Origin of the sequence: Aequorivita sediminis (genome assembly GCF_032080575.2) — a bacterium.
Lineage (GTDB): Bacteria > Bacteroidota > Bacteroidia > Flavobacteriales > Flavobacteriaceae > Aequorivita > Aequorivita sediminis.
In genome coordinates, this window is sequence record NZ_JAVLSO020000001.1 from 1 (window position 1) to 57,671 (window position 57,671).

General features: G+C 34.8%; 55 protein-coding genes (1 of these 55 running past the window's edge). 25 read left to right on the plus strand and 30 right to left on the minus strand.

The window, feature by feature from the left end; translation table 11 throughout:
• Positions 1 to 2,472: 2,472 nt before the first annotated feature.
• Positions 2,473 to 2,895 carry a DUF6943 family protein gene (locus tag RT250_RS13640; protein WP_435373062.1) on the plus strand — a complete coding sequence of 141 codons (423 nt, stop codon included), beginning with the start codon at positions 2,473 to 2,475 and terminating at the stop codon, positions 2,893 to 2,895.
• A gap of 59 nt (positions 2,896 to 2,954) precedes the next feature.
• Positions 2,955 to 3,227 (plus strand): hypothetical protein, encoded by a 273-nt coding sequence (locus tag RT250_RS00005; protein WP_313110947.1) that lies wholly within the window; start codon positions 2,955 to 2,957, stop codon positions 3,225 to 3,227.
• On the opposite strand, the gene RT250_RS00010 is transcribed toward RT250_RS00005, so the two are convergent.
• From RT250_RS00010 to RT250_RS00020, 3 genes are read right to left on the minus strand one after another with little or no spacing between them, the layout of a single operon-like run.
• The gene (locus RT250_RS00010; RefSeq protein WP_139855267.1) at positions 3,201 to 3,437 is read right to left on the minus strand and encodes a hypothetical protein; all 237 of its coding nucleotides are present in this window, start codon (positions 3,435 to 3,437) and stop codon (positions 3,201 to 3,203) included. The two genes, RT250_RS00005 and RT250_RS00010, sit on opposite strands and share 27 nt — an antisense overlap.
• On the minus strand, positions 3,415 to 3,837 hold the full coding sequence (locus tag RT250_RS00015) for a DUF5675 family protein (RefSeq protein ID WP_313110950.1): 423 nt from the start codon (positions 3,835 to 3,837) through the stop codon (positions 3,415 to 3,417). Before RT250_RS00015 ends, RT250_RS00010 begins: the two co-directional genes overlap by 23 nt.
• Before the next feature lie 3 nt (positions 3,838 to 3,840).
• Positions 3,841 to 4,596 (minus strand): hypothetical protein, encoded by a 756-nt coding sequence (locus tag RT250_RS00020; protein ID WP_313110951.1) that lies wholly within the window; start codon positions 4,594 to 4,596, stop codon positions 3,841 to 3,843.
• A 195-nt stretch (positions 4,597 to 4,791) separates the two neighbouring features.
• On the opposite strand from RT250_RS00020, the gene RT250_RS00025 reads away from it, so the two are divergent.
• Complete coding sequence (locus tag RT250_RS00025; RefSeq protein ID WP_313110952.1) at positions 4,792 to 4,992, plus strand: hypothetical protein; 201 nt, start codon at positions 4,792 to 4,794, stop codon at positions 4,990 to 4,992.
• A gap of 271 nt (positions 4,993 to 5,263) precedes the next feature.
• Here RT250_RS00025 and RT250_RS00030 read toward each other — a convergent pair whose 3' ends face one another.
• A complete protein-coding gene (locus RT250_RS00030) occupies positions 5,264 to 5,551 on the minus strand; it encodes a hypothetical protein (RefSeq protein ID WP_313110954.1) in 288 nt (95 codons plus the stop codon).
• An 816-nt stretch (positions 5,552 to 6,367) separates the two neighbouring features.
• Here RT250_RS00030 and RT250_RS00035 point away from each other — a divergent pair.
• Positions 6,368 to 6,508, plus strand: coding sequence for a hypothetical protein (locus RT250_RS00035; protein WP_271424165.1), 141 nt, complete (start codon positions 6,368 to 6,370; stop codon positions 6,506 to 6,508).
• Positions 6,509 to 6,516: 8 nt separating this feature from the next.
• On the opposite strand, the gene RT250_RS00040 is transcribed toward RT250_RS00035, so the two are convergent.
• Together RT250_RS00040 and dinB are read right to left on the minus strand one after the other, a co-directional pair.
• Positions 6,517 to 9,504: a DNA polymerase III subunit alpha gene (locus RT250_RS00040; RefSeq protein WP_313110959.1), complete on the minus strand. Its 2,988-nt coding sequence runs from the start codon at positions 9,502 to 9,504 to the stop codon at positions 6,517 to 6,519.
• On the minus strand, positions 9,505 to 10,719 hold the full coding sequence (gene dinB / locus RT250_RS00045; protein WP_313110960.1) for a DNA polymerase IV: 1,215 nt from the start codon (positions 10,717 to 10,719) through the stop codon (positions 9,505 to 9,507). It abuts the gene before it with no gap.
• Between the two features lie 227 nt (positions 10,720 to 10,946).
• Between dinB and RT250_RS00050 the strand changes: the two genes are divergently transcribed.
• The 8 genes from RT250_RS00050 to RT250_RS00085 all read left to right on the plus strand — a co-directional run bounded on the left by RT250_RS00050 (position 10,947) and on the right by RT250_RS00085 (position 17,279).
• Complete coding sequence (locus tag RT250_RS00050) at positions 10,947 to 11,522, plus strand: sugar O-acetyltransferase (protein WP_313110961.1); 576 nt, start codon at positions 10,947 to 10,949, stop codon at positions 11,520 to 11,522.
• A gap of 206 nt (positions 11,523 to 11,728) precedes the next feature.
• Positions 11,729 to 12,412 carry a DUF6624 domain-containing protein gene (locus RT250_RS00055; protein WP_313110963.1) on the plus strand — a complete coding sequence of 228 codons (684 nt, stop codon included), beginning with the start codon at positions 11,729 to 11,731 and terminating at the stop codon, positions 12,410 to 12,412.
• A gap of 130 nt (positions 12,413 to 12,542) precedes the next feature.
• Positions 12,543 to 13,016 carry a hypothetical protein gene (locus tag RT250_RS00060; protein WP_313110964.1) on the plus strand — a complete coding sequence of 158 codons (474 nt, stop codon included), beginning with the start codon at positions 12,543 to 12,545 and terminating at the stop codon, positions 13,014 to 13,016.
• Positions 13,017 to 13,236: 220 nt separating this feature from the next.
• Positions 13,237 to 13,779, plus strand: coding sequence for a DUF4287 domain-containing protein (locus RT250_RS00065; protein WP_139855226.1), 543 nt, complete (start codon positions 13,237 to 13,239; stop codon positions 13,777 to 13,779).
• A gap of 242 nt (positions 13,780 to 14,021) precedes the next feature.
• Positions 14,022 to 14,510 carry a MepB family protein gene (locus RT250_RS00070; RefSeq protein ID WP_313110967.1) on the plus strand — a complete coding sequence of 163 codons (489 nt, stop codon included), beginning with the start codon at positions 14,022 to 14,024 and terminating at the stop codon, positions 14,508 to 14,510.
• A gap of 182 nt (positions 14,511 to 14,692) precedes the next feature.
• Complete coding sequence (locus RT250_RS00075) at positions 14,693 to 15,229, plus strand: hypothetical protein (protein ID WP_313110969.1); 537 nt, start codon at positions 14,693 to 14,695, stop codon at positions 15,227 to 15,229.
• Between the two features lie 250 nt (positions 15,230 to 15,479).
• Positions 15,480 to 16,868: an MATE family efflux transporter gene (locus RT250_RS00080; protein ID WP_313110971.1), complete on the plus strand. Its 1,389-nt coding sequence runs from the start codon at positions 15,480 to 15,482 to the stop codon at positions 16,866 to 16,868.
• 204 nt (positions 16,869 to 17,072) lie between these two features.
• Positions 17,073 to 17,279 (plus strand): hypothetical protein, encoded by a 207-nt coding sequence (locus tag RT250_RS00085; protein ID WP_313110973.1) that lies wholly within the window; start codon positions 17,073 to 17,075, stop codon positions 17,277 to 17,279.
• 101 nt (positions 17,280 to 17,380) lie between these two features.
• Here RT250_RS00085 and RT250_RS00090 read toward each other — a convergent pair whose 3' ends face one another.
• The 3 genes from RT250_RS00090 to RT250_RS00100 all read right to left on the minus strand — a co-directional run bounded on the left by RT250_RS00090 (position 17,381) and on the right by RT250_RS00100 (position 20,452).
• Entirely contained in the window at positions 17,381 to 17,869 is a 489-nt protein-coding gene (locus RT250_RS00090) for an MgtC/SapB family protein (RefSeq protein ID WP_271424170.1), read from the minus strand.
• Between the two features lie 234 nt (positions 17,870 to 18,103).
• Positions 18,104 to 18,865, minus strand: coding sequence for a CDP-alcohol phosphatidyltransferase family protein (locus RT250_RS00095; protein ID WP_313110976.1), 762 nt, complete (start codon positions 18,863 to 18,865; stop codon positions 18,104 to 18,106).
• A 96-nt stretch (positions 18,866 to 18,961) separates the two neighbouring features.
• Positions 18,962 to 20,452 (minus strand): aminotransferase-like domain-containing protein, encoded by a 1,491-nt coding sequence (locus tag RT250_RS00100; protein ID WP_313110978.1) that lies wholly within the window; start codon positions 20,450 to 20,452, stop codon positions 18,962 to 18,964.
• Positions 20,453 to 20,539: 87 nt separating this feature from the next.
• On the opposite strand from RT250_RS00100, the gene RT250_RS00105 reads away from it, so the two are divergent.
• Positions 20,540 to 22,429: a TonB-dependent receptor plug domain-containing protein gene (locus RT250_RS00105; RefSeq protein WP_313110981.1), complete on the plus strand. Its 1,890-nt coding sequence runs from the start codon at positions 20,540 to 20,542 to the stop codon at positions 22,427 to 22,429.
• Between the two features lie 152 nt (positions 22,430 to 22,581).
• On the opposite strand, the gene RT250_RS00110 is transcribed toward RT250_RS00105, so the two are convergent.
• Together RT250_RS00110 and RT250_RS00115 are read right to left on the minus strand one after the other, a co-directional pair.
• Positions 22,582 to 23,820, minus strand: coding sequence for a T9SS type A sorting domain-containing protein (locus tag RT250_RS00110; protein ID WP_313110983.1), 1,239 nt, complete (start codon positions 23,818 to 23,820; stop codon positions 22,582 to 22,584).
• Between the two features lie 303 nt (positions 23,821 to 24,123).
• Positions 24,124 to 25,404, minus strand: coding sequence for a PQQ-dependent sugar dehydrogenase (locus RT250_RS00115; RefSeq protein WP_313110986.1), 1,281 nt, complete (start codon positions 25,402 to 25,404; stop codon positions 24,124 to 24,126).
• A gap of 197 nt (positions 25,405 to 25,601) precedes the next feature.
• On the opposite strand from RT250_RS00115, the gene RT250_RS00120 reads away from it, so the two are divergent.
• Positions 25,602 to 27,953 (plus strand): TonB-dependent receptor family protein, encoded by a 2,352-nt coding sequence (locus tag RT250_RS00120; RefSeq protein ID WP_313110989.1) that lies wholly within the window; start codon positions 25,602 to 25,604, stop codon positions 27,951 to 27,953.
• Here the strand turns inward: RT250_RS00120 and RT250_RS00125 are convergent.
• The 5 genes from RT250_RS00125 to RT250_RS00145 all read right to left on the minus strand — a co-directional run bounded on the left by RT250_RS00125 (position 27,948) and on the right by RT250_RS00145 (position 31,873).
• Positions 27,948 to 28,400, minus strand: coding sequence for a methyltransferase family protein (locus RT250_RS00125; protein WP_313110992.1), 453 nt, complete (start codon positions 28,398 to 28,400; stop codon positions 27,948 to 27,950). The genes RT250_RS00120 and RT250_RS00125 overlap by 6 nt on opposite strands.
• 89 nt (positions 28,401 to 28,489) lie before the next feature.
• Positions 28,490 to 29,710 (minus strand): metallophosphoesterase, encoded by a 1,221-nt coding sequence (locus RT250_RS00130; RefSeq protein WP_313110994.1) that lies wholly within the window; start codon positions 29,708 to 29,710, stop codon positions 28,490 to 28,492.
• An 81-nt stretch (positions 29,711 to 29,791) separates the two neighbouring features.
• Positions 29,792 to 30,082, minus strand: a complete 291-nt coding sequence (locus RT250_RS00135) for a hypothetical protein (RefSeq protein ID WP_313110996.1) — start codon at positions 30,080 to 30,082, stop codon at positions 29,792 to 29,794.
• Positions 30,083 to 30,234: 152 nt separating this feature from the next.
• Positions 30,235 to 31,086, minus strand: coding sequence for a universal stress protein (locus RT250_RS00140; RefSeq protein ID WP_185098949.1), 852 nt, complete (start codon positions 31,084 to 31,086; stop codon positions 30,235 to 30,237).
• 154 nt (positions 31,087 to 31,240) lie between these two features.
• On the minus strand, positions 31,241 to 31,873 hold the full coding sequence (locus RT250_RS00145; protein WP_139855195.1) for a YceI family protein: 633 nt from the start codon (positions 31,871 to 31,873) through the stop codon (positions 31,241 to 31,243).
• Between the two features lie 128 nt (positions 31,874 to 32,001).
• Between RT250_RS00145 and RT250_RS00150 the strand changes: the two genes are divergently transcribed.
• Positions 32,002 to 32,772 (plus strand): patatin-like phospholipase family protein, encoded by a 771-nt coding sequence (locus tag RT250_RS00150; RefSeq protein ID WP_313111002.1) that lies wholly within the window; start codon positions 32,002 to 32,004, stop codon positions 32,770 to 32,772.
• Here RT250_RS00150 and RT250_RS00155 read toward each other — a convergent pair whose 3' ends face one another.
• The 5 genes from RT250_RS00155 to RT250_RS00175 all read right to left on the minus strand — a co-directional run bounded on the left by RT250_RS00155 (position 32,773) and on the right by RT250_RS00175 (position 37,967).
• A complete protein-coding gene (locus RT250_RS00155) occupies positions 32,773 to 33,537 on the minus strand; it encodes an exodeoxyribonuclease III (RefSeq protein WP_313111004.1) in 765 nt (254 codons plus the stop codon).
• Positions 33,538 to 33,720: 183 nt separating this feature from the next.
• Positions 33,721 to 34,299: an outer membrane beta-barrel protein gene (locus tag RT250_RS00160; RefSeq protein WP_139855189.1), complete on the minus strand. Its 579-nt coding sequence runs from the start codon at positions 34,297 to 34,299 to the stop codon at positions 33,721 to 33,723.
• Positions 34,300 to 34,414: 115 nt separating this feature from the next.
• A complete protein-coding gene (locus tag RT250_RS00165) occupies positions 34,415 to 35,956 on the minus strand; it encodes an acyl-CoA carboxylase subunit beta (protein ID WP_139855187.1) in 1,542 nt (513 codons plus the stop codon).
• An 81-nt stretch (positions 35,957 to 36,037) separates the two neighbouring features.
• Entirely contained in the window at positions 36,038 to 37,477 is a 1,440-nt protein-coding gene (accC, locus tag RT250_RS00170; RefSeq protein WP_139855294.1) for an acetyl-CoA carboxylase biotin carboxylase subunit, read from the minus strand.
• Positions 37,473 to 37,967: an acyl-CoA carboxylase biotin carboxyl carrier protein subunit gene (locus RT250_RS00175; protein WP_313111009.1), complete on the minus strand. Its 495-nt coding sequence runs from the start codon at positions 37,965 to 37,967 to the stop codon at positions 37,473 to 37,475. The genes accC and RT250_RS00175 overlap by 5 nt, the downstream gene beginning before the upstream one ends.
• A gap of 116 nt (positions 37,968 to 38,083) precedes the next feature.
• Here RT250_RS00175 and RT250_RS00180 point away from each other — a divergent pair, with 116 nt between their 5' ends.
• Positions 38,084 to 39,202 carry a PQQ-dependent sugar dehydrogenase gene (locus RT250_RS00180; protein WP_313111011.1) on the plus strand — a complete coding sequence of 373 codons (1,119 nt, stop codon included), beginning with the start codon at positions 38,084 to 38,086 and terminating at the stop codon, positions 39,200 to 39,202.
• Between the two features lie 147 nt (positions 39,203 to 39,349).
• Here RT250_RS00180 and lepB read toward each other — a convergent pair whose 3' ends face one another.
• From lepB to RT250_RS00210, 6 genes are all read right to left on the minus strand, one after another.
• A complete protein-coding gene (lepB, locus tag RT250_RS00185; RefSeq protein WP_313111013.1) occupies positions 39,350 to 40,909 on the minus strand; it encodes a signal peptidase I in 1,560 nt (519 codons plus the stop codon).
• Between the two features lie 117 nt (positions 40,910 to 41,026).
• Positions 41,027 to 41,737: a 4-hydroxy-tetrahydrodipicolinate reductase gene (dapB, locus tag RT250_RS00190; RefSeq protein WP_313111015.1), complete on the minus strand. Its 711-nt coding sequence runs from the start codon at positions 41,735 to 41,737 to the stop codon at positions 41,027 to 41,029.
• 26 nt (positions 41,738 to 41,763) lie between these two features.
• Positions 41,764 to 42,240 carry a DUF5683 domain-containing protein gene (locus tag RT250_RS00195; RefSeq protein ID WP_313111017.1) on the minus strand — a complete coding sequence of 159 codons (477 nt, stop codon included), beginning with the start codon at positions 42,238 to 42,240 and terminating at the stop codon, positions 41,764 to 41,766.
• A gap of 91 nt (positions 42,241 to 42,331) precedes the next feature.
• Positions 42,332 to 43,231 carry a ParB/RepB/Spo0J family partition protein gene (locus RT250_RS00200; RefSeq protein WP_313111019.1) on the minus strand — a complete coding sequence of 300 codons (900 nt, stop codon included), beginning with the start codon at positions 43,229 to 43,231 and terminating at the stop codon, positions 42,332 to 42,334.
• The gene (locus RT250_RS00205; RefSeq protein ID WP_313111021.1) at positions 43,232 to 44,002 is read right to left on the minus strand and encodes a ParA family protein; all 771 of its coding nucleotides are present in this window, start codon (positions 44,000 to 44,002) and stop codon (positions 43,232 to 43,234) included.
• 190 nt (positions 44,003 to 44,192) lie between these two features.
• Positions 44,193 to 45,077, minus strand: a complete 885-nt coding sequence (locus RT250_RS00210; protein WP_313111023.1) for an SDR family oxidoreductase — start codon at positions 45,075 to 45,077, stop codon at positions 44,193 to 44,195.
• A 201-nt stretch (positions 45,078 to 45,278) separates the two neighbouring features.
• Between RT250_RS00210 and RT250_RS00215 the strand changes: the two genes are divergently transcribed.
• From RT250_RS00215 to RT250_RS00230, 4 genes are all read left to right on the plus strand, one after another.
• Entirely contained in the window at positions 45,279 to 47,117 is a 1,839-nt protein-coding gene (locus RT250_RS00215) for a peptidase MATCAP family protein (protein ID WP_313111026.1), read from the plus strand.
• A gap of 79 nt (positions 47,118 to 47,196) precedes the next feature.
• Positions 47,197 to 48,249 (plus strand): ATP-grasp domain-containing protein, encoded by a 1,053-nt coding sequence (locus tag RT250_RS00220; RefSeq protein WP_313111028.1) that lies wholly within the window; start codon positions 47,197 to 47,199, stop codon positions 48,247 to 48,249.
• Positions 48,250 to 48,346: 97 nt separating this feature from the next.
• Complete coding sequence (locus tag RT250_RS00225) at positions 48,347 to 49,252, plus strand: succinylglutamate desuccinylase/aspartoacylase domain-containing protein (protein WP_313111030.1); 906 nt, start codon at positions 48,347 to 48,349, stop codon at positions 49,250 to 49,252.
• A 101-nt stretch (positions 49,253 to 49,353) separates the two neighbouring features.
• Positions 49,354 to 49,980 (plus strand): SDR family oxidoreductase, encoded by a 627-nt coding sequence (locus RT250_RS00230; RefSeq protein ID WP_313111032.1) that lies wholly within the window; start codon positions 49,354 to 49,356, stop codon positions 49,978 to 49,980.
• A 68-nt stretch (positions 49,981 to 50,048) separates the two neighbouring features.
• Here RT250_RS00230 and RT250_RS00235 read toward each other — a convergent pair whose 3' ends face one another.
• Positions 50,049 to 50,732 carry a hypothetical protein gene (locus RT250_RS00235; RefSeq protein WP_313111034.1) on the minus strand — a complete coding sequence of 228 codons (684 nt, stop codon included), beginning with the start codon at positions 50,730 to 50,732 and terminating at the stop codon, positions 50,049 to 50,051.
• Positions 50,733 to 50,905: 173 nt separating this feature from the next.
• On the opposite strand from RT250_RS00235, the gene pheT reads away from it, so the two are divergent.
• A complete protein-coding gene (pheT, locus tag RT250_RS00240) occupies positions 50,906 to 53,332 on the plus strand; it encodes a phenylalanine--tRNA ligase subunit beta (protein WP_313111036.1) in 2,427 nt (808 codons plus the stop codon).
• A gap of 18 nt (positions 53,333 to 53,350) precedes the next feature.
• On the opposite strand, the gene RT250_RS00245 is transcribed toward pheT, so the two are convergent.
• Entirely contained in the window at positions 53,351 to 53,929 is a 579-nt protein-coding gene (locus RT250_RS00245; protein WP_313111038.1) for a fasciclin domain-containing protein, read from the minus strand.
• A 153-nt stretch (positions 53,930 to 54,082) separates the two neighbouring features.
• Between RT250_RS00245 and RT250_RS00250 the strand changes: the two genes are divergently transcribed.
• The 3 genes from RT250_RS00250 (at position 54,083) to RT250_RS00260 (ending at position 55,403) form a co-directional block, all read left to right on the plus strand.
• A complete protein-coding gene (locus tag RT250_RS00250; protein WP_313111040.1) occupies positions 54,083 to 54,802 on the plus strand; it encodes a hypothetical protein in 720 nt (239 codons plus the stop codon).
• A 126-nt stretch (positions 54,803 to 54,928) separates the two neighbouring features.
• On the plus strand, positions 54,929 to 55,171 hold the full coding sequence (locus tag RT250_RS00255; protein WP_313111042.1) for a putative signal transducing protein: 243 nt from the start codon (positions 54,929 to 54,931) through the stop codon (positions 55,169 to 55,171).
• Between the two features lies 1 nt (position 55,172).
• Complete coding sequence (locus RT250_RS00260) at positions 55,173 to 55,403, plus strand: DUF2007 domain-containing protein (protein WP_313111044.1); 231 nt, start codon at positions 55,173 to 55,175, stop codon at positions 55,401 to 55,403.
• Positions 55,404 to 55,499: 96 nt separating this feature from the next.
• Here RT250_RS00260 and RT250_RS00265 read toward each other — a convergent pair whose 3' ends face one another.
• Positions 55,500 to 57,125, minus strand: coding sequence for an ABC-F family ATP-binding cassette domain-containing protein (locus RT250_RS00265; RefSeq protein ID WP_313111045.1), 1,626 nt, complete (start codon positions 57,123 to 57,125; stop codon positions 55,500 to 55,502).
• Positions 57,126 to 57,267: 142 nt separating this feature from the next.
• Here RT250_RS00265 and RT250_RS00270 point away from each other — a divergent pair, with 142 nt between their 5' ends.
• Positions 57,268 to 57,671, plus strand: the 5' end (the start) of a protein-coding gene (locus RT250_RS00270) for a TlpA family protein disulfide reductase (protein ID WP_313111047.1). It continues 985 nt past the right edge of the window; the window shows 404 of its 1,389 coding nt (coding positions 1–404); it begins with the start codon at positions 57,268 to 57,270; the stop codon falls past the right edge of the window.

Consider the following 57,671-nt stretch of genomic DNA (forward strand, 5'->3'; position numbering starts at 1 on the left):
AAGAATCCCCAAAAACGTTACAAACAAATAATTATAATAAGAAAAGAAATTAAGGACATTATGATGACAAGTCGGCAATACATTAAAGTTCGGGAAGGCAGGTAAATAGGTGTTCGTCAGTCGTTCCGCTTTGTTCCGCAAAACATCCCGACAAGGGTATACAAAGCAGCTATACCTTAATATTTTAAATGGAATAGCTGCCCTTGTCGGGACCATAACTAGCACCACTGCGGCGACACGTCCTCGTTGGCGCTATTTATTTGTTTTGCTTCACACGCTACTCTCCTTCCTCACCCGTGGCTACTCCATCCCCCCAAACGGTGCGCAAGGTGAACGCAAAACTCAGCTCGCTGAAGTTTTGCTGAACCGCAGCCAACGTTGCGCACCGCAAACCCCAATAAGGTGCCTGCCCGACAGCAGGCGGGTTCGCAAGCTCACAACTTAATAATTGGGGGTCTGCCGCCACTTGTTAATTGGGCGAGCCTGCGTGTCGCTGCGGGCTAATCGGGCTGTCACGATTTTTGCATTGCCAATGCTTACAGTCACTAAGTTTCCCTCATTCGTGCCTCATTCCCTCAACTTAGCCACCTCCAGCAACGCGCACAAGAGTAGCCATTTCTCTACACCAAACGAGACTAAGCTAATCAATACGCAACGCCAGAAAAAGCAATTAAAAAAAACACCTCAACTCCTTAAAAATAGTCATATAAATAAACCTCTCTGGCGATGCTCCATTCACGCTATGTCATCGTTTCGTTTCGCTATATGGCTACCCTTGTCTTTTCCAACGCCAAAGCAAAAAATCGCGCCAGCCCTGCCGTAAACGGTAGCTGTCTGCCGCCCTCGACGCTCGTTCTTTTGCATCCAGCACCCTTGCTCCGCTCGCAGGCGGCTCGCATTATAGTTCCAGCAATCCATTCCGCTGCTCTCCATTCCTTGCTTCCACTATAGCTCCGCTTTGGTTTACCTGCCTAATGCAATATTATCAATTTTCAAGGTTGTTTTATAAAAGCCTCTTTTTTGGCCTATCGAAAATTTATCGTAATAATTTGAAATGAGAGCGCCGTCAAAACTTTAGGCTGTTTGAGCAATCCAAGTCTTTTACCAGATCAAAAGGCTTTAAAGCGAGTTCCTAAAGTTTAGGTGCCGAATGAAAAATTTAGATAAGTTTTCGTCAGCCTAGATTTTTTTGGTTCGTTTTTTCATCAATGGAAAAAATGAACATGTTAAATGTCTAAAACAAGATTTAATAGAAACATACTGTTATCCGGCTTCTACAAACAAGAACCCTTCAGATTCACCCCATTTACATAAAGGCAATAATCACACTTTAAATTCGGCTTTGCATTAACCTTCCATTAGAAATAAGTAAAAACTCAAACATAAGGCAAAGTTACAGGCGTGCGGATGCGAGAGCTGCAAGGGTTCACTACGCCTGTATGAAAAAATCTCCACCTTATCAGGTAGTATTTTTCCATCCAGCCCTTGCATCAGTCGCACCGATCCTGTGTTAACTGGCATTATGTTTAAGTTTTTATTTAGAGTCCGTTTAGGCAGCCGGTGGTTGCTGGCGGGCATACGCACTTCGGGCAAACCGTTCTTTATAGGTGTGCATTACGTAGGCTTCAAGGAGTATACGTTGCGCATTTTTTGGATAGAGTGCTGCCTCACAGAGCTCCCATTTTAGGGGGCTCTTTTTTTAATCGTTTCGTGAAAAGGTTTTAAGCAAATAAAACGAAGATTGCCGAATTAAATCGATTATTATCTGTAATGAAAAATGAAGTCCAAGTTTTTCTCTCTTAAGTCCTAATTGATACTCGTGCTTGTCATTTTGAAAATACAAATTAGATAGCCAAAATTCATTGTTTGATATAATACCTATAAAAGATGTCAAATCTGAATAGTGATATAACTTATTGGGTTTTTCTCTATTAATTTTGTTTAATATCATAGATCTTCTTTTTTATAGCACACAACATGTAGGCATAACACATTCACACGTCAAATATTAACCTCTATATATTATTAAATGCGACATCAAAACCCCAAAAGCCAATACAGGCCTTCAGGGTTAAATTAATTGGGGAGAGAATAAAGCACTAAGCTTCAACCTCAAACATAGTTAAATTATACTTAATATAAAAAGTGTTTTGAATTCAAAAAGGGACAGAATAAAACTTTATGCACTACACACCAAGCATCTAAAGATATTCATTCCTTAAAGCAAAAGAGCTGCGCAAAGTTAGGAGGGTTGCTTCCTTCGCACCAGCCACATAACGGGTTATCAAGGTCAAGCACTTTGTGTTTTTATGAAAATCTCCACCCTTGGGGTAGTATTTTCATTCAAAAACCTTGACAACCCTAGCAACCCTCCTGGTCTAAAGCTTTCTCTTTTCTACTTTTCGTTTTTCCGAAAAAAAATGAAAGCAGAAAAGTGATTCTCAATAAAGTTTAATTAAAAATTGATGCATTATGAAAGCTTTCAAAATCAAAACACATCGACTAGGGCAAACCTACCATGCCCCACATTTCTTCATCCTTAGCAAAGGAAACAATGCCGGAAAACCAAGTGTTTCTGAATTCACAAACTCATTTGTAATTACAGCAAACACTCAAAAACAAGCCCATCAGCTCTTTTGGATTTGCAACATCTTATACACTGGGCACTACTTTCGTACAAGATTATGCGGGTCCGTAATTCCATTTATCCGAATTGGCGAAGTTCAATCACTATTGGAACGAATGATCTTAAATTATGAAGGACACCATTGGTACGGCCGCTTCCAAGCCCTTGAAAAACTGGAGCAATTAATCAAAGTTCTTCAGCACCAAAAAAACTGCATTAACCAATACAAACTATTACTGATGCAGTCCTACCAACTGGATAGAGATTGAACGATTTATCAAACGAAAAAGCCCAGGAGTAATTCCCTGGGCTTCTGATTATAATTACGATGAAGATCTATACCTCATCTGAATTTTTCTTTTTCCGAAAACTTACATCCGATTTGAATTTTGCAGAAAAGAAATTTTTGACAACAATTTTTAAAGATATCGAAACCGAAAAACTAACTACCGCACCAACAAATGCAAGAATCCCTGTTCGAATTAAATCATCCGACCCAATAACCGGCCACGTAGCCAAAAAAGTACCACCACAAGTACCAGCAATTGTTGAAAGCGATTTAAACGACATCTTCTCAATTATTATTTTCTTTATTTTTTAATTCTTCACCATCACTAACCACCGCCTGACTCACCGCCGTAACGACAGTTCCAGCCACTGTTAGATAAGAAGCAATAGAAATTAATGTTGCAGGCAGCGTGATAGGAGCCGTCAAAATTGCAGCTCCCGAGGCACCCAAGGCAATACCAACATTCCGCAAAATCTTAAAGAATTTTGGCGTAGGTTTCTTATATCGATCTAATATGTTCATACAAACTGTTTTTAATGGTTAATACAACTTCCTCTTTTCGGTCAAAGGCCTGGTGGCACAACGAAAGGACCTTTTGCATCGCCGCCCGGGAATTGCTTCCCCTTCCTATGCCTACCAACTCCGAAACTGGTGAAATACACCCACGTAGCTCTTTCTTTGCATAATTGGCTGAATGCAACAAAATCAACTGCCGATTAGGTACATTCTTAACCAATAGATGATTACCAAACTTCTTTGAATATCTAGCCTCAAGTTTATAAGAGTCCTCAGGAATACAAGATTCCATCTTCCGATTATCCACCCAAGGAAGCTCAATGGTAAAACACAAAAATCGATTATTCAAAAAGAGGGAGCCATTGGTTCCCTCTTGATGATAACTACGTTCTAAAACCAACTCCATAGTCTACTGCTTATCGGTGAGCACAATTGCCAAGGCGTTATACATTCCGTTTTTCAGCGAATACATCTCACCATTTACCTCCTGATAAAACTCAACTCCTAATACCCCAACAACAGGAAGTGTTGAGTTTGCAGTAAGCGTAGAAACCAAGTTCAATGCAGCCGTATCAGGTACTGTATATGGTAAAATCCCAGAGCTGTCCATATCAAAAACAAACAAATCGTTTTCAAAATCCAACTCAGCAGCACCCGAAATCATTCTAAAATGAGTCGTTCCCCCTGGAGCCGCAATTCTAACTACTGGACTAAACGGTGCCAAATCCGCAGTAAACTCACCTGTAACTCGGTCAAAACCTGCAGTGTAAGGAGAAAACAAAGTGTTTCCCAGCTTCCCGCGAATGTTAAAATCAAAATCATTAATCAGATCAAGATTTCCATCCTGAACAGTTCGTAAACCCCTCTCATTTACCGTATCCGATTTCACAACTACAAGCATCTCTTTGGTTAATCTACTAGTAACACGTTTGTCTTTTGCATTCTGCATCAAAATACGCAGCGCATTTCTAACAAGCTTTCCACCCTTGCCAGCACGTCCAAATTCAGCACCATTCTCACGAGTTCTCTGAAAAGCAGGATCGTTCATAATACGGTTCTTGTCCACACCGCCCTTTTCTCGGGCTAAATGTCCATCCGATGTCTTATAAAAGGAAATATCGCCGATAGTTCCTTTTAATTTAATAATTCCACTTTGTCTTGCCATTGCTATAAAATTTTAAGTTCTCAACAAAACACCGTATTTTTAACTCACCACACGATTTTGACCCTCCACCCGTTCCGAACAAGTACCTTTTTACCGAATCTTCCGGTAAAACATTCCAAATAAACTCTCAGCCGAGTGTGGATAGTGTATAGATACTGTACGGATGAAGTATAGATAATGTATGAAAGAAGTATTATGAAGTCAGATCGAGTATGCATATTCCCTAAAGACGTCCAGCGCATCACCGGAAGAAGTGAGCGATATGGTAGATTACTTTTGCATCAAATCAGAAAACACTTCGACAAACAACCTCATCAATTTATCACCGTGGATGAGTTCGCAGAATTCACAGGTATCAATATTGAGACAGTAAAGGACTTTCTTAAAAACAACTAATCTGCATTAAATCTTATGACTGACATTAGACAAAAGTTCTTATCTTTACAATTGAATATGAAGGTAAATCAATTCAACGCACAATAAATCATATATACCCTAATCAGACACCCCTCTGAAACACAAAGAGTTAACTTACTGATAATCAATGGGTAACACACAGGGTTCTCTTCCTGTCATCTCGACAAGAAAAAACACCAAACAACACTAAAGCCCTGTAAATCATATGGTTTACAGGGTTTTTTAATTTTGAAATCGATGGCAAAAAATATTACAACTCCCCCTTTTTGACAAATTGGTAGTAATTACTTTTTTTCCCATCGATGATTCTTTCATCATACAGCAATTGAAAATTATTTTCATCAAAAATTTCAAAAAAAACATCCCAGGAAATATTATTTAAAAACTCTTTATTCTCGTGAAAATTGATTCTTAACATTTGCCCTGCCATAGACTTATTGGCTATCCCTTCTGTCATAGCAGGTACACCTTCTCGCGCTTCAACCCAATTTTTAATGGTTGTATGGTTGTCTGTTGTTTTTAATTCTTCTGATTTCATAATTTCTCCTTTTAATGTATCTAAGTAATATTATTAAAATAGTAGTATTCCTATTTTCTTTTCTAATTAGACTTCACTTTTTAGGTGAATGTCTTTATCGTGATAATGGATTCTGAATTTATCTGTTTCTCAAAACACGAATATTTCATGCGGTAGCAAGGTTTATCGCCACTATAACTTTATCCACAATTGTCTTGCCGATTGTTTGCAAGCTTGACAAATTAATTTTATGGGTAACAACCTTCCTATTATAAAGTTAGCGTTCACAGTTGGAATAATAAAATATGCTAACAATTTTTTAATACTTAATTCTTATAGATTCAACAAGAGTAATGGTTGTGACTTACTATTATAAGGCAGCTAAATAGATGAAAAAAAATCAAACAGCCAGTTTAATTATATTAATCGCCTCTACTTTCAGTTGGAAACCCATAGGCATAAAAAACATATAACAAAAATTATATCTTTTAGCTCTTAACTACTTGTACCTGCTTTCCCTTAGAAGGAAATCAAAATTTTTATAGAGCGCGTAATAATTTTTATTTCGGTTAGGCCTCAAAGCTTGTTTAACGACTATGATAAACTTTCTTCAAGTGTGAAATTAGCTATCTAAATATTTCCATACCTAAAGAGGATTCAGAATATAGTAAACTCTCGCGCTTTATCTTTTTAGTAAAAATAATTTCAGGTTAGTACTATAAATCGGAAGTTTAACCTCTTAATTGTTCTTACATCCTTTATTTCGTATTTTTATATTTCATAAATAGTATTCAATTATTTGGATATTCAACAATTAAGAACTTAAAATCTAGAATCATGGATGATAAAGAAAATAATACCCGTCCCGAACAACGACCTGTTGATCCTGAGAAAAATAATGCTACGCAAGAAAGAGAATATCGAAAAGATAAGAGAGCAGGGAAAATTGGTAATACGAAAATCGATTCAGAAGAATAACTAATCCGCTAAAGAATAGTATTCTTACTAGAGTTTTCAATTCCAGATTGCCGTGGGTCTGGTAAAAGATTTTGAAACTTTATTTTTTCAACAACTATAGATAAGTAGTCTAAATCGTCTACTACTTTTCCAGTAATCAAATACACCCCGTTTGTTCTTATAGAATATTTACGCGCAATTTCAGGAAAGTGAACTGTATCAAAAATCACTCCTTCGTAATCGATAAATGTCCCGAAAATCATAATATCGCCATTACTGGTTCCGGTCTGCTTGGCGGTAATCAACTTACCAAAAATAGAGATACGCTTCCCTATATTATAAGGGATGTCTTTAGCCAAACAATTAGGCAGGTTGTCTTTTTGAATTAGATTGAAATACCCCTTTAATGGAAACCCTATTAATTCCAATTCATCGTAAGCATCAATTAAATGATTACTAAGTATTTCTGGCAGTGTAAAATTTACTTGCTTAGGCTTAAACAACACTAGTGCAGTATCATCAAGCTTGTTTTTTGAAGCTTTAAGATGTGCTTCCCACATTATTTGATGCTTGTCTTTTCCTGTAAACCTAAAACAGTCTATTCGAATTAATGTTATTAATTGTTCGATACCAATGGGCACACGCTCTATAAAATCATCAAAGTCCTCAAAATCGCCATACAATCGCCTCGATTTTAATATCCTTTCCACTACCCTTTCCTCCAAATCGCGTATTAACACAAATCCCAAGTAGATGGTTTTACCTTGAATTATTGTTTCATAAAAACTATTATTTATACAAGGTTTTTCTACAATTCCACCCTGTAAAACAATTTCTTGAACATAGGTTTCTATAGAATAAAATCCACCCCCATTATTGAGTACGGCAACCATAAACTCTAAAGGGAAATATCGTTTTAAATACAAGCTTTGATAACTTTCTACAGCATAGGATGCCGAATGGCCCTTGGCAAAAGCGTAACCCGCAAAAGCACTTACTTGATTCCAAACCTCCATTGTTAGTTCTTCAGAATACCCTTTTTGCAGACAGTTACTCTTAAACTTTTTCTCAACAGCGATAAATTCCTCTTTAGATCTAGACTTCCCACTCATCCCTCTTCTTAATACATCTGCTTCTCCCAAATCCAGTCCTGCAAAATAATGCGCTACTTTTAATACATCTTCTTGATAAACCATTACACCATAGGTTTCGTGAAGAATTTCTAATAAAACAGGATGACCGTTCTTTCGCTTTTCGGGGAATTTGTGCCTTATTATATATTCATTTTTCATTCCGCCATTGGTTACTCCAGGCCTAATAATCGAGCTTGCAGCTACAAGACCTAGATAATCTTGCGTTCGCAACTTGGTCATTAAAACACGCATGGCAGGGGACTCAACATAAAAAACGCCCATACAATCTCCAGTTTTCAACAATTCATTGATATTAGGGTCATTTTTAAACTGATAAACCTGATTTATATCTGCTACTTCTGCTTCAGGCTGATTGTACTTTATAATTTCCAGACATTCTTTTATCTTAGAAAGTCCTCGTTGCGCTAGAATATCAAATTTAAAAATGCCGACATCTTCAGATATATTCATATCTATCTGAACTGTTTGAAAGCCCTTTGGCGGCATAAATGTGGCAGCAAAATAGTTGATAGGTTTATTCGTAATTAAAATCCCTCCGGAGTGAACACTTAAATAATTTGGAAACCCACTTATTAATTTCCCGTATTTCACAATCAGTTGAAAGTATTCATCCGCTTTTGAAGCCGTTTTCCCACTTTGTAGAAATGCATCTATTTCGTGTTTTGGAATTCCAAAAACTTTTCCCAGCTCTCGTACTACTGCCCGGTATTTAAATGTAACATAAGTCCCCATTAATGCAGTATTCGGAAATCGCTCAAAGATATATCGTGTAATATCATCCCTATCACGCCAGGAAAAATCTAAATCGAAATCGGGAGGCGAGGACCTATATATGTTGATGAAACGTTCAAAGTAAAGATCGAGTTCAATCGGGTCAACGTTTGTGATTTCTATAATATAAGCAACCACACTATTAGCACCACTTCCACGACCTATATAGGGGTAATTCTTCGACTTTGCGTATTGCAATAAATCCCAATTAATTAAAAAATAGGATACAAAATCCATCTCCTTAATAGCTTTGAGCTCCTTTTCGATTCTATCATAAACAACTTGATCAGGGTTTGGATATCGTTTTTCGAGATTCTCAAAAACCAATTTTCTTAGAAAATTAAAATCAGCATTTTTATCTTTCAAATAGCACTGTTGATTCTGATTCTCTCTTTCTGAATTGAATTTGAAAGCTACATTTGTTTCAGAAAGTAGTCTCTTAGTGTTTTCAATTGCAAGAGGAAATTCTTCAAAGTGATTTAATATTTCTGCTTTTGAAAACATCTTATCAGTTTTTAAACCTTGTTCTTCTTCAGGAAGTTTGCTTAACAAAGTGTTTAACCCAATTGCTCGCAATAATCTGTGAGCGTTATAATCCCTTTGCCCGCGAAATGTAACCGTTTGTTGAATAATTAAATTTTTATAATTCCGATATTTCGAAAACTTCAGCTTTCTTAACCCCACAACAGACACCCCTATATATTCATTCTCCTTAAATGAAGTTTTTTCCAATTCCATTACTTTTTCAAATGGATATATAATTGTGCAATCCTTTAGACTAGGACATAAATCTGGAAACTCTTTTTTTTGATGTAAGTATTCGGTTAAATATTCGTTTATACATTGAAATCCTAAATTGCTTTTAGCAATTACAACGTATTGCTGATTTATTCCATTTCGAAAATCGACACCTACCGAAACCTTAATATTATATGTTGAAGCATTTTTAAGCACACTCAAGCAAGCAGAAGTGGAGTTAATATCGGTAAGCGCAAACGAGTCAATATCATTTTGCTGCGCCAATTCCAGAAGCTCAATTTCTGAAATGGTACCGTAACGTAATGAATAGTAACTGTGACAATTTGTATACATTTATTGTTTTCTATGTGCCAACAACAAAGGAGGTTCGCCATTAAAAGGATTGTGATTGCTACGAATAGATTTTACATCTAGCGTAGAAGCTCTCATTACGGCCCCGCTGCCAAATCGATTTCTAATTTTATCGAGTGATGCATATAAATTCAAATTCTTTAAATCGTCGTCAAACAAGTTTATTTGATAATGCCCCCCAGTAAGATGTGAGAAATTAACGCCAATTAATCGCACCAAAATTCGCCTTTGGTATATTTTATTAAAGAGATTGTGAATAAGCGGTATTAAAATATGATCGGCACTTGTAAAAGGAATTTTTAATTGTTTGCTATAGGTGCTAAAATCTGAATACCGAACTTTAACCGAAACACAACTTGTAAGTTTATTGCCCAACCGCAACTGATAAGCGAGCGTCTCTCCCATAGCAGTTAGACTAGCTTCAAGTTTTTTAATATCTATAGTATCCTTATCAAACGTTCGTTCGGTAGATATAGATTTTCGTTCGCTATATTGAACTACGGGTGTTTTATCAATACCATTGGCTCTATTCCAAATAAGTCTTCCATTTTTACCCAACACCGAAACCAACATTTCTACAGGCATATTTTGAAGGGTGCGGACTTCGTGAATCCCTAAATTTCGCAATTGTTGACTTGTAACTTTTCCCACCATTGGGATTTTACGAACAGAAAGAGGAGCTAAAAAATCTTTTTCAAAACCAGAATCAATTTTAATTTGGTTGTTAGGCTTTGCCTCTCCAGTAGCTACTTTAGAAACCACTTTATTCTTGGAAAGACCGAATGAAATTGGCAAGCCTGTTTCTTTAATAATGGTGTGTCGGAGTTCTTTAGAAAATTTATAGTTCCCAAAAAAACGATCCATTCCTGTTAAGTCTGCATAAAACTCATCTACACTCGTTTTTTCAAAAACGGGAACTTGAGATTTTATAATCTCGGTCACCATATCTGAATACTTCATATAGGTACCCGAATTCCCTTTTATAACAATAGCTTCTGGACACAGCTGCCTTGCCATTTTCATCGACATCCCCGAGTGTATTCCAAATCCTCTGGTTTCGTAACTACAAGCAGCAACTACTCCTCTATCCCCAATCCCCCCCACTAGAACAGGACGCTTCAATAAACGACTATCTAAAAGTCGCTCTACCGAAACAAAGAATGTATCTAAATCTAAATGTAAAATCGACTTTTCCATTGATTTCCTACTAGCTAAAATTATAAATTGAATAATACAAAATTATGGATTATTTCCAAACTAATGGAAATAATCCAACATAAAAGATATTAACAGTAAAAGTGATTTAGTGGTATTTAATGGAAAGCGAGGTAGTACAAAGCGTTAGCTTTAAAATTTTGTGATTTAGAGGTTGGTTGTTTTTATTTAATATATTTACGTGTTGATATTCATTTGAAAAAATATTCGTGACCGAGAAAGAAAAAATGCTTAAAGGAAATTATTATGATTCCAGAGATTCGGAGTTAATGGATATGTATCATAAAGCAAGAAAATTATTAAAAGAATATAATAATCTCAATTCAGAGTTAATCAACGAACGAGAACGAATTTTAAGCGAGCTCTTTAATTTTAAAGGCTCAGGCGTTTGGATTGAGGCCCCATTTTTCTGTGATTATGGAGAAAATATTTCAATCGGAGAAAATACATTTGTCAATACAAATTGTATGTTTTTGGACAATAATAAAATAAGCATCGGAAGAAATGCATTAATTGGACCCTATGTCCAAATATATACTGCAAGCCACCCTTTAAAAGCATCTGAGCGAATAATTGAGAAAGGAATTGAATCTCGTTATCTAACTTCAACAAAGCCAGTTAAGATTGGCGATAAAGTTTGGATTGGAGGGAATACTATAATTTTGCCAGGTGTAACTATTGGTAACAATGTGACAATTGGAGCAGGAAGTGTTATAACTAAAGATATTCCTAATAACGTTTTAGCATTTGGAAACCCTTGTCAAGTGAAAAGAGAGTTAGAATAAAAATGAATCGCAACTTTGGTGGTGCGCTCCCAGAACTTCGATGGTGCGCGATTACATCGCGTTCCTTTCACAATCCCCTATTCATCCATATTAGCAAACATCATGATTCCATACACATAAACAGATTGCTTTAAAATTTTGTGACTTAAAGATTGGTGGTTTTTATTTGATATATTTACGTGATGTAATACATTAAAACCAATACTGTGAAAAAACTTGTATTACTTATAATTGTTATTTTCTCATCTTGTCTTAAAAAAGATAAATTTAATCCTGAATTAAAATCTGAATTATCTTCAATTTTAATAAGAGATCAAGGCTTTAGAGAATTATTTAATAGGAATATAACAGAAAAAATAAAATCCGAGCTTTTAAAATTATTAGAAATAAGCGAAACAGATTTTTTAGAAAACGAACGTGATATTTTTCGAAAAAACGACAGTCTTAATTTAATAAAAATTGAGAAAATCATCAACAAATATGGGTATCCAGGAAAATCTTTAGTGGGAGAACCTGAGAATGAAACTGCGTGGTTTGTTATTCAACATTCAGGTAAAATTGCGGATTATTTTCCTATCATTGAGAAAGCTGGACAAAGTGGAGAATTAGACCTCGTTAAGGTTGCGATGATGAAGGATAGATTACTAATGAACTTGGGAGAAGAGCAATTATATGGTAGCCAAGGAAAAAGGATTTTTTTTGTATGGCCACCTAGGAAACAGACAGATTCTAAAGTTATAATTTGGCCTATTAAAAACCCTGCGACAGTAAATACTTTGAGACAAGAAATCGGTTACAAAAATACTGTTGAAGAATACGCCCAAAGTTTGGGCATTGATTATAAACCCTATACTCTATCAGAAGTTAATCAAATGAATTCTGCAAAATAATAATTGGTTTTCATCTATTCACCAATCTCAAAAGCCTTAGGGACGCAATTTTTTATGGTTGGACAATTGTTGTTAATTTAATTACTTAACCACCCCAGATTAATAGCTTAAGTGTCGGCGTGCATTTAAAATGAATAAAACCACAAAAAAAATATTAATTTGGACGTTTTCGATTCTTGGAATTGGAATCATTGGATACATAGGTTTTGTAGGTTATGTAATGTATACTTTTGTGAGTGGTTGCGGAATGGATGACGGACCATTTAATGCAGTCCTAATTAAGCAATCACAAATTTCGGAAAATTCGGAAATCTTTGAATTGAAAAATAATGGAGTCTTAATTTTGGACAATCGAACAGACTCGCTCTCACCAACGCTAACTTTAAAAGAAAACGGAATTATTAAATGGACTTTAGACACTGATACACGCAACACTAAAGGATACGAATCGACGCGAATTTGGAAAATAAGCAATGTAATGGTAACTAAAAACTCTGACCCTATAAAACTGAATTTCGCAGGACATTGGACCTATGGAGCAGAAGCAGGTTCAATGGAAATTTCTCGAGATGATGGTGAAAATAGTTTTTGTTTGAGTTGGTAAAAAAATAAAGGTGACGCGCCAACACCATGCCTAATTAATCGTCTATTGTAGCTTACTTAAAAATATGTGTAGTTATCGGGACGCAAGTTTTTGATTCATACAGCCCACTTCGCTCGTGTCTATTTGGTTTGAATTGGTTAAATTAGTAGCAGAATCATGCAATCACTCTTACCGGAAAGCGTGACCCACTAAAATCCGAAGAACATAAAACACTATTCCTATGGACAAAGCTCTCAAAACAATGATTGACAATATGCCTGAAAAAACAGGAAAATCATTAAGTGAATGGAAAGCAATCTTGAAAGAAAAATCCTTTACCAAACATTCAGAAGGTGTAAAATATCTAAAAACTGAGCATAATGTTACTCACGGATTTGCCAATACTATTGTAACGCTTTCTAAGGATGAAAATACTCCTTCCGAAGACCTTATTGAAAATCAATATAAGGGTAAAGAAAATTTAATTCCAATTTATAAGGAACTCATTACATACATTAAATCATTAGGAGATGATGTGACTATAACTCCAAAAAAAGGAAGTGTAAGTATTATACGGAAAAGACAATTTGTTTTAATTAAACCTGCTACTAAAACTAGAATTGATTTAGGTTTTAAATTAAAAGACAAACCTACCACTGAAAGACTTGAGGACTCCGGGCCTTTTGGAACTATGTGTACACATAGAGTAAAGATATCGGAACTGAAAGAAATCGACCGTGAACTAAAAAAATGGATTAAAGAGGCTTACGAAAAATCGATATAAATGGGCTACCTTAACGTTCTCTGCTTACTTACCTCGCTAGTGCGCGATTGCATCGCGTTCCCTCCCAATTCCATGTTCATACATATTAGTAAAACACCGTGAAATCATTTAGCCATAAACCACCGCTACCTAAGAACCGAAACTTTCGAGAGCATCATCACGAAATTCTGACTTAGCATTTACCAAACCATACCCCAATAAAACCCAACAATCCCATACAAATAAATAGAGAGAACATTAAAATGAACAGCAATTTAAAAAAGATTGATAGAGAAATATACGCCAAATGTTCTCTTCAAATTTCGGACTTAAAAAAAGAACCAGAAGGAAAAGAATATGATGCTTGCCAATTCAAGCTTAACGGAATGAATATTATTTGTAGAAGTTCTAAAATTACACCTAAAAAAATTGGACAATTTGTAACTTTTTGGAAACGAAATAATAATGGAATAACAGAACCTTTTAACGAAAATGACAAGATTGACTATTATGTAATAAATGTAAATTCGGAAAATAATCTTGGGCAATTTGTATTTCCAAAATCTGAATTAATTAATACAGGAATAATAGCAACAAAACTAAAAGACGGAAAAAGAGGGTTTAGAGTTTATCCTATCTGGGACAAAGCAGAAAATAAGCAAGCTAAAAAAACTCAAAAGTGGCAGTTAAATTACTTTTACGAAATAAATAATTCAACGGACTTAAATATAGTGTCGGAATTATATAAATAACCATTATTAATACCCGCGCTGCTGCGCGATTGTATTATACGCATCCCATAATTTGAATGAAAAACTCCATTTTAAAGTATTCCATATTGCTCCTATTACTTTCGAGCTGTAGAATAATATATCCTGACATTAAATATGAGCCCATCAAGTTTGGTTCATACTACTTTCCCAAATTTGATGAAGTGAAGTTTAAGGAGAAACAAAAAGAATCTGGAGAAATCAATCTGTGGAATTCCACAGGGCCTAACGATTCTCTTAGTGAATTTACTAATCAGTGGTACTCAAAACACCTTAATAGTCTTGGGGAACCAATCTTACATACCAAGAAGAATAAAAAGAAAAAGGTTATAAGATTCACGCATTTAGGCACTTGGTCCAACCCTTATTCATATAGATTAGAGAAGGAAGATGAGGTGGTAAAAATAACCTACAATAAAACAAGAGGACTTGGTGGTTATAAAGCAGGTAGGAGAATTAAACACAAAACAAAGAAGGTAGATTTGGAAAAATGGGAACAAATCATAGAAAAAGTCGATAAAATTGATTTTTGGAATATTGAAACTCACGACCCCAATATGGTTTTAGACGGAGAAGAATGGATTTTAGAAATCTTAATCGACGACCGATATCATTTTGTAAGCAGAAGTAGCCCAGATGTTTACGATGGAAAAGAATATGCGGAATTATGTACGCTGATAACGAACTCGTTTAGTGAATAGAATTATTGCTAACGAGAGTTTAACCATAATATAGAATAAGTCTTTATCCAGAAGTAACTGTATAAACCATCTTTACAAATAATTAAATATCAAATATCAAAAAAAACGGCTTTCAATTTCTTACTACTTCTTCTATAAATGAAAATCCTGAAAATGGAAACAAGCTAATTTGGTTTTGTAATCTATAATCTTATGAGTATTAAGAGTTATTTAGGTATTACTTCGGAAAGGTTGTTATAATTTTGCCGTAATGACTCCTAATAAAAAAAATAAGTTTACAGAAGGGAGAATTCTTAGCTCTCTTATAAGCTTAGCTCTGCCCATAATTTTCGCCAATATTCTTCAATCTGCTTATCAGCTTATTGACACCTTTTGGTTAGGACGATTAGGGGCCGATGCAGTTGCGGCTGTGAGTTTAAGTTTTCCATTGCTTTTCTTAGTACTATCGTTAGGTGCTGGACTTACTTTGGCTGGAACTGTTTTAGTAGCGCGATACAAAGGCGCCGAAAATCAACAGCAGGTAGATTTTAGTTCATCTCAGAGTGTTTTCCTTATTTTTCTTACTTCTATTGTATTAGCAATTATCAGTTATTTTGCTTCAGCTCCTTTAATGGAATTAATTGGTGCCGGTCCTGATATTATAGACGATTCTATACAGTACTTTAAAGTATCCTCCTTAGGTTTTGTTTTTCTATTCCTGTTCTTCATTTTCCAATCACTAATGCGGGGAATTGGGAATGTAATGCTACCTGTATATATCGTTTTATTTACGGTAATACTTAACGCAGTTTTAGATCCACTTTTTATATATGGCTATGGGTTTGTGCCTGGATATGGCGTAGCAGGAGCAGCTGTGGCAAGTGTAGCTACTCAGGCTATGGCTTCCACAATTGGTTTAATTATTCTCTTTAGAGGGAAGCACGGAATTAAAATTTCGCTCTCGTCTATGTACTTCAATATGGAGAACTTAAAACGAACTTTTAACATAGGTTTTCCTGCGAGTATCGAGCAATCTACTCGTGCCTTGGGAATGACGTTTATGATGGTTATTGTTACAAGTTTTGGAAGTGACATAGTAGCTGCCTACGGAATTGGCGCTCGTATGTTGAGCTTTATTGTAATTCCCGCCTTGGGACTTGGGATTGCAACTACCTCTTTGGTAGGACAAAACATTGGAGCTTTAAAGATAAAACGTGCCGAAAAAGCCGCCAACCTTAGTGCTAAAGTATCATTCTTTAGCTTTACTGCTTTAGGATTAATAATGTTTTTGGTTGCCGAACCGCTAACAACCTTTTTTATTCCAGAAGATCCTCAGGTAATTCAAGATGGAACTTTATTTATAAAGATAATGTCGCTGAGTTTTGGTTTTCTCGGGTTACAGCAGGTAATGAACGGTACTTTTAACGGAGCGGGATTTACAAAAGCATCTATGTTTATTTCTATAATGAGTTTGTGGTTGGTACGTTTCCCATTAGCTTATTTGCTTTCATATACATTGGAAATGGGCCCCGAAGGTATTTGGTGGTCCTTCCCTATTTCAAACCTAATAGCAGGTATTGTTGCTTTCAGTTATTTCAAAACAGGCTATTGGAAGAAAAGGGTTGTTCGAGATAGAAGCTTTCTAACTGCTCATGATTAATGTTCCGTATCAAAATAAATTATTCATTTTTAAAAGTTAACAAATTAACTATCTCCACTTTATCGGTGTTAAATTATGTTAGCTAATATCGGAAAACGCAAAAGTTTTAATAGTTTGGCGAGTCAATAAATCTTTCAATTTTCATCTAAAGAAATTTGATTGACAGTAACTGAAGCAATTATTAACCTATTAAATATCTGTATTATGAAGAAGAAAACGCCAATGCTCGACCCAAAAGTTAAAAATGAACAAGATATAGAAAAGCAAGACTCTCCTGCTGAACCAAATTCAAAACCTGATACCGTAAAAAAACCAGAAAAAGGTGATGTTAAAGATGTTCCAGAATCTAATGACCCTGCTGGATATAGTGAATCTGAAAACATAAAGAAGTCCCCTTATAAAAAGGATTAAGGTTTTTAAAATATAAAATGAGTTTCTACAACAATAATGAGAATACTCACATAATTTTAGGTTGATGGACTTAAAACTGATAATGAGTTTTAAGGGCAAATTCAACCTACTTTTTTTCCAATAACTCCAAAGATTAGGTTTACAAGAAGTACTGCAACCGTAAACAAAATCAGATCAGTTACCAAGTATAAAGCCGCCAAACACCCTGCGGCTGCGCTGCACCAAATTGTGGCAGCTGTAGTTAAACCTTGTACTGTTCCTCCTTTTTTAAGAATTACTCCTGCACCTAAAAAGCCAATTCCAGTTACCACCTGACTTAGCACTCGAGTGAGATCTATAAACTTCCCTCCTTGATATTCCAAGGATAGGATAACAAAAGCACAAGCACCTACCGCAACAAGCATATTGGTTTTTAAGCCAGCATCCTTGCCTTTATATTCTCGTTCTAAACCTATTAAAAGCCCTGCAACAATGGCTAACAGAATTTTAAATAGAAAATCCGGACTAAACGAAAAGTCTGGCTCCTCTCCTATGCCTGTAAGTACTTTTTCAGTGGTTTGTATAACACTAAAAAGAAATGAAAACGTCATTTTGCTATTTTTTTAGGTTACTGATTGAGTCGATGAAAATTTATATTGGTTATAAAAATTTTTGTTAGTGAATTGCTTAATAGTAAAGGTCTTAAAAAAACACGAAAAGAATTAGATTCTACTTCCAAAATTTATGCAATAATTATAAATACTTTGTTATTAAACTTCAAAGTCTTTCAAATACCACTAGTTTTTAATCACCCTAAATCTTAACCCTCAAAAACACAAGGCTTATTAAAACTGTTTTCTAATTGCGATAAAAACAAAAACCATAACAGTATAAGCTAAAAAGAACGGGAGAATAAACTCTTTAAGATTTAAAATTAACATTACTGCTATTAAAAATAATTCAAAACCGAGACCGAAGGTTGAAATTGCCGTCATAAACCAATTTGGAAATAATTTACTTTCACTCGCTTTTCTGTCCAGAGCATAAATTATTTTATCAAAAACACCATAGCAGAATTTGTATAATGCAAAAAGGATGTTTACATGTTTCTGCTTTTCTCCTTCTAAGGCAGTAGGTGTTTTATTTTCAAACACTCGGCTAGTACTATCTCCATCAAGTTTATTCCGTAGAATAACGTAGTAATAATTGTAAAGAGTGCCTTGTAATTGTAACCCTAGAAAAGCTAAAACACCAATATACCAAGCGGTATTACTAATATAAGCGATGGCTATAAATATTATAGCATTCAATATAATATCGGCTACAGAATCTAAATATCGGCCAGTATATGAAGGCTTTTCTTTTACTCGAGCTAATTCGCCATCGGCCGCATCTAAAATTGATTTTAAAATTAGAAAGAAAGCAGCCAACCAAAAATTCTCTATAACTATACAGTAAACAGCAAAAAGTCCAGAAATAATAAAACTTATAGTTACGTGAATTGGAGTAAATGAGGTATTCTTTAAAGCGTTTGCAATAACTTTAGCAATCGGTCTTCCATAATCTGATAGATCAATAAACTTATGTTCTTTTGGTAATTTGGACATTCAGAGCTGCAATAATGAGTATTAAACTCTAGTAAATGTAAGGTTTAATGTTTAAAGCAGAATTTCAACAAGAAAATTAACTCTTAATGGATTAAGTTATAGCGCTAAATTAGAAATAGCAACCTCGTAAAAAGCATCTTTAAGAATTAGTACTGTCTTTTCCATTTCATATTCGTTTAAATGTGCATAAGACAATCTTAAAGCAGTTAAATCACGGTTTTGGTAGAGACAGACACTTGGAATTAACAAGCCTTTTTCTCGTGCTTGTTTCTGTAATAATACAAGTGATATATTTTCTTTAAACTCAATCCAAAAAGCTAAACCGGACTCTGGATTTTTAAATTCAATTTTATTCTTGAAATGGTGGGCTAAAAGGTTTGCAAATAATTCTTTTCTTTCCGTAAGTATCTTTTTAGTTTTTCTTTGATATCTGTGAATGTCACCCTGATGAATAATTTCCCCTAAGGCTTTTTGCTTCATTAAATCGCTTTTTCCAAAGACATTTAGGTATTTCGCTCCTTCTTGAAGTAAATCTTGTGGTCCGATTATGAAATTCATTTGAAATCCAGGGTGTAAGAACTTCCCGAAACTTCCCAAATAAATCACACGATTTCCACCATTTTTAGCAAAAAGAGAATCTCTTTTACTCTTCTCCATTGAAAATTCAAAATCGGTGTCATCTTCAATTATGATAAAATTATATTCTTCTGCTAATTTTAATAACTGAGATTTTCGTTTATCAGAAAGGTTAACGGTGGTAGGGTATTGACACCTAGAATTTATATAAACAAAACGAATCTCTCCTGCTTTAAAGTTATTTTGAATAAAGTCTATATCCATTCCATTTTCATCAATAGGAATGGTTTTCATTTTTGCACCCGCTTGATTAAATATCATATTAGGGAGAAAATAGCTGAGTTCTTCCACCAAAACAATATTGGCTGAATTAATTAACAATCGCGATAAGATTGAAAGTACTTGCTCCACGCCAGAAACAGGTAGAAGAAAATTTCTTGAAAGATGAAAGCCTCTAGTCAGATTTAAATAATTGCTTAGTTGGTTTCTAAAGAATATATTTTCATCAGTCGAATTAAAATGTGGATTCAATTTATTCTTTCGTTTTAAAACAGAAGCATAAAAACGAACAAGTTCTTCCGAAATAATCACTCGATAATCCGGTGTGCCATCGGTAAAATAATATTCTTCTACATTTCCTTCCAAGGGAGTATCTAAAATAAAATCTTTTCTGAAGTGGAAATCAGCCTTTTTTGGTGGTTGCTTAAAAGCGTTCTGCTTTAAGGCATTACTTGCGGGATTTTCAGGATTTTTTACAAAGGTTCCAATACCAGGAAGCGTTTTCACCCAACCTTGCTCCTGAAGTTCGGTAAAAGCGGCTACTATTGTTTTTCGGTGAAGCTGTAGCTCTTCTGCTATTTTTCGGCTACCAGGAAGTTTATCTCCAGCCTCTAAATAATTGCGTTTTACTGCGTTAATAAACTGATACACAAACTGCATATAGATTGCATCCTTACTTCTGCGATCTATTTTTATTATTGACTGAAATCGAACTTTAACTGGACTACTCATTATTTACAATATGGACTATCAAAATTAATGGTTTAATCCGAACCTTTGCGCCCAATTTTAGAAATAGTATAGTTTAAAAAAAAATTTATGAAAAACACATTAGTTGCTTTAGGATTAACGTCAGTATTTTCAATCACTGGATTTACTCAGGAGAATGATAGTATTGTAGATTCAAAACTGCAGCAGAACACCTTAGAAGAAATTGTTATTCGAGGAAATCGTCTTGAAACACCTTTTAATAAAGTAAGTAGGGATATTCAAGTAATAACCCAAAAACAAATTCAAGCACTTCCAGCAAAATCCCTTAATGAAGTTTTATCTTATATAAGCGGAGTGGATATTCGTCAGCGTGGCCCGTTTGGAACACAAACAGATATTTCTATCGACGGTGGCACTTCAGAACAAACGCTAGTGCTTATTAACGGAGTAAAAATGCTTGATTCTCAAACTGCGCATAATATGATGAATATTCCTATTCCATTAAATGCAATAGATCATATTGAAGTATTAAGAGGCGCAGCAACTAGAGTATACGGAATAAACGCCCTTACTGGAGCTGTAAATATTGTTACTAAAAATCAAAATTATTCGTCGGTTACTGCAGATGTGAAAGCAGGAAGTTCTTTCAAAAGTAAAGAGGAAGGTGATGGTTCAGGAATTTACGGAGGTGGATCTGTTGAGGTTACAGGAATTTATGGCACTGAAAAACAAAGCCAATTAATCTCTCTTTCCCAAAGTAATTACAACGGACAGCGATACAATTCAGGTTCAAAAAATACTCGGTTATTTTATAATGGAAATTACGATATTAACATAAACAACAGCCTTCAAGCAATGGCGGGTTATATTACAAGTTTGTTTGGGGCTAATGGATTCTATGCTGCGCCTCACGATGTAAATTCGGAGGAGTTAGTAGAATCGTCTGTTTTTAGTATTTCTTCAAAACATAAACTCGGCAACTTTACCTTTTCTCCACGTATTAGCAACAGATATGGAGAAGACGACTACCGTTTTTATAAAGACGATTTAAGCAAAGGTCGTTCACAACACTACACCAACGCTTTGATGCTTGAATTAAATAGTAGCCTTGAAACTAGGATAGGAACTTTTGGATTTGGATGGGAATCGAGATTAGAACAAATAAACAGTTCAAATATTGGGGAACACAAGCGAAATAATCACGGAGCTTATGGAGAATTAAAAAGCAGTATAGGTGAAAAATTGCAAGGAACAGTTGGGGCGTATGCAAATTACAACACCGATTTTGGATGGCAGTTATACCCGGGAATAGATTTGGCTTATCTTATTAACGACAATTGGAAGGTTTCTACAAGTATTGGTTCAGGACAGCGAATCCCTTCTTTTACCGATTTATACTTAGATCAGCGCCCAGGGAATATCGGAAATGAATTACTTCAACCTGAAAATGCTTGGAATTACGAAGGAAATATCCAATACGCCAAAAATAACTTTCAGGCTAAAGTCGGTTATTTTTATAGAAGTATTACAGATTTCATCGATTGGATGAGAAATGATCCTTCCGAGCCATACTCACCAACTAACTTCGGTGAAAATAAAATGCACGGTATTTTCGGAAGAGTTCAACAAGATTTTACATTAGGAAACAACCAATCTATAGGATACCAAGTGAGTTATAATTATCTGAACCCTTCTTTAGAGACTTCATCGGATAATCAATCTAAATACACCTTAGAATCCTTAAAACATCAGTTTGTTGCAGGACTTCATTATCGCAACAAAAACATTTCCTTAAATCTAGTAAATAGATGGTTAAAGCGCGAGTTAGCGAATGGGTACAATATTGCTGATGTTCGTCTAAATTACCACCTAAAAGACTTTCTGTTATATTCTGAAGTGACCAATATATTTAACGCATCGTACAATGAAGCTGGAGCAGTGCCAATGCCAACACGTTGGATTAATGTAGGTGTGAAATACAACTGGAAAAACATCTAAAAATATAGAAGAACAGTGAAGATAAAATTTCTTAAAGATTTATATTTCCTTTACTATAAATAAAAATGAATCCCCTCTTGCTTCCAAACCTGGATTTAAGAGGGTGATTTTTGATAGTTAGTAATTAACTAAAAACTTTAGGATTGGATGTATTACTTTATCACAAACTTTCCAGTCGTTTTTGAATCTCCTATCTCAACCTTATAAAGATATACTCCAGAAACCCAGTTTTTTGTAGGAATTGTAATGGCGCTATTTATTCCATTTTCAATAGCTTTATTGTACTGTACTCTACCCATAACATCGGTAATTGTTAAGGTTGCTTTATTACCTAGTTCTTTTGGAAGCTGAAGGTTAACAAAATCACTAGCAGGGTTTGGATATACAATTGCTTTTAATGTTGATGGCAATTCTTTTACACTCAGCACCTCAGCTGGAACTGGAGCTTTATAAACTCCTCCTACATCTTCAAAGCTAGAAAACACTCCACAGTACATAGTTTCTCCGTCGAAAACAAAATTCATCGGAACTCCGTAAAGGTCTAACCCTGGAGCAGGTGAAAACGAAGGAAATTCTTCGCGATAATCAATCCAAGTTTGTCCGTGATCTACAGTATAGTAAACTGCATCGTGCACATGCCCCATAAAGAACGCTCCTTCGTAGTATTCTAAAATTCTAACTGTAGTTTGTAATCCAGCAGGAATTGGCATTGTTTCCCAATTCTGAAAGTCGGTAGTATATCTTATCGCATCTGGAATTCCACCTGCATTGTAAGCCACATAAAAAGTATCATTAACAACTAATGAACTACCGCCGTACCAGTAATCATCTACCTGCGTCCATAAATCTTGATTTTCATCATACTTCCAAATTCCGAATGCGCTAACGTTATATAAGGCTCCATTAAAAGAGCGTAAATTATAAGTCCATTGTCCACCATTTTCAGGATTGTCCTCATCCCATAGAGATTCCTGGTCTGTCAGATTCCAGGTTACTCCATCATCTTCACTATAAACCACACCTATACTTAATACTGAAGCATAAACTCTACCATTGTGATATTCCATTGCATAAATAGGATTGTTTTCTGTTGCACTTGGGAGAACATCCTTAAAATGTACATTGGTCCAAGTTTCTCCATTATCGTGAGATATGGCTACATTACACTCAACGCCCCCCATATATATACTTTCATCCTTTACAAGATGGGCAGTGTATGAATAATCTGTGGCAGTAGTTTTTACCCAAGAATCGCCTTCATCTTGTGAAAGGTATATTCCTCCCATATCTGGATAATTATCTTCTGCTGCAATAAGATTTCCATTGGCAGCTTGGCATAATACCCAAGTATTTTTTTCAAAGTTAGTTGATTCCCACTGCGCTACAAGCACAGAAGTATTTAAAAATAAAAGCGCAACTAGTGCAAAAAGTAATGTTTTTTTAATAATAATAAAGGGGAATTTTAAGGGTTTTTAAAAAGTTAGATTTTTTAAATTATTAGTAATATTTTAAAATTTATCCGCTAACGTAACAATTAATTTTAACAATAAAAATGGCAATTTCAATATTTTGCAATCATCTTATTCCCCACCTTTAGGTAAAAAAAAGGCTATTAGCGCTTTATTGTATTATTCTATTTAATTATTAACTCTTTGAACGATACTAGATTGGCAAATTAAACACCCTTAATAAAATTAATTCCCCTTATAACTAACTCTCCATATATGATGTGTTTTATCGTCTGTAATTAACATAGAACCATCTGCTAAAACAACTGCCCCTACAGGTCTGCCACGCACCTCATCTTTCTTTGGCTCAACTATAAAACCTGTTAAAAAATCCTCAGTTTTCCCTGAAGGCTTTCCATTTTTAAATGGAATAAAAACCACCTTATATCCTGAAAGTATATCTCTATTCCAAGAACCGTGTTGGACTACAAATGCTCCGTTTTTGTATTTCTTTGGAAAAGCATCTGCCGTATAAAACACCAGGCCTAAAGAAGCAGTATGCGAACCAAGATCTACATCTGGAACTATAGCAGATTTTAGTCTAACATTGGGTGGTACCGGCATTCTAGGATCAAAATTGTTTCCCCAATATGAATAAGGCCATCCGTAATACCCATCTTCCTGAACAGAAGTTAAATAATCTGGCACCAAATTATCGCCTAAGCCATCTCGTTCATTTACGGTAGTCCAAAGACTTTGAGTTGTTGGTTCCCAATCCATTCCTACTGGATTTCTAAGGCCAGAAGCAAATATACTAAGATCACTACCGTCCGAATTCATAACTAATATATTAGCTTTCATCACTTCATGCTCCATTCCTTTTTCACCAATATTATCGCCACTACCTACTGCTATATAAATTTTAGATTTATCTTCATTGGCTATAATATTACGAGTCCAATGCTGATTCACATTCCCAGCTGGTAGGTCTACAACTTTTTGCCCTTTGGTCTTAATTTTTGTCTGTCCTTTTTCATATGGAAAACTCAATATCGCGTCGGTATTTGCTACATATAAACAATCCCCTATTACCAGCATCCCAAATGGCTGATTTAAACCTTCTTTTTTAGTTAGTAATATTTCTCTAAAATCAGGGAGTCCATCATTATTTGTATCCCGAAGTAGGGTAATTCTATCGGCACTGCGCTTTAAATTATTTGAACCTCCTGCACCGATAATCGCGGCACCTATTCGCTTTAAAAAACTGTAATTGCTATTGCTTTCAGCTACTAATACATCTCCATTTGGCAATACGTACATCCAACGTGGATTCTCAAAACCATCTGCATATTTAGTAACCTGAAAACCTTCAGGAGCTTTGGGAGTTTCACCATCTTTCCATCCTATTACATTAGAATAATTGGAAACCGACTTTGTTTCAAAAGGTTTAGGTAATGGTTTTTCCTTTTGTGCAAAGGCAGAAAATTGAACTATAATTAAAGCTAAAAGTGAAATGGACTTTTTCATTTTTTATATTTTAAACTATTAAGTATTGAATAGTAGTTAATGCCAATGAAGATATTGTATAAGATTAAAAATTTCTCTTAACAAATTGTTATACTTTTAGATAGAAACAGCTGAGTTAAAAATTAGGTAAACTTTCTGCCTCAATTAGCCAATTGTATTCTTATTGCTTATTTTTAAATAGATTCGAAAAACTAGATATGAATAAAATTTACTTACCCTCCTCCTATTTTAAGTCTCGCTATTCAAATCTATCATTTTCTATTATCGCAATAGCATTTTTTTTCTTGAGCGTTTTTCCCAACACCTTGAATGCACAAGAAATACAAGGAACAGTTTACTCAAATACTAATAAACCTATTAACGGAGTGTCTGTATTCTTGAATAGTAAAAAGCTTACGGAAACAAATAGCGAAGGGGTTTTTAGTCTTTCGAAAGCTTATCAGCTTCCTATTAATTTGAGATTGGAACACCCTAAATATTATATTAGTACTATTACAATTTCAGAAAACAACTCTACTTTTAAGCTATCTCCACTTTCAAAATCGGAAGATTTAGATGAAATTATCTTAACAACAACTACCCAGAAACAAACCTCACCATCAGCAGAAATAATAATCCCAACTGAAAAAATAAAGACGGAGAAATTCGATGCGTATAGTCCTATTGAGCTTATTTCGGTAATCAATGAAACGCCTGGGGTATTTATTCAAAGTGGTGCATTAAACACCAATAGAATTACGATTCGCGGGGTTGGGTCACGGACACTTTATGGCAGCAATAAAATTCGCGCTTATTTTAATGGTATTCCAATTACAAACGGAATTGGTGAAACAACCATTGATATGTTTGACCCAGAAGATTTACAATCGCTAGAAGTTATAAAAGGCCCAAAGGCTACTCAATACGGCACCAATCTAGGGGGAACGCTTTTATTAAATTCAAAGCAAGCTGCGGTAGGAGAAACTTTTCTGAAATCAAATCTAAGTTTTGGTTCCTTCGGCCTTATAAAGAATACTGTAAGCGCTGCAACTGCTACAGAAAAGTTTTCTTTGAATATTAATTATGATCATCTCGAAACCGATGGCTTCAGGGAAAATAATAAATACAATAGAAATGGATTACTACTAACTTCCAACTATAAACTAAATGCCAAAAGTGAAATTTCACTTTTAGTAAATTACATCGACTATAACGCTCAAATTCCTAGTTCAATTGGCAAAACTGCTTTTGAAGAAGACCCCACACAAGCTGCATTTACTTGGAAAATGGCACAAGGTTATGAAGACAATAAAATTCTATTAACTGGTTTAAGTTTTACGCATCATTTGTCGGATAACTTTACTAATAGCACCAGCGTATTTTACACCTATTTAGATCATTATGAACCGCGACCTTTTAATATTTTAGATGAATTCACCAATGGATTTGGAGGTAGAACAGTTTTTAATAAAGGCTTTCACTTCTTGAAAAACAAGGCAAATTTCAGTTTTGGAGGAGAATTTTATAAAGATCAATACAACTGGAAAATCATAGAAAACCTTTACGAAGACAACAATGGCAATGGAAGTTTAGAAGGAAATTTATTAAGCGATAATATTGAAAACAGAGAAAACCTGAACATTTTTGCCACTGTAACAATTCCATTTACTGAAAAGCTTAAGGGACAGTTTGGGTTGAATTTCAACAACACAAACTACAGCTTTACCGATGAGTTTAATTTAGGTGATGCAAATAAAAGTGCAGACCGAGACTTCGACCCTATTTTTGCACCGAATATAAATCTGCTTTATCAATTTAATGAAAACTTAAGTGCTTATTTTAATTTCAGTCGCGGATTTAATTATCCTTCCATTGAAGAAACCCTAACTCCAGAGGGTGTCATAAATCCAGACCTCGGACCTGAAAAAGGATATAATTACGAAGTAGGATGTGAAGTATTTCTATTAAAAAGGAAACTTCACTTTAAAGTAAACGCCTATCTTTTAGATATTGACGATTTGTTGGTTGCAGAGCGTGTTGGCGACGACCAATATATCGGTAGAAACGCAGGAAAAACAGAACATAAAGGAATTGAATTGCAACTCTCATACCTCCAGCCATTAAGCAATTCTGGTTATATTTCGCCCTATATCAATGCTGAATTCAACAATCATAAATTCATTGATTTTGTAGATGGTGACAGCGATTTTTCTGGCAACCAACTCACAGGAGTTCCTGATAGAAAAGTGAATGGCGGTATTAATTTTGGATTTAAAAATTTCATTTTAAACACCAATTTTCTTAATATAGGCGAAATGCCTATGAATGACGCTAACCAACTTTATTCAGAAAAATATACCGTTCTAAATGTAAAAGCAACTTATAAAAAAGAGCTTTCTAAAGCTTTATCAGCAGAAATGAATGTTGGCATCAACAACTTTACAGATGAAAAATACGCTTCTTCTATATTGATAAATGCAACTGGTTTTGGCAATAGTAAACCACGGTATTATTATCCAGGAATGCCTAGAAATTGGTTTGGTGGAATCAAACTGAAATACGTTTTATAACCCAGGAAAGAATCGTCCTGATCGTTTTTTATATTCAGTGTAGTTCGGGAATTTTTCAATCAGACGTTTTTCTTCGTATAAACTTTTAATGTAAAACAGTACAAAAAGAAGTGTGGCGATAAGCAATCTGTATCCAGAATCAGTGATAACAGCATAACCGTAGAAAGCTAAAATCAACCCCGTATAGATAGGATGACGAACCAACTTATAAATACCAGTCTCGACTAGTTTGGCGCCAGGTAAAGGGCTAGGAAATGGTGATAGGTGAATATTGAGATGTAAGACTGCAACCACCGTTATAAAGGCTCCGGAAATAAAAAATAATAGCCCAATCCAAAATAATACCTCCGGAAATATTATCGATAATACTTCAAAATCGAAAGCAAAAGCTATAATCAACAGGAATTGAAACAGCACAAATAATATGTCTTTTAGCGGAATTTTCAACTGGAGCTAAGATTAGTGGTGACTTTTTACAAAGATGTAAAAGATATTTCTATCAGACATTAATTTTCAAACCTGACTTTTAAGAAAAATTATTCCGATTTTTTTAAAGTGATAAGGGTAATTTCTGGACGCATCCCCATCCTACCTGGAAAACCGAGCCATCCCAACCCTCTAGTAACATATAAGTTTTGATTTTCCACAGTATATAATCCTGCCCAGCGTTTGTATTTATATTTTATAGGACTCCATTGCTTCCCCATAATATTAATTCCTGCTTGCATGCCGTGGGTGTGCCCGGAAAGTGTAAGGGCCACATCGGTGTATTTTATCACCTCTTCATCCCAATGAGTGGGATCGTGAGAAAGAAGTATTTTAAAAGGTATATCCTCAATATTATTTAACGCATTTAATAAATCACCATCCTGCCTGAATGGTGGAAGACCCCAATTTTCAACACCTGCGATTGCAATTTCTTGATTATCTCTTTTAAGTGTAACACTTTCGTTTAGTAGAAGTTTGAAGTCTATTTTATCATAAAAAGATTTAATTTCTTCAAAATTTTCACTTTTAGCTTCTGGGGAATCCCATTTGCTATAATCGCCATAATCGTGATTTCCTAGAATAGCATATTTCCCAGTTTTGGCCGAAAGTTCTTTTAGGACTTTATCCCATCCATTTAATTCCCAAGCATAGTTATTTACAAGATCTCCTGTAAAAAAAATTATGTCGGCTTCCAATTCATTTATAATATTAACGGCTCTTTCTAAAATTCTATAACGATAATTAAAACTTCCAAGATGTAGATCTGAAATATGAATAATTTTATAACCGTTAAAAGCTTCAGGTAACTCTTTATGAGCTACTTCAATTCGATATACTTTATATTTATAAGCTCCTTTAAAGATGGCGTAAACAATTAGGAAGAATGGAAGAAACCCTGCAAGTAATCCTACTGTAGGAACAATGATTAGAGATTCTGTTTCAGAGAAAACATAGTTTGAAAAATATAGAATGCTAATTATTATTACGAATAATATTTTAGGTGTAAATGAAGAAATTGTAAGTCCATACAATGAAGATACTAACATTTGCCTTTTAGTTACAGGCAAGGCATCCATTTTAATCTTTAGAATTAATATGGCTGAAACTAAGCCAATTGTAAATGTCCAAAACAAGATATTGATAATCGTATTCAACAATGGAGAGGTTAAAAGCTGAGTAATAGATTGCAGCCAGTAAAAGGTGAGCACTTCAACCCCCACAATAACTACACACAATAAAAAAATTGTAAAAAGTGAATACGAACGCATTATCAATTTATTAAATTACATTCTTAAAATTACACAGTAGTTTGAGCATTATTAAATAACGACAGAAAATTAGTGGAAAATTTAATATTGAATTAATCCGTAACCAGTATTTAATAAGTACAAGCCCATAAGAAATAACAGTACATAAATAACTTGAATTAATTTAAGGCTTATAAAATCAATTGCCTTTAATGCCAATGATGGAAAAGCGAAAAGCATTAATCCTTTAAATAAAGCTATCCAACCTATCAAACTAACAATTACCGTGGCGCTAGAATCCCAAACATTATGGAAAAGAATATTGAGTAAACCTATTACAATAGCAATAAAGGCAACAAGTATTGAAAACTTCTCATCTTCTAGGAATGACAAAATTTGTTTTATCCGCTTGGGGTTATAGCTTAATATAAAAAAGAAGAATATTAAATACCAACCCCAAAACTTCGCTAAAAAAATAGATACATCCATAATTCTTACATTTAATTAATTTCTCTTGTTTTGAATTATTTCCTTTAATAGAACTATTAATTAGTAAACTCAATTGAAGGTATAACCATTATTGGCATGTTTGTATGGTATACCATTTGTCTAATTACAGGCTTAAAAAGTAAGTTTTCAAAAAAGGAATGTTTATTTTGAATCATCACTAAAAAATCAATTCTTTGCTTTATTTGAAATTGCTCAATAGCTTCTACTAAGTCCACATCTTCAGCGGTATGAAAATCGTGAGGGTTATTTTTAAAAAACTCTCCAAATTGATTTTTTACATTTTCTTGTGCCTTACTCAACGGCTGCCCCAAGTATATATTTAAAATATTGAGTCGGGAGTTATGCAGTTCGCAAATAGACTTTAGCAAGTTTAAATTTTCATTTTGCATTGAGAATTTAAAATCTGAAGGAAATAAAATCTCCTTGGGCTCCTTAAAAGTATAGTTATCAGGGACAGCGATTACAGTACAGTGTACTTTTTTTATGGTAAACATTGTATTTGTACCTAAAAAAACCTCTTTTGCACCAGTGGCTCCCTTAGTTCCCATTATGATTAGATCAATATTTCGATCTTTAACAACCGCTTTTATTTCATCCGTCAACAAATTGAAGGATGACAGTCTTTTAAAGGAATGATTAGAGTTATCATATTTCTCCCTTAGTTTCTCTTCTAATTCTAGCAATCCACTTTCAGAGTTTTTTCTGATAATTTCTTCTAACAATAATGAAGAATAACCCTCATTGAATGTAGCCATACTATAGGCTACAGGGGTATACGTATTTAATAGATAAAAAGTACACTCTTTGTTTTTATAAAGTTGTACTGCATATTCTATAGCGTTAAAAGCGTTATCAGAAAAATCTGTCGGGAGTAAAATATTTTTCATTCTATGAAGGTTTAGGTTAATTAGCTCGTTGCAACAAGCTAATTTAACCTATAAACCAAACGTTTACAATGACTTAAATCATATTGAAATGTTTAGAACACTTAGAAATGATAAAAAACTAGGTATATAAATTTTTAAGTTGTCGATAAGCTTACTAATTATTAGTATTCCTTAATGGTATTTTGATTTCCACATCTATCTCTGGCCAAAGTTTTGAAATACCATCAGCCCCCTTAAGGTGTTCCACACATTCCCTCTCTATTCTACTGAGTGCTTCCTCCCCTTTCCATTTTTTTAAATCTAGTTTGGTAAATATTGAAATTGTGTCATTCACCAATGAATATGTGAATGGAATATTTTTTGAGATTTTATTCATTTTTACCCTAACAAAGCCCTTAGACTCATTTACTTTTAAAATAGTTCCATTGATAGTTGAAGTATTAAACGCATCAAAAAAAGAACTTCTTAGTTTAAAATCTCTAATTGCATTCATCGCATCAACACTATGGGTAGGAATCGATATTCTTAATTTGGTTAAGAGATTTTCAACAGAACCAGATTTACTATGTTTTTTAATAGAATAATCATCAAAAGTTCCAGTAACGGCTATTTTGTCTGTAAATTTATAAGCTGTCCAAGCCACAGTTATTCCGGAATCATCAATAACGAAGGATTGATTTTTAGAAATTTCATTTTTGCCTTCCCTTGATTCTTTTGCAGAATTATTACAAGACCAAAACACAGAAATTATAAAAACAAAAACAAGGGACCTTAAAATGAGTTTCATAAACAAATGATTATTAATGTAATACCTACAAATCTAGAAACTTAAAAATTCATTTAATATGACCTAAATCAAGTTTTGTTACTTTTGAATATAATTACTTTGTTAAGTAAATTAATTAAATTGACTAGATGGACAACATAGGTTTAGTACTATCGGGCGGTGGAGCGAGAGGCGCAGCTCATATTGGAGCATTAAAAGCATTTGAAGAATACGGAATTTCTCCAACACACATTTCAGGAACTAGTATTGGCGCTATAGTAGGGGCACTTTATGCCGCCGACGTTCATTGGACTGAGATATTAAAGTTCTTCAAAAACACTTCTATTTTTCACACCAAAAGATTCGCATTTAACAAGCCAGGATTTCTAGATACCGAAAAGTTTTATGACGACCTCAACGTCTATCTCCCAAGGGATAATTTTGACAGCTTACAAAAGCCTTTATACATTACTGCAACAAATGTTTTAAACGGAAAATTAAAGATTTTCAGCAAGGGGCAACTTATAAAGCCAGTAATTGCTTCTGCTTCATTCCCAGGGGTTTTTACACCTACAGAAATCAATGGTTCATATTATATCGATGGAGGAATTCTAAACAATTTTCCTGTTGAGCCAATAAAAAAGCACTGCGATAAAATTATTGGAGTCTATATCAATTCCCTTAAAAAGATAAGCATAAAAGATTTGAAATACTCTTATAGTGTTGCAGATAGAGCCCTGAAAATTAGGGCTGCTTACGATTCAATAAAAAAGTTCCCAGAATGCGATTTAATTATTTCTCCTGATGAAATTGGGGAGTTTGCCGTTTTCGGAATGAGCAATACAGACATCATTTTTGAATTAGGATATGCTGCCACAATTAAGGCTTTAGAAGAAAATAAAAATCTTTTTAAAAGCTAATTACAGTTTCACTTCAAGCTTAATTGGGCAATGATCGGAACCGTAATATTCTGATAATATTTCAACATTCTCCACTTTTTCTAACAATTGATTACTTACCAAGAAATAATCAATTCGCCAACCAGTATTACGCTCTCTTGCTTTAAAACGATAGCTCCAATATGTATATGCAACTGTATCTGGATTAAAGTGTCTATAGGTATCTACAAATCCTTGGTTGAGCAGGTTATCCATCCCATCAATTTCTATTTGAGTATATCCAGCAGTTTTGTTGTAGTTAGACTTGTCGTTTTTAAGGTCAATTGCACGATGTGCAACGTTTAAATCGCCACAAAGGATAACAGGTTTTGTTTTTTCTAAAGACTTTAAATAGTTTTTGAAATCTACATCCCATTTCTGTCTGTAATCAAGTCTTACTAACTTCTGACCAGAATTCGGAACGTAAACATTCACCAAAAAGAAGTCTTCAAACTCTGCGCATATTACTCGTCCTTCCTGATCGTGTTCTTCAACTCCCATATCGTAACTAACTGATATAGGTTCTATTTTACTTAAAACAGCAACGCCTGAATATCCTTTTCTTTCTGCAGAATTATAAAATTGGTGATAGTCCTTTAACTCAGATAATGCCTCAGCAACTTCCTCATCCTGAGCTTTAGTTTCCTGAAGACATAGAATATCTGGATTTATTCTGGAGATATCCTCGAAGAAATCTTTTTGAGTTATCGCCCTTACACCATTAATATTCCATGAGATTATTTTCATTGCTAATTTTTATTTTTGTAAATATCAGAAAGGAGAAAAGAATATCCAATAAATATGAAGATCAAATTTAACCAAGACAGTTAATATTCGTGAACGAATTTGTAAAGGTAATTCTACCCATAAGATTTTCTTTATCTAAGGCAGTCGATAGGCAATTAAACTATCCGCAAATATTTAAGTCAATCAAAACTTCTTCGCCAAACCAATTCCAAAAGAGAAATAGTTAAGTTTCGTTTCTGTAGAAACATTTTCAACTTCTATATCTGTTGAAAGAGAACGATATCTTAACATTGGTCGCAATGAAATTTTGGAAGCCAACTCATAATCTATCCCTACTGCAAGTTGCCACCCAAACCCATATTCTGTATCTGCAGTTATATCGCCTGCGATATTTTCTAATTCTATGTGATTGTAAATTGCACCAGCTCTCGCCAAATAAGAAAATGAAGAGGTACCAATTTGACGATTAATTTGAAATCCAAAAGTGAACCCTTTTTCTAACAAAGTAATGTCCTCGTGGGTAAAAACATCATCACCTCTAAATTGATTAAAGCCCCAACCTGCATAAAAAGCCAAGTGAGGCATAATTTTATATGCGCCTGTTATCTCAAATCCATACCCGATATCGGCATCAGTATCACCTACATCACTTGTAGGGAAATTTAAACCAGGTCTGAACTCAATAGCCCATTTCTCCTGCGCAATGGTGGGGGTCGAGAATAAAAAAATAACAGACAAAATTAAAAGATAATATCTCCTCATAATTCTAAGATTTAACTTAATTATATCTCCAAATTACTGCGAAAAAAAACCTTTAACTATGACTTAAGTCAGTTAAAGGTTGTTAATCAACTATCTAAATAAATAATAGTAAAAACTACAAAGGAATATTTCCGTGTTTTCTATTGGGTCTCACCACATCTTTAGTTTCTAACATTGTGAATGCTTTTAATAGCTTTCTACGGGTTTCACGAGGTTGAATTACTTCATCTATAAATCCACGTTGTGCAGCTTTAAAAGGGTTTGCAAACTTTTCGGCATATTCGGCTTCTTTTTCTGAAAGTTTCAATTCAGGGTTTTCAGCTGCTGCAATTTCTTTTCTAAAAATAATTTCACTAGCTCCCTTTGCTCCCATTACCGCAATTTCAGCAGTTGGCCAGGCGTAATTCATATCTGCACCAATATGCTTACTATTCATTACGTCATAAGCTCCACCATATGCTTTTCTGGTAATAACAGTTACACGTGGCACTGTTGCTTCACTTAAGGCGTAAAGAAGTTTAGCTCCATTAAGAATAATTCCGTTCCACTCTTGATCGGTTCCTGGAAGGAAGCCTGGAACATCTACTAAAACTAAAAGAGGTATATTAAAACAGTCGCAGAAACGTGTAAATCGCGCTCCTTTTTTAGAGCTATCTACATCTAACACTCCTGCCAAACTCATTGGTTGGTTTGCTACAATTCCGATACTTCTACCACCTAATCTTGCAAATCCAACAATAATATTATCGGCGTAATCTTTATGCACTTCAAAGAAAGAATCGGTATCGATAATTCCCTTAATCACCTCGTGCATATCGTATGGCTTATTTGAAGAATCTGGAACTATATTTTCCAATTCATCTCGATATTCATCAGCAGCTTCAAAAGGAAGTTTTTCTGGAGTTGTTTTATTATTTTGAGGCAGGTAGCTTAAAAGAGTTTTCATCTGTTCTAAACAAACAATATCATTTGCAGCTGTAAAATGCGTTACCCCACTTTTTGTAGCGTGGGTTTTCGCTCCTCCTAATTCTTCTGAAGTAACAGTTTCATTCGTAACAGTTTTCACAACATTCGGACCTGTAACAAACATATAACTACTGTCTTGAACCATCAAAGTGAAATCGGTCATTGCTGGTGAATAAACTGCTCCCCCGGCACATGGTCCCATAATGGCAGAAATTTGAGGGATTACTCCTGAAGCTTGAACGTTTCTGTAGAAAATATCTGCATATCCACCTAAAGAGCGAACCCCTTCTTGAATACGCGCTCCACCAGAATCGTTTAATCCAATAACGGGAGCACCAACACTCATTGCGTGATCCATTATTTTACAGATTTTCTCGGCGTGAGTTTCTGATAAAGCTCCTCCAAAAACAGTAAAATCTTGTGCGAACACATAAACTAAACGTCCGTTAATTGTTCCGTAGCCAGTAACTACACCATCCCCATAATACACTTCTTTTTGCATATCAAAATCGGTGGTTCTATGGGTAACGAGTATGCCCATTTCTTCAAAAGAGCCTTCGTCTAAAAGATATTCTACACGCTCGCGAGCAGTTAATTTCTTTTTTTCGTGTTGTTTTGCAATTCTCTTTTCGCCTCCACCCATCTTGGCTTCAGTTATGAATTCTTGCAGTTTTTTATTATTGTCGCTCATAATTTTTGTAATTGACATCTATGCGAAATCTGGGGCTTCACGGTATTTTTTTACCGCAGAGGCGCAGAGGACGCAGAGACATTACTTCGGTAATTGAAGTTTTTCTGAATCTTTAAAATATTGTTTTAATGCAAATAGTGCCGCCACTTTTGCCTCTTCTTCATTAATAGTCTTAAGCTTGTCTTCGGAATAGTATTTCTTCACAAAATTAGTATCGAAATTTCCACTGCGGAAAGCCTCGTGTTCAAAAACAAATTTTCCAAACGGAAGTGTGGTACTCACACCTTGAACATCGTAATTAGCGATTGCTTCAAGCATACGTTGCATTGCAGCGTTTCTTGTTTTTCCGTAAGTAATAAGCTTAGACAGCATAGGATCGTACTGAATTGGCACTTGCATACCTTCTGTAAATCCATCATCCACACGAATATTCTCACCACTTGGTGGTCGGTAAACTTCTAGTTTTCCAACACTCGGCATAAAATTATTAAGTGGATCTTCGGCATAAACACGAACTTCAAAAGCGTGTCCTTTTATTTTTATATCCTCCTGCGAAAAAGCAAGCTTTTCGTTATTAGCTACATTAATCTGCTGTTCTACTAAGTCGAGACCAGTAATTAATTCGGTTACTGGATGCTCCACTTGTAGGCGGGTATTCATCTCAAGGAAGTAGAAATTTAGATTTTCATCTAAAAGAAATTCCACTGTTCCCGCTCCAACGTAATCACATGCTTTGGCAACTTTTATAGCCGCTTCTCCCATGGTCTTACGCAATTCTGGAGTAAGAACTGAAGATGGTGCTTCTTCTACAACTTTTTGATGACGTCTTTGAATACTACAATCGCGCTCAAAGAGATGAACTGTATTTCCAAAATTATCAGCTAAAACCTGAATTTCAATATGGCGTGGAGAAGTAACAAACTTTTCAATAAAAACAGAACCGTCGCCAAATGCATTTTCAGCTTCGCTAATAGCGCGTTTCATTTGGTCTTCAAATTCTTCGGCATTTTCAACTACTCGCATTCCTTTTCCTCCACCACCGGCAGAAGCTTTTATAAGAATTGGAAATCCAATTTCTCTAGCAATTTGTTTGGCTGCTTCAACATCTGTAATGGCTTCATCGGTACCAGGAACCATAGGAATATCATAAGCTTTTACCGCTTCTTTAGCAGCTAGTTTGCTTCCCATCACACGAATTGCGTGCGACTTTGGCCCGATAAAAATCATTCCACTTTTTTCAACCTTCTCTCCAAACTCAGCGTTTTCACTCAAAAATCCATACCCTGGGTGAATAGCATCAACGTTTAGGTCTTTAGCAACTTTAATGATGTTATCTCCTAATAAATACGATTCGTTTGAAGGAGGTGGCCCGATGCATACGGCTTCATCTGCAAACTTAACGTGTGGAGAGTTTCTATCTGCTTCAGAATAAACTGCAACCGTTTTGATCCCCATATTACGGGCGGTTTTCATAATTCTTAAAGCTATTTCGCCACGGTTGGCAACTAATATTTTCTTAATCATTTTTCTCTAATTCAATTAGCAATTTTCCTTTATCTACCGTATCACCTTTAGCGACGTTTACAGTTTTTACAATTCCATCTCGAGAAGCTGTAAGAGTGTTCTCCATCTTCATAGCCTCAAGAACACAAAGGGAATCACCTTTTTTAACTTTATCGCCTTCAGCAACATTAACTTCTAAAATAATCCCTGGCATAGGAGCATGGATTTCGTCTTCAATGGAATCATTTCCTAAAGAAAGCCCCATTTCTTTTATAAGCGCATCCAAAGGTGTTCCTACGTTAACATGGTAAATATTACCATTCACTTTTACACTGTAATTTCTATTAATGAAGTCGTTTTCTAAAAGTTCAATTTCGAAAGATTTATTGTTGTGAAGTAAATGTACTTTTTGACCAGAAAGTTCAGTTTGGTCTATGTTTTCAGTATCCTTTTTAACAAGTTGAAATTCGTAATTCTCATCCACCGAAACGCTATAGCTTTCTTTCATAATTTTGAAAATTTTGGCTAAAGATAAGGTTTGTTTAGGTCTTCGACCAAAAGGAATTTCCTAAGATTTTAGAATTCACACTCATTTTTGGTATCTTTAAGCTAAAAGAAAATAAAATGAAGAAATACTTACTTACTTTATCGGTCCTTATCGTATTTACATCTTGTGCCCAGCAGAAAAAGAAAGAAGATGTAGCCTTAAAAACAAAACCCCAGATTTATAAAACTGAAATGGCTGTAAGCAACCTTTCAATTCCTTGGGGAATGACGTGGTTGCCTGATGGCAGTATGCTAATTACTGAAAAAGATGGGAGATTAATACACTTTAAAGATGGTAAGAAAATAGAAATAGCAAATATGCCTGCTGTATATGTAAATGGCCAAGGTGGATTACTAGATATTGAACTACATCCTAATTATACTGAAAACGGGTGGATATATATAACTTATGCTTCTGAGGAAGGCCCAGGAGAAGGAGGTCATACTGCATTGATGCGCTGTAAACTAGAAGGGGATTCCCTAACCAATATCGAAATCCTTTATAAAGCCAGCCCGAACTCTTCTGCAGGGCAGCATTTTGGCTCTAGGATTGAATTTGATAAAGAAGGTTATGTGTATTTCACAATAGGAGAACGCGGAGATAGAGAGGTTAATCCACAAGATATTACTCGTGATGGAGGTAAAGTTTACCGGTTAAAAGACGATGGTAGCATACCTGAAGACAATCCATTTTTCAACGAACCAAATACCAAAAAGGCAATTTATACTTATGGAAATCGCAATCCACAGGGGATGGCTATTCACCCTGAAACAGGAGAAATATGGATGCACGAGCACGGACCAAAAGGCGGGGATGAAATTAATATAGTGAAGAAGGGCGCAAATTACGGCTGGATGGTAGTTACCTATGGGGTTAATTACAGCGGGACAGAAATCACAGATCAAACTGAAAAAGAAGGAATTGAACCACCTATTTATTATTGGGTTCCCTCCATCGCTCCTTCCGGAATGGCATTCGTTACTAGCGACAAATATCCTGAGTGGAGAAACAAATTACTCGTAGGTTCGTTGAAGTTTGCATACGTTGAACTCCTAACTCTTGATGGAGAAAAAGTAACCAAACGAGAAAAAATAGCTCAGGATATCGGACGAGTTAGAAATGTAAAGATTGGTCCGGATGGACTGATTTATATTGCAGTAGAAGGACAAGGAATTTACAGATTGATTCCTGAATAACAAGAAGCTATTATCTTTTAAAAACAAAGTCGAGACCTATTTGATAAATCTCGACTTTATTTTTTAACCCTAGATAGCAGAGCAAAGCTTAATTTTCTAAAATAATTAGTAACAATTGAAGCTTACAAGCCCCAACAGGAGAAGCTTTTACTTTTTAGTTCCTTTCTTTTTCTTTCTAAAGAAATCAAAAGCGAACCAACCTATTACTGCAATAACGAAATACATTAAATAAGACACTGGTTTTCCACTTCCACCTACTGTTGTAAAAACCCTATCCCAACGTACTTTTTTGTTAATTCCATCCCAGCTCATCCAAACAAATACTGGTTTCCCAACCACGTGATTATAAGGTACAAATCCCCAAGTACGCGCATCCTCACTATTATTACGGTTGTCCCCCATCATCCAATAGTAATCCATTTTGAATGTATAATCGGTTAAGGGTTGCCCGTTTAAAAGTACTTCCGTTCCTGATTGAGTAATTTTATTTTCAATTCCTATTTCGCTTCCTTCATATACTTCTATAATACGCTTGTAGAACGGAAGTGTTTCTGAGTTAATCGAAACCGTTTCTCCTTTCTTAGGAATATAAATTGGGCCGAAGAAATCATTATTCCAAGGATATTTTTGATTGTTTGGAAAAATCCCTGGATCCCATTCTCCTTTTTCACTTCTAAGACGCGAAATTTCAACCACGTTTGGGTTGTTTTTTAGCATATTCATAGACTCTTCAGATATAGCTGCAAAACGATATGTATTATTACCAAATCCATAACGATCGGTAATATCATATCGATTATAAAGCATTTCTGGATTCAATTGTCCGTTTACCTGAACGTCATACGCAAATTGTACCTTAGCACGGTCTGGTAATTGATTTTTCTCTCCATTAATATATACGTAACCATCGCGAATTTCTAGGGAATCTCCAGGAACACCTACAGCGCGCTTTACGTAATTTGATTTTTTATCGATTGGTTTGTAGTAATATTTCCCATCACCATACTGCTGAAACGCGTTTACAGTATCTACAGGCCAGTTAAACACTACAATGTCATTTCGTTTTATACTTTGGAATCCTGGCAATCTGAAATAAGGTAGTTGTGGTTTTGAAAAATATGATTTTTTATGAACCACAGGAATTGTATCGTGAACCATTGGAAATGCAATAGGCGTCATCGGGTTTCGAGCCCCATAATGAAACTTACTCACAAAAAGAAAGTCACCAACCAATAAGGTTTTCTCTAACGATGAAGTTGGAATTGTAAAAGGTTGCATTACATAAGTATGCACAACTGTTGCCGCTACAACGGCAAACAATATAGAACTCACCCACTCTCCTGTTGAAGTACGCGGTTTTAAGCTTCTATCCTTTATATGCGTAACATCTTGAGTGTAATTTATGTAATATATATAAAGCCCTAGAGTTACTATCCCTAAAATTGTATCCGTAGTAGAATTACGTCCAAAACTGCGTAAGGTTTCAACCCAAACTACCGGAAACATAATCAGGTTAACAATTGGAATAAATAATAAAATAGTCCACCACCAAGGGCGATTAATAATTTTCATTAAAACCACAGCATTGTAAATTGGTACTGCTGCTTCCCAAGGTTTTCTACCTGCAGCTTTATAAAGCTTCCAAGTTCCTGCAAAGTGTATTAATTGAACTATTAAAAATAATATAAACCAACCTGTCCAACTCATAATTTGTAATTCGTTAAATTGTAAATTATTTAAACCCCTTCTAATCTATACTGCAAAATAACAGGGATAATATGCTTTAATTGAAATTGTACTAATACAATTGTAATCTAAAAACGGTTAATCCGCAGTTGTTAATCCTAAAACATCCTTCATTGAGAAAACCCCTTTTTTATCTTTAAGCCATTCCGCGGCCAAAATAGCACCCTTCGCAAATCCTTCACGGCTATGTGCTTCGTGTTTTAAAGAAATTGTATCAATATCAGATTCATAGGAAACTATGTGGGTTCCTTTTACATCTTCTTCCCTTTTAGCGGTAATTGACAAAACATCTTCACCTTTAGAATTGAGATCCCATTCTTTTTTATTATTGTATTTTAAAATACTTCTCGCAATTGTTATTGCTGTTCCACTTGGGGCATCTTTCTTTTCAAGGTGATGCGTTTCTTCTACAGACACATCGTACTCCTTCCATTGAACCATCAACTTAGCAGCATATTCATTTATACTAAAAAATAGATTAACTCCAACACTGAAGTTTGACGCATAAATGAAACTTCCGTTACGCTTTTCGCATAACTTTACCATTTCATCATAATTTTCTAACCAACCTGTAGTTCCTGAAACTATTGGTAAATCTGCTTTTAAAGCTTTTGTAATATTATTTACTGCAGCTTCGGGAGAAGAGAATTCAATAGCAACCTCAGCGTCTTCTATAGTACCTTCCGAAGATCCCAACCAACTTTTAAAAACAATTGAATGACCATTTTCTAACGCTAATCTTTCAATAGTTTTTCCCATTTTACCATAACCGAGTAAAGCTATTTTCATAATTTTCTATTCTCTTTAAAACCCAACTATTTAAATCGATACGTCAACGACATTCCGTATTGTGGTTTTGCATTAAATTGATTGTAATTTAGGCTAGGTTGTAACGATAAGTCTTCACTCACTTCATATTGTTGTAAATGTGCATCTACGTTTGCATCAATAACATTAAGCAAATAGAAACCTAGGGTTACAATAATACTGTAACTCTTATTTCTCTGTGCTGATTTTTGAGCATTTATAAGTCTATCGTTTGAAATTCCTTGAAATTCATCATCTGTATAGCCTGCAAGTCTTCGTTTATATGCATCTCTAAAACGATTATAATCGTCGTCCTGCTGTTTATAAAAATAAACTCCAGCTGCCATACCAGCATAAATAATTGGGATTTTCCAGTATTTCTTGTTATAGGCTTGTCCTAATCCAGGAATTACTGCTGAATAAAATGCAGCTTTAGCTGGAGCCAACGGATTGTATTCAACCTTAGGCCCGAGTGAATCTTTCACTACAATTACTTTTTCATTCTGTACAGAAAGAGAGTCAGCTGTCTGCGCAAACAGCGATGAAGCGAAGATTAAAAAAAAAATATTTAGAAGATTACTTTTCACTTTTAATTAGCTTCAAAATACGGTCGAAATCATCTTGATTTTTAAATGGCACAACCAACTGCCCTTTCCCTGACTTTGAAACCTTAACATCCACAGCAGTTTCGAAAAGATCTGTAAGTTCCTTCTTTGCCTTTTTAGCAAAAGGCGGTGCACTTGGTTTTGATGGAGTAGTTTTTTTATCTGGGTTTTTAAAACTTCTAACTAAAGCTTCCGTTTCACGAACTGATAAGTTCTGACCTAAAATCTTCTCGTAAATATCAAGCTGATCGGATAAATCTTCAATATTAATTAATGCTCTACCGTGGCCCATACTTATAAAGCCATCTCGCATTCCTGTTTGGATTATTGGATCTAGTTTAAGCAAACGCAAATAGTTGGCAATAGTAGATCGGTTTTTTCCAACTCTATCACTCAATTCTTCTTGAGTAACGTCTATTTCTTCAATTAAACGCTGATATGAAAGTGCTATTTCAATAGGATCTAAGTCTTGTCTTTGGATATTTTCAACCAAAGCCATTTCTAGAGATTCTTGGTCGTTTGCAATACGAATATAGGCTGGTATGGTCTCTAATCCAACCAATTTTGAAGCACGGAAACGACGCTCTCCACTTACTAACTGATATTTATTAAAATCTAATTTACGAACAGTGATTGGCTGAATCACACCTAGCTCTTTTATCGATGAAGCAAGTTCACGAAGGGATTCTTCATTAAAACTAGTTCGCGGTTGGAAAGGGTTTACTTCTATACTACCTAAATCCAACTCTACTATGCTACCAACAACTTTGTCGGCATTTTTGTCTTCTACAGATTTTATATCATTGGTAGGATCTTTCAAAAGTGCTGAAAGACCGCGACCTAATGCTTGCTTTTTTGTTGCCTTCGCCATTTATTCCGTCTCGTTTTTTTTGATTAACTCGTTCGCCAAACTTAAATAATTATCTGCTCCTCTACTTGATGCATCGTAACTAATAATACTTTCACCATAACTTGGCGCTTCACTTAAACGCACATTACGCTGAATGATTGTTTCGAAAACCATTTCATCAAAATGTTTTTTTACTTCATCTACCACTTGATTTGATAGACGTAAACGTTGATCGTACATGGTCAACAACAATCCTTCAATATCAAGATTTACATTGTGAATTTTCTGAACGCTTTTTATAGTGTTCAAAAGTTTTCCTAAACCTTCTAATGCAAAGTATTCGCATTGAATAGGAATAATTACAGAATCTGATGCTGTAAGGGCGTTAAGGGTTAATAACCCTAACGATGGCGCACAGTCTATAAGTATATAATCGTAATCATCTTTTAAACCTTCAATAGCTTTTTTAAGCATATATTCACGGTTCTCAACATCTACTAATTCAATCTCGATTGCCACTAAGTCTATATGCGACGGAATTAGATCTAAATTAGGTGAGTTTGTAGATATTATCGCCTCTTTCGCAGTAGCACTATGTTCAAGCAATTGGTAGGTACCAAGTTCTACAGATTCAACGTCAATACCTAACCCTGACGTAGCGTTAGCCTGCGGATCTGCATCTATTAGTAAAACTTTTTTCTCTAAAACGCCTAAAGAGGCCGCTAAATTCACAGAGGTTGTAGTCTTACCAACTCCTCCTTTTTGGTTTGCAATTGCAATTATTTTACCCATTAATTTACTTGAGATTTTAGCAGTTAAAAGTACAATTAATTATATTGATAGAAAATCATTTTTGTTAACACTAAGTAAACAGACTCTCTATTTAAAAATGCAAAAATAAAAAACACCATATTCCAAACCTACTTGTTTAACAAGTGAGCTTGGAATTTGACTATAATTTCGATTATTACCGATTAAAAATTTATTTTTTTGTTTTTTGTGAGCGAATCATAGCTTCCAACATATCCCACATTTGTTGTGGGACTTCCTCAAGCTGATTCATTTGTCCTGCACCTTTTAACCATTCCCCACCATCAATAACAACAACTTCACCATTAATATATGCAGAAAAATCTGAAACTAAATATGCCGCTAAATTTGCAAGCTCTTGGTGTTCACCAACTCGCTTAACGGGAACTTTTTTGGCCGGATCGAATTTTTCTTTTAAGTCGCCTGGAAGCAATCTGTCCCAAGCCCCTTTAGTAGGAAATGGCCCTGGAGCAATTGCATTAGAACGAATTCCGTATTTAGCCCATTCCACAGCTAGCGAACGCGTTAAAGCAAGTACTCCAGCCTTTGCCGTTGCACTTGGCACAACATAAGCAGAACCTGTAAAAGCGTAAGTGGTTACAATATTTAAGATAGTTTTATTTGTTTCTTTTTTATCAATCCAATGCTTTCCGAAAGCGAGAGTACAGTTTTTTGTTCCCTTTAAAACTATATCTATAATAGTATCAAATGCATTTGCTGAAAGTCTTTCGGTAGGTGAAATAAAGTTTCCTGCAGCATTATTTAAAAGAACATCCACAGAGCCAAATTCTTTAACGGAAGCTTCAACCATAGCTTCTACTTCATCGTAATTTCTAACATCACATTGCACAGGAAGCACTTTTCCACCAGTAGCAGCTTCTAATTCGTCTTTAACTTTTTGTAGCTTTTCAATATTTCTAGAAGTAATTACCAAATTGGCGCCTAATTCTAAGAAATAGGTTGTCATTGCTTTTCCTAACCCGCTTCCACCACCAGTCACTACTATTGTTTTTCCTTTTAACGCATCGTCGCGTAACATTTTTGAAGTGTATTTCATAATTTATTATTGAATTACAAAAATACATATAATTGTGAAACCACTCTATTTTGGACGAGTATTCAATGCGCCAAAAACAATTTTTTAAATTATAAGGAACCTATAATTCGTTGTTAAATTATCTTTAAAGCTAAGATTACACCGCTGCCTTTTTTATAACTTCAACCTTATTCACGATAAAATTATTTGAAAAATCACATTATGACGGCAGTTTCCACATCCAGAAAAGATGAATTTCTTGACCGATTAAAACCGGGAGAAAGAACCGTGAAAGAGCTACCTTATGGAGGTTATCTTTTTTTGGAACACGATGTGCCATTTCTAATGATCTATCGAGATATTCCTGAAGACAAAGGCACAATTAGGCTGGCACGAACTGGAGCTTCCTACCTAATAGTAGTAAAAGATAATTTCAATTATTTTAAAGATTTTTTGAAGGAACTTACTGAAAAAATGAGTGCTCGTTTTGGCTCCTTTATTATATTGGAAATATTTAGCGGTGAATCTACGAGCACTGAATTTGTTATAAAAGGTCCCTCGCATAAACTGCCGGTTTCTTTAGAAGTTTTAATAAAAGAACTAGAAAAAGTTGAAAGCAGAAAGTACGGTGGCAAGGTATTGAGCGCGCGTATCGAAAAAAGCAAACAACGACAACATAAAGCCGATCAAGCCCTTTGTAGCATTAAAGAAATTAAGGATTGTGGGGGAACCCTAATCGGTCTTGAAGTCCCTCCTGTGTATAGAAATAGTGATGGAAATGTATACCCACTATATTTTAGAAAATTTAGAAAAGGGTTTGCAGCAGGTATTCACAAAGCTGTTTTCGAGTTTATTCGAGTTCAGACTTCTTCAGATTTAGAGAGTTTTGCCGCCTTAGGAAAACGGAAAATACACGAAGAAGTTTTTAAAATTGATCGAGTACTTACAGCAATAGAAAGTAGTTACCAGTTTTTATTGTTGGTTTCACCCGTCAACATACAATCTATGAGGGAATGTTTTTTTGAAACCAACTTTCAGGAATTACAAGGGTATCATTACAGGCTTCTCCCACTTGATCCTGATATTTTAAAACGCAAGCTTTACAATTTAAGAATAGATGAAATTGATGATCCTGCCATTGCTTTTCTGTTTGATGAAAAGCGCGAAGAAATAGATCAACAACTAACGATGTTAAAGGAAAGAGGCTCGAAAAATTTTTTCTATAGAAGCATTCGACTATATCAAGGTCTTGATAAAAAAATTATTGTTGAAGCTAAAATGATTCTTAATAATATTCCAGAAGATACATTTCAAGAAAAGATAAAAACGTTGGATGCAAAGGCTTTTGGAAAATTAGCGGAAGACGAATTTAATTTTTTTAGGGCTCAAGCTTCAGACTTTAGCAGTAAAATTCATATTCGTGAAGATGTTAATATAATGATGGTTTCTAAGGGTGAACTTTACCTACCCGCAGATTACACCCTTACCCATGCTGAGGCTTCGGCATTAATTCAGCACGAGGTTGGCACACATGCTTTAACGTATTATAATGGTAGCCAACAGCCACTTACCCAACTCTCACAAGGCCTTGCAGATTACGATTCACTGCAAGAAGGAATTGCCGTGCTTTCGGAGTATTTAATCAACGGACTTACTGGCAATAGACTGCGAACCTTGGCTGGACGTGTTATTGCAGGAGAGGCGCTTTTAAATGGTGCCTCGTTTAGAGAAGTTTTTAATTTATTGTATTCAACCTATGGATTTTCTAAAGAACCAGCATTTAATATTACTTCCAGAATATTTCAAGGTGGCGGATTTTTAAAAGATATTATTTATTTAAAAGGACTTGTGGAGCTTCGCGATTATTTAATTGAAGGAGGTGATTTAGAATTTCTATTAGCTGGAAAATTTGCATTAAAGCACGTACCTATGATCAAAGATCTGACCGATCGCGGCTTACTGCAATCCCCAAAAATAAAACCTAGATACCTCGATGATGTAGGTTTTAAAGAACGAATGAATAAATTAAAACAGGGGATGTCCCTGTCCCAAATGGTTTAATAAAGTATTGCCCATCATAAAATATAAAAATAATAGAGGCAGATACCTGGGCAATCTAGCCTCCTAAAAAAAGAAAAAGATGAAAATATGTTTTGTAATTAGCGATATCAGCACCGAGACCCCTGGGACTACGGTAGTGATTTTAAAGAAGGCGCACGAGCGTGGACACGATGTATACGTAATGAGCGTAGGCGATTTTATCTTCCATCGAGATGAAGATATAAGTTTGCGATGTAAAAAGATTCCCGCCTCCTTAAAAGAAGATAACGTTGAAGATTTTTGGGCACAGGTTCAAGATGATAAAGTAAAATCTAAAAAAGTGTCGAGTACTGATATGGATATATTATTTCTTAGGAATAATCCAACCGAAGAAACGTCTGATAGGCATTGGGCAGAACACAGTGCAATTGCTTTTGCTCGTATGATTCAACAAACTGGAGTATTGGTCTTAAACGATGCTTTTGCTATGAGCCACGCTTTTATAGACAAACTTTATTTCGAAGAACTACCAGCCGAAATTAAGCCTAATAGTTTAGTTACTCGCAACAGACAAGATTTGATGAAATTCTGGGAAGATAATGGTAAAAAAATGGTTTTAAAACCTCTAGAAGGAAGTGGTGGACAAGATGTTTACTTAATTGATAAAGATAAAAAAAACATCAATCAAATTATTGACACACTTAGTGCCAAAGGATATATAATCGCGCAGGAATTTTTGCCTGAAGTAAGCAAAGGAGATGTTAGAGTAATTTTAATGAATGGTAAAATACTAGAAGAAAATGGTCAGAAAGCTGTAATAAGACGAGTTAGTACGGACAAGAGTGAATTTCGAAGTAATTTATCATTAGGCGCGAAGGCAAAGAAAACCAAACTCACGCCAGAGATGGAACATATTGTTGCTTTAACAGCTCCAAAATTAATCCGTGATGGCCTTTTCTTTGTCGGCTTAGATATTGTGGATGACAAGCTTATTGAGATAAATGTTTTAAGTCCTGGAGGGATGGATTATGCCGAAAATATTGGACTTCCTGCCTTTACTGATACTATTATTGACGCTTTAGAGCGCAAGATAAAGTATAAGGAATATTACAATAACACCTTGAGCAACCGAACTTTGGCAACTATGGATTAAAAGGAGTAATTAAGTTAAGATTGTTACGTTTCGAGAAATTATAGAAAACGATGAAAAATTGAAATCTCGAGATAATGCTAATTAAAAAATACAAGATTTGAAAGATATACCAAGAATTATAGGCGAATACGATAGTGGCACAAAAGGACCTCTGCTGTTTATAACTGCTGGGGTGCATGGTAATGAACCAAGTGGAATTGTAGCTTTGAAAAAAGTTTTTAAAATTCTAAATTCCGAAAAACCCAGTATTAAAGGAAAAGTGATAGGAGTTTCAGGTAATCGGGAAGCTTTAAAACAGGGAGTACGCTATATAGATGAAGATTTAAACCGAACCTGGACAAAAAATAATATTGCTTCTAAGAAAAAAAATTCACACGAAAAACATGAAATGTTTGATATAATCGAAGTGCTAAAAAATTATCCTGAGGAAGATTTTACAAAACGATATTTTTTAGATTGCCATACCACCTCTGCTGCAAGTGAACCTTATATATCTGTACAAGATAAAAATGATAACGACACCTGGGCGCATGAGTTCCCAACTTATATTATCAGAGGGTTTTCAGATATTGTATTAGGTTGTATTGACCATTACGAAAGTAGAATTGGAATAACTGGTTTCGTTTTTGAGGGCGGGCAACACGAGAGTGCTATTTCAGAAAAAAACCACGAAGGTATGATTTGGTTAGCACTTAAAAATGCTTGTCACCTCGATCTCAATTTATTACAAAGTTATCCTGAAGCTGCGGCAATGTTGATTGATAAAAGAAAAGATCGCAAAACTTTTGAAATTAAATATCGTCATGGTATTAAGGATGAAGACGATTTTAAAATGGAACCCAACTACAGTAATTTTCAAGCAATCAAAAAGAAGGAATTGCTAGCACATCAAAATGGCAAGCCTATCTATAGTGAATGGGACGCTTATATTTTTATGCCGCTTTATCAAAGCCAAGGAAATGACGGATTTTTTATAGTTGAAGAAGTTGAAATAGAATTATGAAAAATTTGCTGTTGTTAATTTTCCTATAAATTGTAACATTTCTGGGTTAAAGATTGCCAAAAACAATTGGTTTTTTCCTCATCCCCCGTATCTTTAAGACTATGGAAAAAGTATTAGTAGCAGGTGCAAATGGCACCACAGGAAAAAAGATAATTTCAATTTTAAAACAATCTAATAAATATGAACCTTTTGCTATGGTTCGGAAGCAAGAACAAGTTGATTCATTTGAGAAAGATAGTGTGAAAACCATACTTGCCGATTTAGAACAAGATGTAAGCGGAACTACTAAAGGAATGGATCGTGTTATTTTTGCAGCTGGATCTGGTGGAAAAAACGTTAAAGGCGTAGATCAAGAAGGAGCTAAAAAACTTATGGATGCATCTAAAAAAGATGGTATTAAGAAATTTGTAATGCTGAGCTCTATGGGAGCCGATAATCCAGAAGTTTCCTCTGAGCTGAAAGATTACTTAAAAGCTAAGCAGAATGCAGACCAGCACCTAATGAATTCAGGCCTTGAATACTCAATTGTACGTCCTGGTGCTTTGAATAATGAAGCTGGTAAAGGTAAAATTGTACTAGAAAACAAACTAAACCAACAAGGTGAAATATCTCGTCAAGATGTAGCTGAAACTTTAGTTGGATCACTAGAAAGTTCTGTTGCCAGAAATAAAACTTTTGAAATCTTACAAGGGGATACGCAAATTAAATCTGCTCTAGAGAAGATTTAAAATTTAGAACTCAATTAGAAAAAGCACGTAATTTAATTTACGTGCTTTTTTAATGAATTTAGATAAAACTATTCTGAAGTCCACAAAAGTTTTTGAGCAGTTCCGAGATCTCCTAATTGATATATAGCTAAGGATTTTGGCAGGAATGAAATTGGCTTAAAGACAGTTTCAGCTAAGCTATCCAACAAAACCCTTTGAGCCACCCCCAGACTTATGTGTGGATCAAAATTTTCGTAGCTGTACTTTTCAACAAAATCTGGTACATAATCTACAGTAAATTCACTTATCTCACTTCCATCTGGATTTTGAACAAAAGACTCTTGAGACCCACCATTAACCATATACGGTTTTACAAGGTCTATCGTTTTTTTATGAAGATTAACTATAGATTCGGTTCTACTATGCCTAATCATTGCAAAACTCTCTTCAGTATCACGAGAGTAGTATAAACTTTCGGTGTAAATAGTATCATTTTTAATTGTTTCGAAAAGACCTTCAACAGCTTTATTAACTTTCGGCAAATCTTTTTCTTTAATAAAACACTGCAAGAGTGTTATATGCGGAATGTGGTTGTTGTCAAGCTTTATAGTTTCAGGATTATTCTGATTGATTAAAGTATTTAATTGAAGTGAATGCGCGTACATTGCCTCAGAAGGCGTCAAAAGCACATCAATTGCAATTATTTTGTCATTCTTAGGAACACAGGATAACACCATTATAGAAGCAGCTATTAAAAAAGCGATTTTTTTCATGTTTCAAAACTAATATTAATCAAGTAAATTTTGATTGGAAAACTGTATCATTTTGATTCCTCAACAACTAAATCTCTTTTTAAAATAATATCGCAAACAATAAACAATTAACTAGACACATAATACGCGAGAATATTATCTTTGCAGACTGTGTAAACTATTTTAACTAGAATATGACAATTTCTTACAACTGGCTAAAGCAATTTATTGATCTTCCGTGGGGCGCTGAAAAAACAGCAGAACTATTAACCGACCTTGGTCTTGAAGTAGAGGGAATAGAAGAATTTTCCTCCGTAAAAGGAGGATTAAAAGGTGTTGTAGTCGGTCACGTACTTGAATGTGAACAACACACTAACGCCGATAGATTAAAAGTGACCAAGGTGGATGTTGGTGGCGACAAGCCTTTACAAATAGTTTGTGGTGCACCAAACGTAGCCGTAGGTCAGAAAGTTCCTGTTGCTACTATTGGTACAACCTTATATGACACCGAGGATAAACCTTGGAAGATTAAAAAAGGAAAAATTCGAGGAGAATCAAGTGAAGGAATGATTTGCGCTGAAGATGAATTAGGAATAGGAGAATCTCACGAAGGAATTATGGTTTTAGACAACGATTTAGTTCCCGGAACTCCTTTGTCTAAAATTTTAGAAGTAGAAAACGACACGATTCTTACTATTGGGCTTACTCCAAATCGCGCCGATGCAATGAGCCATTGGGGGGTTGCAAGAGATTTAAAAGCCGGATTATTACAGAAAGGTATCTCAAAAAAATTAGACACTCCTTCTACCAGCAGTTTTAAAATAGACAACCGAGTGTTAAAAATAGGGGTTCAAGTAGAAGATAGCGCACTAGCTCCAAGATATTGCGGAATTACAATTAGCAATATTAAAGTTGAACCGTCTCCAGCTTGGCTTCAAAATAGATTAAAATCTATTGGAGTTGCTCCTATTAACAATGTGGTTGACATTACTAACTATATTCTTCACGACTTAGGACAACCACTTCACGCCTTTGATGCTTCAAAAATAATAGGCAATAATGTAGTTGTAAAAACATTACCTGCAGGAACTAAGTTTACAACTCTTGACGGTGTTGAACGCGAACTTCACGAAGAAGATTTAATGATTTGCGACGCTGAAAAACCATTGTGTATCGCAGGAGTTTACGGCGGATTAGATAGCGGAGTTACCGAGACTACAACAAGTATTTTCTTAGAAAGTGCATATTTTAATCCTGTAAGTGTCCGTAAAACAGCCAAACGACACGGCTTGAGCACCGATTCGTCTTTTAGATTTGAAAGAGGGGTTAACCCAAATATCACCGATTATGCTCTTCGTCACGCCGTAATACTTATAACTCAATTAACTGGCGGGCACGTTTCAAGTGATCTAATTGACATTTACCTAAAGAAAATTGACGACCACCAAGTAGTATTGAATTTCGAAAAAACCAATAGAATTATTGGTGAAGAAATACCTCAAGAAACCATAAAAGACATTCTTACTTCTTTAGAAATAAAGATTAATAACTTTACTGAAACGGGTATCGGGATGACCATACCAGCATATAGAAATGATGTAACACGTGATGTTGATGTTATTGAAGAAATTTTGAGAGTTTATGGATACAACAATATAAACTTTACACAAAAGTTAAATGCATCTATCGCACCTATAACTCCAGGGCAAGATTACAATGTACAAAATAAAATAGCACAGCAGTTAACGGGACTTGGGTATAACGAAATGCTTAACAATTCACTTACAACACCTAAATACGGGGCAATGAGTGAATCGATTAAAGACATCTATAATGTTGAAATGCTAAACCCATTAAGTAGTGATCTTTCAGTAATGCGTCAGTCCATGCTATTTTCTGGATTAGAAACCATAGCGTATAATGCTAATAGAAAGAACAGCGACTTAAAGCTTTTCGAATTTGGAAAAACATACCATAATTATCCCGGAGGTCAAATAGAAAATAAACACTTAGCATTGTTTATCACAGGTTTTAAAGCACAAGGAAATTGGGCTTCAAAAGAAATAAAGACTAATTTTTTCTTCGGAAAAGGAAATGTTTCGGCTATTTTAGAACGACTAGGGATTAATAATTACTCCGAAACTTCTACAGACAACGACATCTTCTCTGAAGGAATTGCCTTAAAAAAGAACAAATCTACAATTGTTGAATTTGGAATTGTTAAGAAAAAAATAGCTAGTGAACTAGATGTAGATGCAGAGGTATTTTTTGCAGATTTTAATTGGGATGAAGTATTAAAACTAATTCCTTTAAAAACACTTAAGTTCCAGTCTATTCCAAAATACCCAGGATCACAACGTGATTTTGCACTTTTACTAGATGAATCTGTGAGTTTTGGCGACTTGCGTATTGCCGCGTTTAATACTGAGAAAAAAGTATTGAAAGAGGTAACGCTATTCGATGTATATAAAGATAAAAACCTTCCGGAAGGCAAAAAGAGCTACGCATTGACATTTACCTTTGAAGACAAATCCAAAACATTGACCGACAAACAGGTTGATAAAATAATGGATAAGCTTAAAAGAACATTTGAAAATGACTTTGGCGCAACGCTAAGATAACTGAGCTTTACTAAAAACTTACTCTTCTTCTGTCGGGAAAACTAATCCATCCACTATATGGAAAAATCCGTTTTTGTGATAGAAGTCTGATGCTATAATTGTAGCAATTCTGTTTTCAGAATCAATAAGTTGTAGGTTGTCATCTTTTTCTCTAATAGCTAGGTTTTGGCCATTTAGAGTAGAAAGGTATGCTGTTCCGCCATTTTTTAAAACAGCCATTTTTAAACTGTGACTATCCAACCTACCAGGTATTGTAAGATACCTTACTAGAGATTGAGTTATTGATTTATTACTGATAATTGAATCTCTACTCAGTTCTTCAATTTTTAAAAAAGCATCATCTACAACAGCAAAAACAGTTACCATTTCCTCTTTTTCCAATTTTGCTTGCAGCACTTCATCATTTAATATTTCAGAAAAAAATGTAAGCGATTTTGCCTCTGAAATATTATCAATAAAGGATTTTGTAGAACTAAATGTTATGTCGTTCCACTTTTTGGAAACTTCTACTTTTTCAGCAGAAAGGTATTTTTGCGCAACAGCGGAAGTAGTCAAATTGATTACAAAGAAAAGCAATAAGGCATTTTTGAATGGCATAGCATAATTTTTATAGGTGTAAATATAGCAAATACAACAGCAAGTTTGTGAAAATCAATTTACAGCTATACTGTTTAATAAATTCATAAAGTATTTAAATTATTTGTTTTGATGAAATCTTGTGCTTAAATTTATTCATTCTTAAGCTTTGCAATGATGTTTTCAAAAACAAATATCGAACAAAAACTTCGCAATTATCGTTCAAAACGCATCGACGAAAATTCTATAATGGATGAAGTTTACCGTATTTTTTCTAACAACGAAACAGAACGATCTCAAATTGTTTCACAGCTACAAGAAAAAACTAAAGAACAGGAAAATTCATTTTCATTCGATTCTCTAGATGGCTGCCGTATCTATCATATAGAAGACATTAAAAAGCTTTGTATAAACTACAGATTGCGTTTTTTGGATTCACATTACTTTAAAGGCGACTTTCCAGAAGAGGCTATTTCAGAAATAAGAAATCTTGAAAAAGGTCATCAAATTAAACTTAAGAACTTTAAAATTGTTGCCCCCGCTAAACTTTTAAAGCTAGAAAATGCTGACGACCCACTACTTTTAGCTCCTATGGGGAACGACTATTTTTATTTAATACACAAGTGGGGAAACGACTTACATCCCTTCAGAAAACTTCTGATGTGGCCTTATAAAAGCTTTGAAAATATTGTGTTTACTGTAATTGTTATTAGCGTTATACTTACAATTTTAACACCTATAAATAAGTTCACCTCAAACCCTAGTATTGGGCTTTATATATTTTTGGCTTTTTACATTTTTACGGCCCTAGGAGGAATAGTTATTTTTTATGGCTTCTCTAAAGGAAAAAATTTTAACGGCGCTATTTGGAATAGCAAGTATTACAACGCTTAAAATTCTTTAAATCATTCTTATTAAAACGCGCCTCACTCTTTTTGTGAAACTTTTCACACATAGTTTATACCTAAATTTGAAAATAAGTTAGTAATTTGATAATCGAATCTTTAAACACATACAACTATGTCAGATAATTTAGAAGAAACAATACGCATATATACTGGTTCAGATATTATGGCCCAAGCACTTGTAGAGCGATTAGAGAATGTCGGAATCACACCTATCCTTCGAGATGACGAACAGAGCGGAGTTATGTTTGGTTCTGGGAGTAAATTTGACGACCAAGTACGCATCTTTGTTCGTAAGGATGAACTTTCGGTAGCGCAACCTATTGCAGATACTTTTATTGAAGAAACAAAAGAATAACATGACCAACACAACAAGAATTTATACTGGCCCAACACTTATTGCAAAAGGATTAGTTGCTCGATTAAATGAAATAGGAATTAGTCCCATAGAAAGAAACGATCACGACAGTAGCTTAAGGGCTGGTCTTACTATGGGTATTGCAAACCAAACCATGATTTTTATTCGAAAAGATGAAGCGCAAAAAGCACAACCAATAATTGATGAGTTTCTAAAAGATATTGAAGTGTAACAGAATGATTGAAAAATAGTTGGCAATTTAAGAAAATAAAAAAACGGTCTAGCTTTTAAAGTTAGACCGTTTTATTTAGTGGTTAAGAGCATTTAATTAAGCTTCAACAGCATACATTTTGTCTCTTAATTCCTTAATTTTCTTATCGCTCATATACTCATCAAAGTTCATATATCTATCTATTGCTCCATTTGGAGTGAGTTCGATTATACGAGTACCTACAGTTCTTGCAAACTCGTGATCATGAGTAGTAAGAAGAATAGTTCCTTTAAAGTTTTTAAGTGAGTTGTTAAACGCGGTAATCGATTCTAGGTCTAAGTGGTTTGTAGGCTCATCAAGCATTAATACGTTTGCACGCATCATCATCATTCTACTAAGCATACAACGTACTTTTTCACCTCCAGATAGCACATTACTCTTTTTTAATGCCTCTTCTCCACTGAACAACATTTTTCCAAGAAAACCTCTTAAAAATACCTCTTCGCGTTCTTCTTCAGTTTTTGCATATTGACGTAACCAATCTACTAATGATAGATTGTTTTTGAAGAAAGCATCATTATCTAAAGGCAGATAACTTTGATTTGTAGTAACTCCCCATTGGAAGCTTCCACTATCAGGTTTCATTTGGTCATTTAAAATCTCATAAAAAGCTGTAGCTGCACGAGAATCTCTTGAGTAAATAACCACTTTATCTCCTTTAGCCAGGTTGATATCAACATCTTTAAAAAGTACTTCCCCATCAATGGATGCCGAAAGGTTTTCTACGTTTAATATCTGATCTCCTGCTTCGCGTTCGCGTTCAAAAATAATTGCTGGATAACGACGGCTAGAAGGTCGGATATCTTCAATGTTTAATTTTTCAATCATTTTTTTACGAGAAGTTGCTTGTTTACTTTTTGCAACGTTCGCACTAAATCGCTGAATAAATTCTTGAAGTTCTTTCTTCTTCTCCTCTGCTTTTTTATTCTGTTGCGCACGTTGGCGTGCAGCTAGCTGACTACTTTCATACCAAAATGTATAGTTACCGCTATAGTGGTTTATTTTTCCAAAATCGATGTCACTAATATGCGTACATACAGCATCTAGGAAGTGACGGTCGTGAGATACCACAATCACACAGTTGTCGTAATTTGCAAGGAACCCTTCAAGCCAATTAATAGTTTCGTAATCTAAGTCGTTTGTAGGCTCATCCATAATAAGCACATCTGGATTCCCAAAAAGTGCTTGAGCAAGAAGTACTCGTACTTTTTGTTTACCATCAAGATCCTTCATTAATGTATAGTGTAGACTTTCATCTATACCTAGGTTTGAAAGCATTGCCGCAGCATCACTATCTGCATTCCAACCATTCATTTCTTCAAAGGCAACTTGAAGTTCGCCTATTTTTTCGGCATTCTCGTCTGTGTAATCTTCGTAAAGCTTATCTATCTGAGTTTTTATTGAAAACAACTCTTTGTTTCCTCGTACAACTGTCTCAAGTACGGTGAATTCATCATAGTCGTTGTGGTTCTGTTCTAGAACCGACATACGTTTTCCTTTTTCTAAATGTACATGTCCCGAAGTAGGCTCTTGTTTTCCTGAAAGTATTTTCAAGAAAGTGGATTTACCTGCACCATTGGCACCAATAATTCCATAAATGTTCCCTGTGGTAAATTGTGTATTTACATCGTCAAATAAAATACGTTTACCAAATTGAACCGAAAGGTTTGAAACTGAAAGCATAAAATTCTGTATTTTGCGCAAAAGTAGCTAATTAAGCGACACACTGAAAATATTAAAGCTTTAAAAACCCTTTTAACCTTCATTTAACATTAACCATCAAGAGGCTCTGCTATCTTTGTATGTTAATCTAATTACGTTTCATTTGTTTAGAAAACTACTCCTTTTACTTTCTGTTCTTGCACTATTCTCCTGTAAAAATAAGGAAGAAAATTCTGCACAAACTACTTTTATACGTGGGCAAATAATAAATCCTACACTAGATTACGTTATTTTTTCTAAAGGAAACATTGTGTTGGATACAATTCCTCTAGACGAAAATAACTTCTTTGAATATGCCACCGACAAAATTAAAGCTGGATTACATCTTTTTAGTCATAGTGAAGGTCAGGTATTTTACATTGAACCTGGCGATAGTTTATTAATTCACATCAACACTATAGATTTTGACGAATCATTAGCCTTTTCGGGAAAAGGTGGTGACCAAAATAACTTGCTAATTGATCTTTACCTAAAAAATGAGAAGGAAAATCAAAACCTTCCTAAATG

What these genes read in the sequence shown, in the direction of transcription:
- RT250_RS13640 (WP_435373062.1), top strand. Translation starts at nt 2,473, where the DNA reads ATGAAAGCTTTCAAAATCAAAACACATCGACTAGGGCAAACCTACCAT.
- RT250_RS00005 (WP_313110947.1), top strand. Translation starts at nt 2,955, where the DNA reads ATGAAGATCTATACCTCATCTGAATTTTTCTTTTTCCGAAAACTTACA.
- RT250_RS00010 (WP_139855267.1), bottom strand. Translation starts at nt 3,437, where the DNA reads ATGAACATATTAGATCGATATAAGAAACCTACGCCAAAATTCTTTAAG.
- RT250_RS00015 (WP_313110950.1), bottom strand. Translation starts at nt 3,837, where the DNA reads ATGGAGTTGGTTTTAGAACGTAGTTATCATCAAGAGGGAACCAATGGC.
- RT250_RS00020 (WP_313110951.1), bottom strand. Translation starts at nt 4,596, where the DNA reads ATGGCAAGACAAAGTGGAATTATTAAATTAAAAGGAACTATCGGCGAT.
- RT250_RS00025 (WP_313110952.1), top strand. Translation starts at nt 4,792, where the DNA reads ATGAAGTCAGATCGAGTATGCATATTCCCTAAAGACGTCCAGCGCATC.
- RT250_RS00030 (WP_313110954.1), bottom strand. Translation starts at nt 5,551, where the DNA reads ATGAAATCAGAAGAATTAAAAACAACAGACAACCATACAACCATTAAA.
- RT250_RS00035 (WP_271424165.1), top strand. Translation starts at nt 6,368, where the DNA reads ATGGATGATAAAGAAAATAATACCCGTCCCGAACAACGACCTGTTGAT.
- RT250_RS00040 (WP_313110959.1), bottom strand. Translation starts at nt 9,504, where the DNA reads ATGTATACAAATTGTCACAGTTACTATTCATTACGTTACGGTACCATT.
- dinB (WP_313110960.1), bottom strand. Translation starts at nt 10,719, where the DNA reads ATGGAAAAGTCGATTTTACATTTAGATTTAGATACATTCTTTGTTTCG.
- RT250_RS00060 (WP_313110964.1), top strand. Translation starts at nt 12,543, where the DNA reads ATGAATAAAACCACAAAAAAAATATTAATTTGGACGTTTTCGATTCTT.
- RT250_RS00065 (WP_139855226.1), top strand. Translation starts at nt 13,237, where the DNA reads ATGGACAAAGCTCTCAAAACAATGATTGACAATATGCCTGAAAAAACA.
- RT250_RS00070 (WP_313110967.1), top strand. Translation starts at nt 14,022, where the DNA reads ATGAACAGCAATTTAAAAAAGATTGATAGAGAAATATACGCCAAATGT.
- RT250_RS00080 (WP_313110971.1), top strand. Translation starts at nt 15,480, where the DNA reads ATGACTCCTAATAAAAAAAATAAGTTTACAGAAGGGAGAATTCTTAGC.
- RT250_RS00085 (WP_313110973.1), top strand. Translation starts at nt 17,073, where the DNA reads ATGAAGAAGAAAACGCCAATGCTCGACCCAAAAGTTAAAAATGAACAA.
- RT250_RS00090 (WP_271424170.1), bottom strand. Translation starts at nt 17,869, where the DNA reads ATGACGTTTTCATTTCTTTTTAGTGTTATACAAACCACTGAAAAAGTA.
- RT250_RS00095 (WP_313110976.1), bottom strand. Translation starts at nt 18,865, where the DNA reads ATGTCCAAATTACCAAAAGAACATAAGTTTATTGATCTATCAGATTAT.
- RT250_RS00100 (WP_313110978.1), bottom strand. Translation starts at nt 20,452, where the DNA reads ATGAGTAGTCCAGTTAAAGTTCGATTTCAGTCAATAATAAAAATAGAT.
- RT250_RS00105 (WP_313110981.1), top strand. Translation starts at nt 20,540, where the DNA reads ATGAAAAACACATTAGTTGCTTTAGGATTAACGTCAGTATTTTCAATC.
- RT250_RS00115 (WP_313110986.1), bottom strand. Translation starts at nt 25,404, where the DNA reads ATGAAAAAGTCCATTTCACTTTTAGCTTTAATTATAGTTCAATTTTCT.
- RT250_RS00120 (WP_313110989.1), top strand. Translation starts at nt 25,602, where the DNA reads ATGAATAAAATTTACTTACCCTCCTCCTATTTTAAGTCTCGCTATTCA.
- RT250_RS00130 (WP_313110994.1), bottom strand. Translation starts at nt 29,710, where the DNA reads ATGCGTTCGTATTCACTTTTTACAATTTTTTTATTGTGTGTAGTTATT.
- RT250_RS00140 (WP_185098949.1), bottom strand. Translation starts at nt 31,086, where the DNA reads ATGAAAAATATTTTACTCCCGACAGATTTTTCTGATAACGCTTTTAAC.
- RT250_RS00145 (WP_139855195.1), bottom strand. Translation starts at nt 31,873, where the DNA reads ATGAAACTCATTTTAAGGTCCCTTGTTTTTGTTTTTATAATTTCTGTG.
- RT250_RS00150 (WP_313111002.1), top strand. Translation starts at nt 32,002, where the DNA reads ATGGACAACATAGGTTTAGTACTATCGGGCGGTGGAGCGAGAGGCGCA.
- RT250_RS00155 (WP_313111004.1), bottom strand. Translation starts at nt 33,537, where the DNA reads ATGAAAATAATCTCATGGAATATTAATGGTGTAAGGGCGATAACTCAA.
- RT250_RS00160 (WP_139855189.1), bottom strand. Translation starts at nt 34,299, where the DNA reads ATGAGGAGATATTATCTTTTAATTTTGTCTGTTATTTTTTTATTCTCG.
- RT250_RS00165 (WP_139855187.1), bottom strand. Translation starts at nt 35,956, where the DNA reads ATGAGCGACAATAATAAAAAACTGCAAGAATTCATAACTGAAGCCAAG.
- RT250_RS00175 (WP_313111009.1), bottom strand. Translation starts at nt 37,967, where the DNA reads ATGAAAGAAAGCTATAGCGTTTCGGTGGATGAGAATTACGAATTTCAA.
- RT250_RS00180 (WP_313111011.1), top strand. Translation starts at nt 38,084, where the DNA reads ATGAAGAAATACTTACTTACTTTATCGGTCCTTATCGTATTTACATCT.
- lepB (WP_313111013.1), bottom strand. Translation starts at nt 40,909, where the DNA reads ATGAGTTGGACAGGTTGGTTTATATTATTTTTAATAGTTCAATTAATA.
- dapB (WP_313111015.1), bottom strand. Translation starts at nt 41,737, where the DNA reads ATGAAAATAGCTTTACTCGGTTATGGTAAAATGGGAAAAACTATTGAA.
- RT250_RS00200 (WP_313111019.1), bottom strand. Translation starts at nt 43,231, where the DNA reads ATGGCGAAGGCAACAAAAAAGCAAGCATTAGGTCGCGGTCTTTCAGCA.
- RT250_RS00205 (WP_313111021.1), bottom strand. Translation starts at nt 44,002, where the DNA reads ATGGGTAAAATAATTGCAATTGCAAACCAAAAAGGAGGAGTTGGTAAG.
- RT250_RS00210 (WP_313111023.1), bottom strand. Translation starts at nt 45,077, where the DNA reads ATGAAATACACTTCAAAAATGTTACGCGACGATGCGTTAAAAGGAAAA.
- RT250_RS00215 (WP_313111026.1), top strand. Translation starts at nt 45,279, where the DNA reads ATGACGGCAGTTTCCACATCCAGAAAAGATGAATTTCTTGACCGATTA.
- RT250_RS00220 (WP_313111028.1), top strand. Translation starts at nt 47,197, where the DNA reads ATGAAAATATGTTTTGTAATTAGCGATATCAGCACCGAGACCCCTGGG.
- RT250_RS00230 (WP_313111032.1), top strand. Translation starts at nt 49,354, where the DNA reads ATGGAAAAAGTATTAGTAGCAGGTGCAAATGGCACCACAGGAAAAAAG.
- RT250_RS00235 (WP_313111034.1), bottom strand. Translation starts at nt 50,732, where the DNA reads ATGAAAAAAATCGCTTTTTTAATAGCTGCTTCTATAATGGTGTTATCC.
- pheT (WP_313111036.1), top strand. Translation starts at nt 50,906, where the DNA reads ATGACAATTTCTTACAACTGGCTAAAGCAATTTATTGATCTTCCGTGG.
- RT250_RS00245 (WP_313111038.1), bottom strand. Translation starts at nt 53,929, where the DNA reads ATGCCATTCAAAAATGCCTTATTGCTTTTCTTTGTAATCAATTTGACT.
- RT250_RS00250 (WP_313111040.1), top strand. Translation starts at nt 54,083, where the DNA reads ATGATGTTTTCAAAAACAAATATCGAACAAAAACTTCGCAATTATCGT.
- RT250_RS00255 (WP_313111042.1), top strand. Translation starts at nt 54,929, where the DNA reads ATGTCAGATAATTTAGAAGAAACAATACGCATATATACTGGTTCAGAT.
- RT250_RS00260 (WP_313111044.1), top strand. Translation starts at nt 55,173, where the DNA reads ATGACCAACACAACAAGAATTTATACTGGCCCAACACTTATTGCAAAA.
- RT250_RS00265 (WP_313111045.1), bottom strand. Translation starts at nt 57,125, where the DNA reads ATGCTTTCAGTTTCAAACCTTTCGGTTCAATTTGGTAAACGTATTTTA.